At 45.0% G+C, this 47,893-nt stretch carries 43 protein-coding genes; 20 read left to right on the forward strand and 23 right to left on the reverse strand.

Features of this window, described 5'->3' with window-relative positions; all coding sequences use genetic code 11:
- Nucleotides 1–163: 163 nt before the first annotated feature.
- On the reverse strand, nucleotides 164–523 hold the full coding sequence (locus tag QUB77_RS08320) for a phage holin family protein (protein WP_333171218.1): 360 nt from the start codon (nucleotides 521–523) through the stop codon (nucleotides 164–166).
- A gap of 224 nt (nucleotides 524–747) precedes the next feature.
- On the opposite strand from QUB77_RS08320, the gene mrdA reads away from it, so the two are divergent.
- Complete coding sequence (gene mrdA / locus QUB77_RS08325) at nucleotides 748–2,562, forward strand: penicillin-binding protein 2 (RefSeq protein WP_333171220.1); 1,815 nt, start codon at nucleotides 748–750, stop codon at nucleotides 2,560–2,562.
- A 112-nt stretch (nucleotides 2,563–2,674) separates the two neighbouring features.
- Here mrdA and QUB77_RS08330 read toward each other — a convergent pair whose 3' ends face one another.
- Nucleotides 2,675–3,385: a Uma2 family endonuclease gene (locus tag QUB77_RS08330; protein ID WP_333171223.1), complete on the reverse strand. Its 711-nt coding sequence runs from the start codon at nucleotides 3,383–3,385 to the stop codon at nucleotides 2,675–2,677.
- A gap of 183 nt (nucleotides 3,386–3,568) precedes the next feature.
- The gene (locus tag QUB77_RS08335; RefSeq protein ID WP_333171225.1) at nucleotides 3,569–4,600 is read right to left on the reverse strand and encodes a hypothetical protein; all 1,032 of its coding nucleotides are present in this window, start codon (nucleotides 4,598–4,600) and stop codon (nucleotides 3,569–3,571) included.
- Between the two features lie 103 nt (nucleotides 4,601–4,703).
- Here QUB77_RS08335 and QUB77_RS08340 point away from each other — a divergent pair, with 103 nt between their 5' ends.
- Both QUB77_RS08340 and QUB77_RS08345 read left to right on the forward strand, forming a co-directional pair.
- On the forward strand, nucleotides 4,704–5,639 hold the full coding sequence (locus tag QUB77_RS08340) for a metallophosphoesterase (RefSeq protein ID WP_333171228.1): 936 nt from the start codon (nucleotides 4,704–4,706) through the stop codon (nucleotides 5,637–5,639).
- Nucleotides 5,640–5,666: 27 nt separating this feature from the next.
- Nucleotides 5,667–6,149 carry a PD-(D/E)XK nuclease superfamily protein gene (locus QUB77_RS08345; protein ID WP_333171230.1) on the forward strand — a complete coding sequence of 161 codons (483 nt, stop codon included), beginning with the start codon at nucleotides 5,667–5,669 and terminating at the stop codon, nucleotides 6,147–6,149.
- A gap of 88 nt (nucleotides 6,150–6,237) precedes the next feature.
- Here QUB77_RS08345 and QUB77_RS08350 read toward each other — a convergent pair whose 3' ends face one another.
- Nucleotides 6,238–7,113: a DNA adenine methylase gene (locus tag QUB77_RS08350; protein ID WP_333171232.1), complete on the reverse strand. Its 876-nt coding sequence runs from the start codon at nucleotides 7,111–7,113 to the stop codon at nucleotides 6,238–6,240.
- Between the two features lie 274 nt (nucleotides 7,114–7,387).
- Between QUB77_RS08350 and QUB77_RS08355 the strand changes: the two genes are divergently transcribed.
- From QUB77_RS08355 to QUB77_RS08370, 4 genes are all read left to right on the forward strand, one after another.
- Nucleotides 7,388–7,591, forward strand: a complete 204-nt coding sequence (locus QUB77_RS08355) for a DUF751 family protein (RefSeq protein WP_190657763.1) — start codon at nucleotides 7,388–7,390, stop codon at nucleotides 7,589–7,591.
- A 339-nt stretch (nucleotides 7,592–7,930) separates the two neighbouring features.
- A complete protein-coding gene (locus QUB77_RS08360; protein WP_333171235.1) occupies nucleotides 7,931–8,323 on the forward strand; it encodes a PadR family transcriptional regulator in 393 nt (130 codons plus the stop codon).
- Between the two features lie 323 nt (nucleotides 8,324–8,646).
- A complete protein-coding gene (locus QUB77_RS08365; protein ID WP_333171237.1) occupies nucleotides 8,647–9,180 on the forward strand; it encodes a cofactor assembly of complex C subunit B in 534 nt (177 codons plus the stop codon).
- A 99-nt stretch (nucleotides 9,181–9,279) separates the two neighbouring features.
- Complete coding sequence (locus QUB77_RS08370; RefSeq protein ID WP_333171239.1) at nucleotides 9,280–9,477, forward strand: hypothetical protein; 198 nt, start codon at nucleotides 9,280–9,282, stop codon at nucleotides 9,475–9,477.
- 70 nt (nucleotides 9,478–9,547) lie between these two features.
- Here QUB77_RS08370 and QUB77_RS08375 read toward each other — a convergent pair whose 3' ends face one another.
- On the reverse strand, nucleotides 9,548–9,871 hold the full coding sequence (locus QUB77_RS08375; RefSeq protein ID WP_006635576.1) for a DUF3155 domain-containing protein: 324 nt from the start codon (nucleotides 9,869–9,871) through the stop codon (nucleotides 9,548–9,550).
- Between the two features lie 106 nt (nucleotides 9,872–9,977).
- Entirely contained in the window at nucleotides 9,978–10,145 is a 168-nt protein-coding gene (locus QUB77_RS08380; RefSeq protein ID WP_333171242.1) for a hypothetical protein, read from the reverse strand.
- Nucleotides 10,146–10,266: 121 nt separating this feature from the next.
- Between QUB77_RS08380 and QUB77_RS08385 the strand changes: the two genes are divergently transcribed.
- From QUB77_RS08385 to QUB77_RS31710, 3 genes are all read left to right on the forward strand, one after another.
- Nucleotides 10,267–11,655 carry a GAF domain-containing sensor histidine kinase gene (locus QUB77_RS08385; protein ID WP_333171245.1) on the forward strand — a complete coding sequence of 463 codons (1,389 nt, stop codon included), beginning with the start codon at nucleotides 10,267–10,269 and terminating at the stop codon, nucleotides 11,653–11,655.
- Between the two features lie 28 nt (nucleotides 11,656–11,683).
- Nucleotides 11,684–12,376 carry a hypothetical protein gene (locus QUB77_RS08390; protein ID WP_333171247.1) on the forward strand — a complete coding sequence of 231 codons (693 nt, stop codon included), beginning with the start codon at nucleotides 11,684–11,686 and terminating at the stop codon, nucleotides 12,374–12,376.
- A 347-nt stretch (nucleotides 12,377–12,723) separates the two neighbouring features.
- The gene (locus tag QUB77_RS31710; RefSeq protein WP_445251706.1) at nucleotides 12,724–12,837 is read left to right on the forward strand and encodes a transposase; all 114 of its coding nucleotides are present in this window, start codon (nucleotides 12,724–12,726) and stop codon (nucleotides 12,835–12,837) included.
- 162 nt (nucleotides 12,838–12,999) lie between these two features.
- Here QUB77_RS31710 and QUB77_RS08400 read toward each other — a convergent pair whose 3' ends face one another.
- The 4 genes from QUB77_RS08400 to QUB77_RS08415 form a co-directional block, all read right to left on the reverse strand.
- A complete protein-coding gene (locus tag QUB77_RS08400) occupies nucleotides 13,000–14,532 on the reverse strand; it encodes an ATP-binding protein (protein ID WP_333171249.1) in 1,533 nt (510 codons plus the stop codon).
- Between the two features lie 43 nt (nucleotides 14,533–14,575).
- Entirely contained in the window at nucleotides 14,576–19,921 is a 5,346-nt protein-coding gene (locus tag QUB77_RS08405; protein WP_333171252.1) for an ATP-binding sensor histidine kinase, read from the reverse strand.
- Between the two features lie 671 nt (nucleotides 19,922–20,592).
- Entirely contained in the window at nucleotides 20,593–25,467 is a 4,875-nt protein-coding gene (locus tag QUB77_RS08410) for a CHAT domain-containing protein (protein WP_333171255.1), read from the reverse strand.
- 40 nt (nucleotides 25,468–25,507) lie between these two features.
- The gene (locus QUB77_RS08415; protein ID WP_333295791.1) at nucleotides 25,508–25,747 is read right to left on the reverse strand and encodes a hypothetical protein; all 240 of its coding nucleotides are present in this window, start codon (nucleotides 25,745–25,747) and stop codon (nucleotides 25,508–25,510) included.
- A 118-nt stretch (nucleotides 25,748–25,865) separates the two neighbouring features.
- Here QUB77_RS08415 and QUB77_RS08420 point away from each other — a divergent pair, with 118 nt between their 5' ends.
- Nucleotides 25,866–26,060 (forward strand): hypothetical protein, encoded by a 195-nt coding sequence (locus QUB77_RS08420; RefSeq protein ID WP_333171260.1) that lies wholly within the window; start codon nucleotides 25,866–25,868, stop codon nucleotides 26,058–26,060.
- A gap of 104 nt (nucleotides 26,061–26,164) precedes the next feature.
- On the opposite strand, the gene QUB77_RS08425 is transcribed toward QUB77_RS08420, so the two are convergent.
- Nucleotides 26,165–26,443, reverse strand: a complete 279-nt coding sequence (locus QUB77_RS08425) for a hypothetical protein (protein WP_333171262.1) — start codon at nucleotides 26,441–26,443, stop codon at nucleotides 26,165–26,167.
- A gap of 220 nt (nucleotides 26,444–26,663) precedes the next feature.
- Here QUB77_RS08425 and QUB77_RS08430 point away from each other — a divergent pair, with 220 nt between their 5' ends.
- The 3 genes from QUB77_RS08430 (at nucleotide 26,664) to QUB77_RS08440 (ending at nucleotide 29,522) form a co-directional block, all read left to right on the forward strand.
- Nucleotides 26,664–28,238, forward strand: a complete 1,575-nt coding sequence (locus QUB77_RS08430; protein WP_333171265.1) for a nucleoside transporter C-terminal domain-containing protein — start codon at nucleotides 26,664–26,666, stop codon at nucleotides 28,236–28,238.
- Nucleotides 28,239–28,596: 358 nt separating this feature from the next.
- Nucleotides 28,597–29,202, forward strand: a complete 606-nt coding sequence (locus QUB77_RS08435) for a DUF3318 domain-containing protein (RefSeq protein WP_333171268.1) — start codon at nucleotides 28,597–28,599, stop codon at nucleotides 29,200–29,202.
- A gap of 47 nt (nucleotides 29,203–29,249) precedes the next feature.
- The gene (locus tag QUB77_RS08440) at nucleotides 29,250–29,522 is read left to right on the forward strand and encodes a hypothetical protein (protein WP_333171270.1); all 273 of its coding nucleotides are present in this window, start codon (nucleotides 29,250–29,252) and stop codon (nucleotides 29,520–29,522) included.
- Between the two features lie 43 nt (nucleotides 29,523–29,565).
- Here the strand turns inward: QUB77_RS08440 and QUB77_RS08445 are convergent, their stop codons facing one another.
- From QUB77_RS08445 to QUB77_RS08465, 5 genes are all read right to left on the reverse strand, one after another.
- Nucleotides 29,566–29,796 carry a hypothetical protein gene (locus QUB77_RS08445; RefSeq protein ID WP_333171271.1) on the reverse strand — a complete coding sequence of 77 codons (231 nt, stop codon included), beginning with the start codon at nucleotides 29,794–29,796 and terminating at the stop codon, nucleotides 29,566–29,568.
- A 95-nt stretch (nucleotides 29,797–29,891) separates the two neighbouring features.
- Nucleotides 29,892–30,122: a hypothetical protein gene (locus QUB77_RS08450; protein ID WP_333162634.1), complete on the reverse strand. Its 231-nt coding sequence runs from the start codon at nucleotides 30,120–30,122 to the stop codon at nucleotides 29,892–29,894.
- Nucleotides 30,103–30,324 (reverse strand): CdiA C-terminal domain-containing protein, encoded by a 222-nt coding sequence (locus QUB77_RS08455; RefSeq protein WP_333171317.1) that lies wholly within the window; start codon nucleotides 30,322–30,324, stop codon nucleotides 30,103–30,105. The genes QUB77_RS08450 and QUB77_RS08455 overlap by 20 nt, the downstream gene beginning before the upstream one ends.
- Nucleotides 30,293–30,610 carry a hypothetical protein gene (locus QUB77_RS08460; RefSeq protein ID WP_333171273.1) on the reverse strand — a complete coding sequence of 106 codons (318 nt, stop codon included), beginning with the start codon at nucleotides 30,608–30,610 and terminating at the stop codon, nucleotides 30,293–30,295. Before QUB77_RS08460 ends, QUB77_RS08455 begins: the two co-directional genes overlap by 32 nt.
- 183 nt (nucleotides 30,611–30,793) lie before the next feature.
- Complete coding sequence (locus tag QUB77_RS08465; protein WP_333171275.1) at nucleotides 30,794–31,051, reverse strand: helix-turn-helix transcriptional regulator; 258 nt, start codon at nucleotides 31,049–31,051, stop codon at nucleotides 30,794–30,796.
- A gap of 139 nt (nucleotides 31,052–31,190) precedes the next feature.
- Here QUB77_RS08465 and QUB77_RS08470 point away from each other — a divergent pair, with 139 nt between their 5' ends.
- The gene (locus QUB77_RS08470; protein WP_333171277.1) at nucleotides 31,191–31,601 is read left to right on the forward strand and encodes a hypothetical protein; all 411 of its coding nucleotides are present in this window, start codon (nucleotides 31,191–31,193) and stop codon (nucleotides 31,599–31,601) included.
- Between the two features lie 180 nt (nucleotides 31,602–31,781).
- Here the strand turns inward: QUB77_RS08470 and QUB77_RS08475 are convergent, their stop codons facing one another.
- Nucleotides 31,782–33,566 (reverse strand): glycosyltransferase family 39 protein, encoded by a 1,785-nt coding sequence (locus QUB77_RS08475; protein WP_333171279.1) that lies wholly within the window; start codon nucleotides 33,564–33,566, stop codon nucleotides 31,782–31,784.
- A 98-nt stretch (nucleotides 33,567–33,664) separates the two neighbouring features.
- On the reverse strand, nucleotides 33,665–34,879 hold the full coding sequence (locus QUB77_RS08480; RefSeq protein ID WP_333171282.1) for a glycosyltransferase: 1,215 nt from the start codon (nucleotides 34,877–34,879) through the stop codon (nucleotides 33,665–33,667).
- A 140-nt stretch (nucleotides 34,880–35,019) separates the two neighbouring features.
- On the opposite strand from QUB77_RS08480, the gene cofH reads away from it, so the two are divergent.
- Nucleotides 35,020–36,165 (forward strand): 7,8-didemethyl-8-hydroxy-5-deazariboflavin synthase subunit CofH, encoded by a 1,146-nt coding sequence (cofH, locus tag QUB77_RS08485; RefSeq protein ID WP_333171284.1) that lies wholly within the window; start codon nucleotides 35,020–35,022, stop codon nucleotides 36,163–36,165.
- 44 nt (nucleotides 36,166–36,209) lie between these two features.
- Here cofH and QUB77_RS08490 read toward each other — a convergent pair whose 3' ends face one another.
- Both QUB77_RS08490 and QUB77_RS08495 read right to left on the reverse strand, forming a co-directional pair.
- Nucleotides 36,210–36,851, reverse strand: coding sequence for a Uma2 family endonuclease (locus QUB77_RS08490; RefSeq protein ID WP_333171286.1), 642 nt, complete (start codon nucleotides 36,849–36,851; stop codon nucleotides 36,210–36,212).
- A gap of 166 nt (nucleotides 36,852–37,017) precedes the next feature.
- Nucleotides 37,018–37,365 (reverse strand): hypothetical protein, encoded by a 348-nt coding sequence (locus tag QUB77_RS08495; protein WP_333171288.1) that lies wholly within the window; start codon nucleotides 37,363–37,365, stop codon nucleotides 37,018–37,020.
- Nucleotides 37,366–37,496: 131 nt separating this feature from the next.
- Between QUB77_RS08495 and QUB77_RS08500 the strand changes: the two genes are divergently transcribed.
- Nucleotides 37,497–37,739: a helix-turn-helix transcriptional regulator gene (locus tag QUB77_RS08500; protein ID WP_333171290.1), complete on the forward strand. Its 243-nt coding sequence runs from the start codon at nucleotides 37,497–37,499 to the stop codon at nucleotides 37,737–37,739.
- A gap of 31 nt (nucleotides 37,740–37,770) precedes the next feature.
- On the opposite strand, the gene QUB77_RS08505 is transcribed toward QUB77_RS08500, so the two are convergent.
- The 3 genes from QUB77_RS08505 to QUB77_RS08515 all read right to left on the reverse strand — a co-directional run bounded on the left by QUB77_RS08505 (nucleotide 37,771) and on the right by QUB77_RS08515 (nucleotide 41,414).
- Complete coding sequence (locus QUB77_RS08505; RefSeq protein WP_333171293.1) at nucleotides 37,771–38,712, reverse strand: hypothetical protein; 942 nt, start codon at nucleotides 38,710–38,712, stop codon at nucleotides 37,771–37,773.
- A gap of 8 nt (nucleotides 38,713–38,720) precedes the next feature.
- Complete coding sequence (locus QUB77_RS08510) at nucleotides 38,721–39,920, reverse strand: AAA family ATPase (RefSeq protein ID WP_333171295.1); 1,200 nt, start codon at nucleotides 39,918–39,920, stop codon at nucleotides 38,721–38,723.
- Nucleotides 39,921–40,175: 255 nt separating this feature from the next.
- Complete coding sequence (locus tag QUB77_RS08515) at nucleotides 40,176–41,414, reverse strand: LL-diaminopimelate aminotransferase (protein ID WP_333171297.1); 1,239 nt, start codon at nucleotides 41,412–41,414, stop codon at nucleotides 40,176–40,178.
- 263 nt (nucleotides 41,415–41,677) lie between these two features.
- On the opposite strand from QUB77_RS08515, the gene QUB77_RS08520 reads away from it, so the two are divergent.
- The 3 genes from QUB77_RS08520 to QUB77_RS08530 all read left to right on the forward strand — a co-directional run.
- Nucleotides 41,678–42,769, forward strand: a complete 1,092-nt coding sequence (locus tag QUB77_RS08520; protein ID WP_333171299.1) for a hypothetical protein — start codon at nucleotides 41,678–41,680, stop codon at nucleotides 42,767–42,769.
- 240 nt (nucleotides 42,770–43,009) lie between these two features.
- Nucleotides 43,010–44,764 carry a DUF3352 domain-containing protein gene (locus QUB77_RS08525; protein WP_333171301.1) on the forward strand — a complete coding sequence of 585 codons (1,755 nt, stop codon included), beginning with the start codon at nucleotides 43,010–43,012 and terminating at the stop codon, nucleotides 44,762–44,764.
- A 1,222-nt stretch (nucleotides 44,765–45,986) separates the two neighbouring features.
- Nucleotides 45,987–47,893 (forward strand): two-partner secretion domain-containing protein (locus QUB77_RS08530; RefSeq protein ID WP_333322899.1); only part of this gene is annotated, 1,907 nt, incomplete at its 3' end.

Raw genomic sequence — 47,893 nt, forward strand, 5'->3', positions numbered from 1 at the left:
GTTCGGCAACGGATTTTTTAACGGCTGTAACGGATGTAACGGATTGAAGGAAGAAGGGAGAAGAAAAATTCGGCGATTGAAATCGCTTGTAGGCACAGGAAACGCGCCAGCTAAGGGTGGGAAATATCGGGGGATTTCAATCGCCCTTTATCAGGGGAAGTTGCTAAATCAGTGCGCCATTGATAAAGCTGCTAACTACAGCCAAGGCGATCGCCCCCAGTACCGCGCTCCAAAGGCCCATCCGCAAACTAAATCCTTCCACTAACTTCGCAGCCGAGGCAAAAATAATCACGTTCATGACAAAAGCAAACAGGCCGGAAAGCAATCCCAGCGTCAGTAGGTTCGGCACGAAAAAAACTGCTTTCAGAATTGGCAAAATTAAAACATTCAACATTCCCAAAACCGCAGCGGAAATTACTGCTTTCGGTGTGCTGTCAATGCCTACGCCGATCGGCAGTTGAGAAATTAGCAGCAAGCTGCTGCCCGTGACCAGCCAAGCAATCAAAAAATCGATCGGTTCCACAGCGCCTCTACCTCCTTAACAGTTGAATTGTCAGAAAAACCTGATATTTAACATATACGTTATATACGTTAATTAAACAATCCGGCTGATTCGTCTGCCAATGGACAGAATTTATGTCTGTTACTAAAGAGTTAGGAGTTATAATCCCTGTAATCATCTGCCAAATCATCCGGATGGGAACCGTATCAACCTGTTAGTTGAATAAAAAGAGCAGATTAATTAATATGGCTGGCGATTTTTCTTTTAACTCTAAAATCCGATTCGACAAAAATGGCTTGGACAATGCTTCACGGCAACGCAGCCGATCGCTCCAAGTTATGATTTTTATGCTGATCGTCACTACCTTGATGGCGCTACCAATATTTCGTCTAGCCGAATTGCAACTGGTACAGGGAGCCTACAACCGACAGCGGGCGGAAAATAACCGTATTCGCCCTGTTTCAGTCCCCGCGACTCGCGGTCAAATTTTAGACCGCAACGGCAAAATTTTTGCGGCCAGCCGCGTATCTCGATCGGTCTATGTGTGGCCAAAAGAGCGATCGGCCCAGGAGTGGCAAGAGATCGCCGCTACACTGAGCCCGATCGTCAAAGTCCCCGCTGCCGAAATTATCAAAAAAATCGATGGAGCCGGCTACAAATCAGCGCTACCAGTGCGAATTAGTAAAGATATCGATGTCGGTACTTTCGTCGCTTTGGGAGAACAAAGTAGTGCTTTGCGCGGAGTAGAAATTCGCGTAGAATCCAGCCGAGACAATCCCCACCAGCAATTAGCAGCTCACCTTTTGGGATACGTCGGCGAAGCTAGTTTAGAGCAATTAAAAGCTAATCCTGCATATCCGATGGGGATGCTCGTCGGTCAGATGGGAGTTGAAAAATTAGCCAATTCAACTTTAGAGGGCGTTTGGGGAAACCGTTTAATCGAGGTGAATGCTAAGGGCGAGGAAATCCAAGATTTAGGTGTAAAAGACCCTATTCCCGGCAAACCGGTGCAGCTAACTTTAGATTTAGATATGCAGAAAACTGCGGAAAAAGCTTTGGGCGATCGCCTGGGTGCCGTTGTGGCGATCGACGTAAAAACCGGAGCTCTTTTAACAATGGCTAGTTGGCCGACCTTTGATCCCAATATTTTCACCCGCAAGGTGACTCAAACAGAATGGGATCGACTGCAAGGGCCAGACAAACCTTTTTTAAATCGGGCAGTTCAAGGCTATCCAGTCGGCAGCACTTTTAAGATTGTAACTTCTGTAGCCGGGATGGAGTCTGGCAAGTTTTCTCCTGACTCGACTTTGGGCACTTCTTCTTCAATTACGATCGGCGGAATTTCTTTTAATGAACACAGCGGCGGTTACGGCGTTATCGGTTTCCGCGATGCTTTAGCCTACAGTAGCAATACGTTTTTCTATCAAGTAGGCATGGCTGCCGGTCCCGAAGAAATGGCGAAAGCAGCTAAAAAAATGGGTATTGGCGGTACTATTAATTTAGAGCTTTTGGGGTTAGAATCCGCCAATCACGGTCAAGTTCCGATCCCAGCAGAGAAACAGAAAATGTATGGAGAAGATTGGTACGTTGGCGATACAGTAACGATGTCGATCGGTCAAGGTTTGGTACTTTGTACTCCCCTAGAATTGGCTGTGATGGTGTCAACTGTTGCTAATGGCGGTTATCGAGTTCAGCCGCATTTATTGGCTTCTCAAACCAACACTCCTATTACCAAAAAAGTGCCCACAGGTATTAAGCCTGCAACTTTGAATGTTGTTCGCCAGGGATTGATTGACGTGGTGAAAAAAGGTACTGGCAAACGCATGAATGATGGTACTATTCCTTTAAGTGCGGGCAAAACAGGGACGGTGGAAATGCCCGGTCATCCTGACAATTCTATGTATGTGGGTTTTGCTCCTGCGGACAAACCGGAAGTTGCGATCGCAGTTATAGTTGAAGGCGGCGGATTTGGTTCTGTATCGGCGGCACCAATTGCTCAAGAGGTATTCCGAACCTATTTTCAAAAGCAGGGTTTTAAACCTACTAATAAGCCTTTCTAGTCATGAGTTGACTGTTGACTGTTGACGGTTCATATTGTGTTATGTAGGGTGCGCACTGCGCACCTTAACGCTATAAGTGCGATCAAAAGTTTTCCCCTACCAATCGTCTCACTTATACGGTCGATAAATTCATCATTTGCGCCACCTGTTCCAGACTCATCCCAGAATTTAAGAGTTGAGTTACGAGCTGACGCAATGTTGACTCCGCCGCCAGTCGTCCCAGGTTTTCTTCCTTGTGAGTCTTCAAAAACTCACCCGTTTGAGGAACTCTAAACCTCAATTCTCCTGAAATTAGATGCAATTCCAGTCCCAGCACTTCACTGAACAACCACAGCGTATCGAAAGCGATATTGTTGGCTGCAATTGGCTCATACTGATTGTTTATCAAACGTACTCCCTGTAAAATCGGATTCAAATAATCTCCCGACGGATCGTACTGAAAATATTCCCTAACTCCCAAAGCTCGATAAATTTCCCGTTTAGTTTCTTGGTCTTTCGTCTGAGTTGTTTCCGAAGTAATTTCTAACACAAAATCTGGAGTAATTCCCCCTTCTTCCCAAACTTTATAATTATCCCTTTTGCGGTTGGCAACTCCAAACACCACATAAACATCCGGGGCCACAACTGCCTGGTTGTTCCCTTCTTCATAATATATGAAAGAATTGGCTGACACGTAAACATCAGAACGTTCTTGAAAGTAAAGCTTCACCGCTTCAACGCTGTAAGTCCTGTAATCGCGCGTGATGTCGCTTTCAGCCATCGGCTCTCCGTCGCTGCTGGGATATTCTATTTCTAGTTGTTCGACTTGAGTTAAAATTGTCATTTTTCAATTTTCCTCAAAGTTAATTAATTTAATGCTAGTATTCTTTCAGAGTTGGAAAAAGTTCGAGATTTCTCGACAAAATCAACAAATGTAAGGTGCGCACTGCGCACCCTACATAATTAGGTGCTGCGTCCTGGACTGTAAGGCTGGTCTTATGGTTGACAGATACAGACTATTAAAATTCTAATTAATTCCTCTATCTAAAATAATCATTTCCGAACCAACAACTGGACTTCTAGCTATTAACTTGCCTTCCATATTCGCAATTTCTAACTTGCTGAAATCGAGTGAGTTAGCCTCCTTCCACATCTTCGTGGCTAGTTGATTTTGCTCAACTTCGCTGAGTTTGTACCAATCTTCAGCGACTTTTACTGTCAAAATGCTGCTGGCAAAATTAGCTTGAACAGACTCAACTAAACTGCCGCCCAGTCGATTCTTAATGTCAGTAACTTGATTTTGAATCGCAGCAATCAGAGACTGTTCGGGCGTCAGCGGTGGCGGTGGGATAACTTCTACTGGTTGGGGTTTTTCTGGAGCCACTAAATCGGGCAACTTGCTTTTGAATTTAGTAGAGATTGGCTCAGACGGTACGATCGCCTCTGGGGATTTCGGCGTTCCCGATGCGATAAAATCACCAAACGTTGGCGACGACTGCTGCGCTGCTGGGACAGGCACTTTTGCTACTTTATCCGGCGGTTTTGCTGAGAAAGTGTTGAAAGTTAAACCGACTACAACGATCAGAATTGCTGCTAATGCGGCGTTTAAAATTGGATCGGACAGCTTCTGGTTCGTAGATGGTGGCAGTAGCGATCGCACTAGCCGTACAATACTTTGCCAAAGTACACCAATGTTCTCTAAAAAGCTCCCTTCCCTGCGTTGGGATACAGACTTTTTATCAACTTTTACAGCAACTTTTGGCGGCACGCTGTTAACTTCCACAGCAACAGCGGGAGGAGTTACTGTTGCTGAGTCAGAAGCGGTGGGCGCGATCGGCTTTTGGGGCTGCAACGACGGTTCTGCTGCTAATTTTTTCCCTTTTTTTCCCAAATTTCCAATCGATGCCATCAAAGTTTTGATTCTCTGATTTTTGGGAACCGCACTGCTGGCATTTTGAGTTTTGCTGCCAGTGGGGGCAGACTTTGCAGCCGAATCAACCTGCGGTGTCGGAGATTGAGAGGGTTCTGGAGTTGACTGGTTTAGTTGTTCTTCTGACATTTTCTCTGCCTTGGGGCGTTGCAAATATATCTAAACGAGATAAATTTTAGTTGAGCCATCTCAACCTTAATTTATCATTTAACTTAGTTGTAACGGAATCAAAATGAGCATCAAACGCCGTCACTTTCTACTTTTAGGCAGTCTCAGCAGCTTTGGTTTTGCCGGAGTCTGGAAAATGTTTCAGCTTCGGACTGCCTGGGATACAGACACCGATGCTGCTGTGGCTTCTAAGGTTGAGGCCCAAAGGGCGATCGTTCCTTTGCCGGCCTCACCGCCTATTTTACGCTTTATTTCGGTGGCCGACACCGGTACCGGCGCTGAAGGTCAGTATGCTGTGGCTGAGGCGATGGCGCAATATCACCGGGAAAACCCTTTTAATGTTGCTGTTCTCGCCGGCGACAATATCTACAATAACGGCGAAATTGAAAAAATTAATGCTGTTTTCGAGAAGCCTTATCAGCCCTTATTGCAGCAAGGCGTAAAATTTTATGCTTGTCTGGGAAATCACGACATCCGCACTGCTAACGGCGATCCGCAAGTTAAATATGCGGGTTTTAATATGCAAGGTCGCTACTATACTTTTCGCCGCGATGCCGTACAGTTTTTTGCTTTAGATACCAATCACAATGCGGATTGGAAAAATCAGCTTGTTTGGCTGGAAAAAGAGTTGAGTCAGAGCACGGCACCTTGGAAAGTTGTGTTCGGTCACCACCAGATTTATTCCTCTGGTCTGTACGGAGTGAATCAACCTTTTATTAAGACTTTGACGCCTTTGTTTCAAAAGTACGGCGTGCAGCTTTATATCAACGGACACGAGCACAGTTACGAACGAACTCGCTCGATTAACGGTACGACTTATTTAATTTGCGGTGCCGGCGGGGGCACTCGTGCGGTGGGGCGTTCTGAGTGGACGGAGTATTCTGCTAGCCGCCTGAGTTTTGCGACGTTTGATGTCTATGAAGACCGGATGTTTGTCAGTTCTATGGGTACTGACAAACTGGTTTTTGACCGAGGGGTGATTCAAGTGCGATCGGCTTAATTCAAATTATATTCAGGAGCCAACAAAATGAATAGGGGTTTTAGAGCCAATAAAACTGGTTTTGTTTTAGAAACAACTGTAGAAGGTACGTTGAGAGGCCACGGATATCTCGAAATATGCCCCCAGTTGCCGAAAAAGCGCAAGCGAGATTGGCTCTTAATCTCTACTGAGAATCCCAAGCGATATGCTAAACAAGTTTATATCGGCTCTAGCATCTATGAAACTGAAATAAATGTCGATTTTTATATTGTTGGTTCCGGTTTGTTTCCTCTGGGTCTAATTGTTGAGTGCAAGTGGCAAGAAGACAAAGGTTCAGTAGACGAGAAGTATCCTTACCTCAATTTAAATATTAAAAATTGTTATCGGGTGCCAACTATTGTTATAGTGGGTGGTGACGGTATGAGGCAAGGTTCGATCGACTGGTTTAAAAAACAAATTCCTGACAATCAAAATCTGTTGGCAGTTCACAAGCTCGAAGGTTTCATTACCTGGGCTAACAAATATCTGTAACAGGAATTACGGAACTTTGCCACCTGTGGGGCAACCACGTATTGCTCCTACAAAATATGCTTGATTAGAGACTTGGCTTAAGTAAGATTTAAAATGAACGTATTAATAATTCCTTGATTTTTCCGCGTTTGAAGCTATTAGAATTTATTCCCCTAGCTGCTGATATTTCAATTAGTTTTGGCAGGGATTTATTTGGGTAAACTTGAGTATCGCTGTAGATTTTTTCGATAAAATCGCAGTTTGAATTAGATAGCATAACTTTCACGCCTCGTTCTGCAAGTTCGGCAAAAACATCTCTCAGTTTAAGCTGTTCCGATTCTTTGAAATTATCCCGGCTGTAAGTCGTGAAGTTACTGGTGGCACTGATTGGATAATAAGGCGGATCAAAATAAACAAAGTCTTCGCTGCTTGTAGCAAAATCCAAAATTTCCTCGAATTTTCTGACTTCTATTTGAGCGGGCGCGAGTAAAGATGACACCGAGCGCAGTAAATCTGCTTGACAAATGTTAGGGTTTTTGTATCGACCTATGGGAACATTAAATTCACCTTTTGAGTTTTCTCTGTAGAGGCCGTTGTAACAAGTTTTATTTAGGTAAATCAGGCGTGCTGCTTTTTCTGTATCTGTTTTGTAGGAGCGCGATCGCACCCAGTAATAATAATTTTTATTGTCCTTGGTGTGTTCTAACTGATGCTCCTGTAAAAGTAGAATCAGCTCCTCAACTCTATCCCTGACACAGCGATAAGCATTAATCAATTCAGGATTAATATCTGTTAAAACAGCTTGCAAACCAGGGTGCTGCTGTGCTAAGTAAAAAAATACAGCTCCGCCACCCAAAAAAGGCTCGTAGTAAGTTGTGAACTTTTCAGGAAAATAAGGTTGATATTGTCCAATCAACCTAGTTTTGCCTCCTGCCCATTTCAGAAACGGACGTGGCAAGACGAAAGAAGGTGCGGCAGCAGACATTTATCTAGAAATAACGGCCCTATAATATTTATCACAACTAGAACTCAATAGAAATACTTCTGAAGTTCTTACCGGAGGTCGGGTGGCATTAAACAGACAGTGCGGGAGCCATCGGCGAAAAGTTTTCGTTAGAATTATATATGTCAGCCTCGCCGGCAAAAATGCCCGATCGCCCGATTGGCAGATTTAGCTCCGGCTGTGCCAAAATTGTCTAACTCGCTCACAAGTGTTACCAGTCAAAGCTCGTGCTGTGACACTTTACCCCACCAAGCTCATGCAAGATTTTATTAATAACGTCTCTCGCTACCCGCGCTTTTTCATTACGATATGTCTGGGAATTTTCTTTTTCCTGTTCGAGCGACTCAAACCCCTGCTCGATCGACCGGCAACTGCGATCGCCCTGATTAGTTCAATTGTAGCGACTTTTGTCTTTCTAACTTTTACACTGCGGGCTATGTTAGGCCTGAGTTCGGTTTAAAGCCAAGCTAGAACGCCAACATCAACGGCAAATTCAGTTAAAACACTAACTCCCAAAGTAACTGCCAACTCTTGCAGGCGATCGCACACTTGACAAGAGTCGCTGCGATAGATTGGAAGAGGAACAAAATTGGGCTAGTTACGCCAGTGCTCCTCAACCAAGGCGCCGGCAAACATTACCGAAGTGCAGGGCATTTGGGGCTATCAACATTCACTGGGGAAATACTGCACCTCTGTTTCCCCGGTGTCCCACTTAATCATTAGGAAGCGGCACACCCCGCCCCGCTTTCCTCTCCCGTTAACCTGACGGTATCACGAGAGTTTCCAGCGGACAAGACAGATGAAGTTTGAACATATCTATCAATTTTTTCAAGACCCCCCTCCTGTTTATCTAAACAAGGAATTAGCGGTGTGTTACATTCTCTCCGTGTTATTGCGCGGAGATTCCTACGGTACAGAACTGATTGGCCAACTAGAGAGGGAATTCCCCATCTACCGACTTTCTGATACCGTTCTCTACAGCGCTCTGAAATTCCTCGAAGATGAAGGCGTAATCACCGGTTACTGGAAAAAAGTAGAAGGACGCGGTCGCCCCCGCCGGATGTATCAAATCCTCGCTGAGTGGCGGCACCAAGCTCAAGACCTCGCTCGTCTCTGGCACGATTACATTGGTCAGGGAAACGGCGCTTCAGAGCGTCGGCCCCGTGCCTTAGAAACTGGTCACACAGGTTAGCCGAGTTGGAATCGGATGCCTAAACTCTGGAGATGCTGGCGCTACTTGCAAAGCGATTTGCCTGTCCGAAGCCTTCGCTTTGCTCGATCGCCCGCCGCACAGCGATTAAAGCAGCTACACTACGTCAGGACTTACGCATTGTCACTTGAGAATTAGCAACGATGGGGAGATATGGGAATTTGGTGATGGAGAGCAAAACGCCTTGCAGAAGAAGCTTTCTGCGAATTTTGGTAAAAAAGTGTCTGCGTAAGTCCTCGATCGCTTTCGTATGTCAAGTTATGTAAAGTAATAGTAGATAATTTCCCTTACACAAACTTCTACCGATGGATACTGCTGTTCTTCCTTCAACATTTGTGCTAACGCTACTGCTGGCTGTTGGCTTGTTTTTCTTCATCAAGGCTTCTGTCAAAGAGCGAATCGAACAAGTCAAGCTGGCTTCCGAGAGCGCCCAAGAGTCATTGTTAGCCGACTTACAACAGTATTTTGCCGATAGAGCTTACCGAGTTGCAGCCGTCGATGCCCCCAACTATAAAGTTACATTTGAGGGTTTTGTGCGGCCGAGTTGGTTTCTAGCTATTTTTCTAACTCTGCTGAGTGCAGGTGGCACTCTGTGCTTGGGACTGGTTTTGGGAATGCTAGTTCCCCAGCAGCGCCAAATTTTCCTAGCTTTGGTACTGCTGTCGCCGCTGGCGGGGGTATTTTATTGGAAAAAAGCTGGACGCTCTGAGCAAGTCTCGCTCAAACTCGAATCAGTTGCTGAGTCGGGAAGCCCAACCAAGAGCTTTGTTACTGTCAGAGCTCACCGCGACGAACTAGCAGCTATGCAAAAAGCTTTAGATTTGAAACCGATCGATTAAAAGTTTGACGCGGAACGTTTTTTGATATGCTAGATGCCGTAGTTAGACTTTGATCTGACAAACCCATGACTCAAGAGCGGCTCTCTCGTTGATAAACCCGTGGCTGTTTTTTTGATCCGCTTGTTCGATCGACTGGTTCGATCGACAAAACAGTCAAAAAAAAACCATTATCGTGAAAGTGCCAATTGTGGCGATCGCCCTTGGGCTGCGATCACTCCTGTTGCGATGGCTCCTTATACCCTAATTCCTAAGAAGGACTTTTCGCAAAAATTTCAGTTGGCACTCTCCAGACAATGAGAACTCTCGCGCTTTTGTTAAAAGACTTAGAAAAACATTGCTGTCAATGTTTTGAGCTAAACATTTTGAGCTATGCGCGGCTGGCTGACACCACAGGAATTTTTTCTGTGGTAGCTTCCAACATTACCTTTAAGCTGGGAAACAAGAAATGGTTCTCTTCTACGTATTGGGCTCCAAATAAACCTTTTTCAGCCCAGAAGTATCTGTCAGTGGTATGCTCGTTACGCTTGACTAACAGCAAAGCTGGGGGAGCAATGCCTTCTGCATGGATGAACTTGCGAGCCGCTGTGACGGGTTTATCTTCGCCGCTCTCGATGCTATATTGAGGCACACACTCTAAAATTCTGCGTCCTTCTTGTCGGCGGCGACTCTTGCGTTTGCGTCTCCTGGCCAATTTCTTTACCTCCTCTGTGAGCAGACAGTATGAGCAGACAGGTTGTAATGATAGCTACCAAATCCGAGGCCAGTATATCCGTTCTAGCTCAAAATTTCAACTGTTTTTAATATATCGACATAATCTTAACATTCCTGCCGATCGACAAAAGTGTAGCGGTTGTGCTATGGTTGGCCGCAAGTTCCGCCAAAAGCCAAGCTTGGGGAGCGGTGGAAGCTGCGCCGACGGCGATGCGGGGCAATTTGGGTTCATGAAAGCCCCATGCCTTCAACATAGCTGCCTTCTATCAAAGGGAAGAAACCTAAAATCGAGAAGTCTCTCATCAGTAATCGGTGGCCGATCATTTGTAATTTACTTAGAATTCCGTTAGATATCTTAATGTGGCGCTCATGTTAATGCCAGCCAGTTCAGAATTTGTCAAACTTTGCCGCTCGCAGGTAGCCATCGCCGTTAGTTTGGGAGCGAAATTCAGCGCGGTATACCTGACACAAGAGTTGGTAGAAGGCAGCGAAGCAAAGTTGGTGCAGATCGCAGTTTACCCAGAAACCTCAGCCGAATCGGAAGAAAATCAGGGGTTGAGGTTACAATCTTCCGAAAGCTCGACAGTAAAACCAGTACCGCGACTGCTGGCGCCGCCTGTTCTTCCTGTGGAAGAATCAACCGTAGGGGCGATCGCACCCGAACCGCTTCCGGGTAATGAGCGGAGTTCCCATCAGTGCCAAGGCCCGGAGAATGTGTGGCAGCAGCGCAGGCAAATTGTGACGCCTCTGATACACGAGGGAGCTGTAATGGGACTCCTAGTCAGCGGTCGGCAAGACAGGCCTTGGAACGAGCGAGAAGAGGCTCAAATACAACAAATTGCTCGCACCTTAGCCCTCGCCTGCATTTTAGACCAGCGATCGCAGTGGATGCAGCAGGAATTGGGTACAAGTCGGCAAATCCAGGCTCAGGTTTACGACACGATGCACAATTTGCTGCACCAGTTCAAAAGTCCGCTGACAGCGCTGCGAACTTTTGGCAAGTTGTTAGCGCGGCGGCTGGTACCGGAAGACAAAAATCGCAATGTGGCTTTTAGTATTGTCCGAGAGAGCGATCGGCTGCAAGAGTTGCTCGGCCAGTTCGATCGAACCGTTGACACCGGCGAAGCACATCTAAAACTGCGATCGGGCACTTCAGAAAAAGCAATGTCCAATGTCGAATCAATCCGGCATTCTCCTCTGTCGCTGTCACCTGTGACCAATTTGGAGGAATCATGTTTTGTTACAGAAGTCTTAAAACCGCTGTTAACTTCCGCCGAGGCGATCGCATCTGAAAGGAATCTGAAATTGGTCGCCGACGTGGAGGCGAATTTGCCGCCAGTCTCAGCGAACGATCGAGCTTTGCGCGAAGTTTTGAGCAATTTAATTGACAATGCTTTGAAATATACCCCTGCCGGCCGCCAAATTTATATTAAAGTAAGGTACAAAGCAGCGGATGGCGATCGGGCAGGATACAGCCAATTGCCTGCCATAGCAGTTGCAGTCAGCGACACAGGTTCCGGCATTCCTCCCCAAGATTTAGAGCATTTATTTGAGCGACACTACCGGGGAGAAAAAGCGCAGACAGAAATTCCAGGCACAGGATTGGGTTTGGCGATCGCGCGCGATTTAGTCCGCCAAATGCAAGGAGAAATAGAAGTATTTTCCCCACTCAATTCAGAATGGCTGCCTTCTGTAGAAACTAATTTATTATATCCAACGGAGCGTGGCACTACATTTGTGGTTTGGCTACCCGTGAATAAGTAACGAACTCTACTGCTAGGAGACATTTTTTATGAAGCATCTGCCTTTATTCGATAAAATTCCCAAGTTTTCAAATTATTTAGAACTTGTCAAAAAACACTTTTTTCGTGTACGGTTTTTAGCTGCTTTTAACATTCTCACTGTTCTGATTTTGGGCGGGCTGAGCGTATACGCAAAACTCAACAACCAGGGAGATGGAGTTGAACGCCTGTTTAGCGATCCTTTTAATTTCTGGTTCCCTTACGAAGGCATTCTCACCGGAGTTTCCGAAGTCTTCTGGTGCATCCCAGTAGCAATTTGTGCATTTACTTTCGGAGTGTTGCGCCAAAAAGAGCCGCGGAGTCGATCGGGGATATTCTTATTTTTTAGTGCTTTACTACTCGGAGTCTTTTTCCTGGATGATAGGTTTCGGATGACTTTGATTCTTTCTCGGTTGGGCATCTCTAGCAAATTTATTTATTTGTGTTATGGTACGGCTGTTTTCCTTTACGGAATTAAGTTTTGGCGATACATCAAAACCACTCCTTACCTGCCATTAGTCGCAGCATTCCTTTTGTTTGCTATCTCACGGTTTGAGGATATTTTTGAGTCTCAAAGTCTAGGAGTACACGCGATGTTAGAAGATGGCACTAAATTATTAGCTCTTATGAATTTATCACTGTATTTTTGGCACATATGTCATCAGGAACTCTGGCGCCATTTACGGCAAAGCGAAAAGCGTTGATCGCCTCGATTACATTACTATACAAAAAGCCGTTTCTGAATTAGGGTATCACTAAGCAACGCCGGCGATCGCCTACGACAAAATAATTTCTTTTATTTTGATATGGCATCGGAAGATGAGCAAACTTTAGATAGTGAACTAATAATCCAAGGGAATGTCTGAGCAACTTGTTGCCTGATGTAGAATAACAAAAAGTTTTTCCTGTCAAACGAGCTATCAGAATGTGTTAATCTTGTATTTACCCGCTCAACAATTCAGCAGCGCCCTAATTGATGTATCACCGGGTTCATCAGCTTTGACTATTTTTTTACGAAACTCGATCGCATAAAGTTTCATTTTTTCCGCTTATCTACGCGAGGCAGTGTACTACATCTACATGGAATAGGCGGTATTTTTACGGCACAGTTGGTAAGGGTTCGGAAGAGATTGTTAAACAATATATGGGAAACCAACACAATTAAGTTAGAAGAATGTGGCTTTAGCCACAGCAGCCCGACTTTTGAAGGGGTGGACTTGCTGCGCGACAAAAGTCTGTCATAATTTAGATTAATTAGCAATTAGCACTTACCCTGTTTTTATGCACCTGAAAACAGCTATACGATCAATTCCGCCCCATGAATTTTCTAGGCAATAGCTACCGCGAGATGGGTTCCTATACAGATAGTAGGCATCTCAATAATAAACTGCGTTCCCTGCTCTGGCGTAGAAATACACTCCAAGTGACCGCAGTGTTTTTCTAGCAGAATTTTTTTGCTGATTGACAATCCCATGCCTGTACCTTTTCCTATTGGTTTAGTAGTAAAAAAGGGAGTGAAAAGTTTAGCACGAACTTTCTCAGTCATGCCAGCGCCATTATCGGCAATTGTTACCCGAATGCCTGAACCAGTGCTAATATTCTCCTGCGAACTACCCGGTAGAACTTCAGTACGAATCAAAATTTTGGGGTGAAAAACTGCACCCTCTTCTCTACTTTCCCGCTCTTCTAAAGCATCTATAGCATTCGCTAAAAGGTTCATAAACACCTGGTTGAGCTGACCTGCATAACAGGTTACAAGTGGCAATTCACCATACTCTCTAATCACATTAATAGCAGGACGCTCTGACTTAGCCTTGAGGCGATGCTGCAATATCATCAAGGTGCTATTAATACCTTCGTGAATATCTACTGATTTGATGTCAGTTTCATCTAAGCGCGAAAAATTGCGTAGAGACTCCACAATTATACGAATGCGGTCGATACCTAACTGCATGGAAGAAAGCAACTTTGGCAAATCGTCCATGATAAATGACAACTCTCCATCTTCTATTGCATTGAGAATTTCTGCTTCGGGTTGTGGGTAATGCAGTTGGTAAAGATTCAACAGATAGATGAGTTCTTTAATATAATCTTTCGCATAGGAGATATTGCCGTAAATAAAGTTAACCGGATTGTTAATTTCATGAGCGACACCTGCGACTAATTGACCGAGACTAGACATTTTTTCACTTTGAATTAGCTGGAGTTGTGTCTCTTGCAGTTCTTGGACAAAATGCTCTAAGGCAAGAGCTTTTTGGTGTTCTTTTTCTTCACTGATACGGAGTGCTTGTTCTATTTGTTCGCGCCGCTCTATCTCAGACTGCAATTTTTGACCTAGACAAAAACTCCTCAAAGCTGTTAGTACAGTAGTGTATAGCTTTGATGTCGTTAGTTCAGTTTTAGTTTTATAGTCATTAATATCGTAATTGATAATAACGCTTTTTTCGGGAACTTGTCCGGGTTGACCGGTGCGTAAAATAATTCGCACTAACTGATTCCTTAACACTTCGCGGACATATTTCACAAACTCTAAGCCAGCATCATCAGTTTCCATGATTACATCAAGCAGGATGATAGCCACATCAGGATGTTCTTGAATTAACTGTTTAGCTTCCTTAGCGGAATAAGCATTAATAAATTTTAAAGATTTATTTTCATAAACAAACTTTCTTAAGGCAATATCGGTAGCTGTGTGAATTTGAGCCTCATCATCTACAATCAAAATTTTCCAGCTTTCTGTCGGAGTATCTTCTGATACTTCATCGGCAAAAAATAACTCTTCATCTGAGTTAACTTCATCCGCAAATAACAGTTCTTCAGATGATTTTTCATTTGAAAAGCCGTAAATACTATTGTCCATTGCTGCTCACCTTTCTGTGTTACTGATGTTTTGATTTAGGAAACTACTGTTGTGAATCGATTTGGACGGGTAGCTTAATAATAAATTTGGTGCCTGCTCCCACCTCACTTTTACATTCTATTTCACCCAGAAGTTTTTGGGTAACTAAATTGTAGACAATATGCAATCCCAACCCGCTACCACCCTGACCGCGTTTGGTAGTAAAGAATGGCTCGAAAATTTTACTTAAGTTTTCTGGGGGAATGCCTTGACCGTCATCGGAATATTCAAAGCTAAGTCGAGATCCCTCTTGCTGCCAATCAAAAGTCAGCTTTCCACTAGCGCCCGGTTGGTAAGCGTGAATCAGAGAGTTCATCAGCAAGTTTGTGATAACTTGGGATAATGCACCTGGATAAGAATCTAGGGCGGTTTTGGTGTCTCCCTTAATTTCGAGCGAATGTTTGCTATTTCTCAATTTGGGTTTTAATTGGATTAAAATTTCATCGAGATAATCTCTTACCAAGAAAGTTCGCCGTTCTTCGCTAGAGCGATCGACTGCCACTTCTTTAAAGCTCTGAATCAATGCTGCTGCCTGAGTTAGATTAGTTAGAAGGGTGTTGCTGCTTTGGCTGGCTATATCCAAAAATTCTTCGAGTTCCGAGCGTTTCATTTTGCCACTCTTATAAGTAGAAGCAAATTCTGTGGTATGTTCTGCTAAAGCTGACGCAACGGTGACACCAACGCCGATGGGAGTATTAATTTCATGGGCGACGCCTGCAACTAATCCTCCCAGCGATGCCATTTTTTCGGCTTCCACTAGCTTACTTTGAGTAGCTTTTAAATTATCTAAGGCGTTAGATAATTCGTGGGTGCGATCGCTCACTAATTGCTCTAAGTTTTGATTGAACTCCTGCAAGTTATTGTAGAGTTGGGCATTTTCAATGGAAATGGCTATTTGGGCAGATAACAATTTTAACAGTTCTAGCCTATCTGTAGTGAAAGCTCCTTCTGTGAGGTTATTTTCTAGGTAAAGAATACCTGTCAGCTTGCCTTGGTGCAGCAGAGGAGTGCAGAGAATCGATTTCGGTTGAGTGGCTGCAATATAAGGATCGCGGGTAAATTGTCCCTCTTGGGTGGCGTTATTTAAAACCACATTTTCCTGGGTGCGGATGACGTAGTGGGCGATCGCACTTGCCAGTTTTGGCGTTTCCCCAGAAGCAGCTTCTGCATTGAGGGGAAGCGAACGCAGCACGCTAACTTCATCCTCCTTCACCGAACCTTCAGCCTCAATCGCCCAGTTTCCTGCTTTTTCTAAAATTAAAAAGCCTTTTTGGGCACCTGCATTTTCGATCGCAATTTTCATCAATCTTTCCAGCAGCCTACTCAAAACTATTTCACCTGAAATCGCTTGAGAAGCTTTCATTACTGTGGCTAAATCTAGCGTATCTCCCAAATTAGTGCTCGTGGTAGTAGGCTGAGTTGTTGTTTGGTTAACTTTAATTTGAGTTGTGGTTTTGGCTGATGTCCTAGCTAGTAATTGAGGGTATTTCTCTTCTAAATGCTTAACTTTAGCTATAGCGCCCCAGACTTGGTAGCTATAATGAGCATTTTGCATATAAACTTGGGCGATCGTCTCTTTGCCCCATGACAGGTAGAATTTTGCAGCAAGTTCGTGAGCGAGTGCTTCTTCGTTGATGTACTCGTTTTCTTTAGCTAAAGCAATGGCTTTCTCGTACATTTCAATTGCCTCTAATTTCTCACCTAAAACCCGATACCGTTCTGCCTCTACTAGATAGAATTTGTGCAAATAATTCATTGGGCCATGATGCGCCCATTTCTGCATTTTCTCTTGATTAGCTTGTACTCTCTCAAGAATGATCTGTTGCTCTGACTGTGGAGTATCAGAATACACCGCCAACCGCACCAAAGAATCGTAAAAATGGAAGATAGGAATAACGGGCAATCCTACCATTGCATCTAAACACTTCTCTGCTAGAGCAGTATTTTTAATGCCTTCTGAGTAATTTTCAAACAAATAACAAAGGTAAATTTTGTTCAAATATATGTATGCAACTGCCGATTTGTCCTTTGCCTGCTGGTATAATGGCAACTTCAGATCCTCATCACAGGCTTCACCCTTCAGAATGCAAGATTTTTCGCTTTTTCCCAACAAATTTAATATAGCTTGCCAATTTATTTCTATATAATTAAGCGCTATTTCTTGCTTGACATTATAAATAGCATCTCTGTTAATTGCTATCCCTCTGTCCAGCAGAGTCAGTTCTTGGCCACTATAGTAAGCTGCACAGGAGGAATGTATTAGACTAAAGCCTGCATATTCTAAATCTCCTGTCTCTATTCCGCTAGAGTAAGCAGACGCTAAAGGCTCGCATGTTTCTCTCAGATGCTCTTTCCAATGTCGGGTAAATATATTTACATGGACAACTGTCTTGGCTTTAATTTCTTGAGCATTCAACTTTGACAATAGACTTAAAGCTAATTGACCGAACTGATAACCCGAATCAATATCCTCCACAATTCCACAAAGAAGAAAACCATAATTGGCATAAGCAAAGGGAGAAACAGAAGCATTACCATATTGGACGGATAAATCTACTTGTTTGCACACCGTCAAGAGCAACAGTTGTGGAGCAGCAATGTATGCAGGAGCAAAGATACTTGATATAAGTCTCATAGCTGCTAGTTTATAGGGATCTGTCATTTGAGGCAGGTCACTTAAATCCTCAATTCGCTTCCCCTTCAAAATTGCCGCCGTTTCCCCCAGCGCTTGCCCAATATCTGACGGGTTTGGCTCTTGGGGAAACTCCACCCCTAACAGCTTTAAAACTTCTAACGCTGTATTAACGGCTTCTAGTAGCTTCTTCTGCGACACGGAAGCTTGAATCTGGACTTCATAGATTTTTATTTTTTCCAATAGGTTTTTGGCACAGTTTTGCACGACTGATGCTAATTTCTGCATCCGGTCAAAGTCACCACTCAGAAATGCTGCCTCTGCTGCTTCGGTATGTAGTGCTAATGTCAGTTCGTACTGATGAGTCCAGCTAGAATTGGCTAGCAGTCCCAAACCTGCTTCCAAATATTCGGTAGCTGCAGCATGAGCCGTTGCTGCTTTAGCTTTTTGACCTGCGGTTAAATTAAGTTTGGCAATTTCAGTTCGTTCGGATTCATCACTAATGAGTTCAATTCCCAGATTCAAATGATCGACGATCGCAAATATATCTTCCGCTCGTTTCTCTGGCGAGGTATTTTGCCACAGCAGGCGACCGATTTGTAAGTGAACTGTTTTTTTAGAACTTTCCTCAATCAGAGCATAAGCTGCTTGTTGCACGCGATCGTGCAAAAACTTATAAGTAGTAATGACGAGATGAGACTGAACGATTTCTTCTTCTGTTACGCCGAGTTCAGACGTGGCTAAAATTAGTCCATCTTGAATGGCTGGCAATAGCTTTTGAAAGGTTTCAGCGGGAGATTTTTCATGAACAACAGACAGAGTATTTAAGTCAAAACTATTGCCAACGCAAGCGGCTAATTGTAAAATTTCTTGAGTTGACTGGGGCATTTTTCTCAATTTTCCGACCATCAACTCAACAACGTTATCGGTAATGCCTACTGCTTCGATTTGTGAAATATTCCAATCCCAGCTTCTTTGCAGTAAATTGAAACTCAGCAGGTTTTCTTCATAGAGAGTTCTGAGAAACTGATTGACAAAAAAAGGATTGCCTTGAGTTTTAGCAACGACTAACTCAGCTAGGGGCATGACTGCGCCTCTATCCCTACGCACAGTATCAGCTATCAAGTTAGCAATATGTCCGATATCTAAGGGAGTTAAGGTAATTTGGTTAATAGTAGCCTCTTGCTTTTGCAGCCCCTCCAAAGTCATTATCAGGGGATGTGTGGGACTCACTTCGTTATCTCGATAAGCACCCATTAGAAATAAATATTTTGTTTCCTCATCTGCCATCATTACTTGCAGCAGTTTCAGAGTAGCGGAGTCAGCCCATTGCAAATCGTCCAGAAAGATGACTAAGGGATGCTCCAAAGAGCCAAAGATCCGGATGAATTTTTGAAAGACTAAATTAAAACGGTTTTGCGCTTCCGCAGCCCCTAATTCTTGGACTGGTGGCTGTTTGCCAACGATGAGTTCTATGTCGGGAATGACATCTATAATTATTTGACCGTTATCACCCAAAGCCGCTAAAAGTTGTTCTTTCCAGCTATTGAGTTGGATTTCGCTTTCAGTTAACAGTTGCTTGACTAAGGACCCAAAAGCTTTAACGATCGCTGAGTAAGGAATATTGCGTTGAAATTGATCGAATTTTCCTGCAATAAAATAACCCCTTGCCTTAGTAATCGGCTTATAAACTTCTTGCACTAAGGCGGATTTACCAATCCCAGAATAACCCGACACTAACATAATTTCTGTTGTGCCATTGCTGACGCGATTAAACGCGGCTAGCAAGGTTTCTAGTTCTCGTTCTCTCCCATATAGTTTTTGGGGAATTTGAAATTTATCAGTAATATCTTTTTGGGCGATATCAAAATCTACAATCGTTCCTTTAGCCTCTAGTTGTTCCCGGCATTCTTCTAAATCAGCGATGATTCCCCAAGCACTTTGGTATCTTTTTTCAGCCGTTTTTTCTAACAGCTTCATTATTATATCAGAAACTGCTTTAGGAATTCCTATTTCTGGATTAATTTCATGGGGCGGCACTGCTTGTTTAGCAATATGACAGTGCACTAATTCCATTGCATCGTTGTAATCCCAGGGCAGTTGCCCCGTTAGCAGTTCGTAAAAAGTGACTCCTAATGAGTAAAAATCAGTGCGGTAGTCGATCGCTCGGTTCATTCTGCCTGTTTGTTCTGGCGATATATAGCTGAGAGTGCCTTCTAAAACATTAGGATTTTTTAGGGTAGGATTCTCACGATTTAAAACAGTAGAAATGCCAAAATCTATGATTTGGACTAGCCCTGTTGTCGAGTTAATAATAATATTGCTGGGGTTGATATCTTTATGAATAATGTTATGTTGATGAATGTCGCCTAAAGCTCTGGTTATTTTAATAGCTGTTGACAAAAACTCTTCTAAGGTAAGTTTTTGAGCTACCAACCACAGCTTTAATGATTCTCCACCACTATCCTCGAAAATAATAACTAAACTGTTTTGATATCTTTCTAGACTGTAGGTTTTAGGTACACTTTCTAGGTTGAGATTGCGTGTAATTTCGTATTCCTGCTTGTATCTGACTAACGAAGCTGGCATCGGATAATCTTGCTTGAGAAATTTGAGAATGACTGGTTGGTTGTCTTGCTTTCTCAAGCCTCGGTAAACTAAAGAATTGTTACTTTCATGAAGGTGGTTGGTAATCTCGTAGCCAGCTAAGTTAATCATTTTTGCAGCCTCTTTTAAGAAGAAATACACATTTTTTTAGCAATTTTCAATTGGTAAGTAGATGTACTCTCTAATATAAAGACTAGCTTGCACTTTAAGCGAAATTTAAATTTCAACTAAAAAAATATTATTTTTTACATTTCTTCAAAAAAGTACAAATAAATATTTAGGTGAGGAGTGCGATCGCTCTACAGCTTCCTGCAAAAGCAGGCAGAACAGAGTGAAGGAATCTCGCCGTTAGTTTTCCTAGGAGATTTGGCCGCTGCATAATTAGAGTATAAATAGGGGAATTACCATGTAATATCAATTCCGGTTGCACTCAGACATGATGTTGACTGTTGACTCTGAATCGAACAACTGAAAATTGCGCCGCGATAGGTGGCGACTTGTAAAAATCCTTCATGAATCGCCCTCTAATTTATCATTCCGATGCAGCCGGATACGATATAATGAAAGCGTGTGTAAATCACTCCATATAGCAATCGTTGCAGGAGTCGTAAATTTTGTACCGCACCCCAACCCTCCCCTTATCAAGAGGGGAGAAAGTAAAAAATTTACCAATGATTTAGGATTGCTATACATTACCTAAAATTTCAGGATGTTCCAGTTACCGCACTATTGATACCTTGATTCAGCAACCCCTCTTTTTCCTTCTTCATTCAACATCTCTATTACCAAGGATTGCCAATCATTGTAAAGGCGGCCCAATAATAAGGATGCGAAAGGACTCGATCGCCCCGCGCCGCAATTTCTGGAGGCAAAATTAGACTCCCAGAAAGCCCTTCGACTCGCAACATCCCGTCTTGAATCCGCAAGCGCCCCCGCAGCATGTCCAATTGCGCGCGCCGCAAAGCCTCGGCTTTAATCATCAAATTGCCACCGCGTCTGGGGGCCCGCAACTGCCGATAAAACTCAGTCATCAGCCCCAAAGTCCCATCATCGCTGACTTCCCACAAACTCGCTAAAGCGGATCTAGCACCGCTAGCTACCGCCAAACCCGCAAACCCTAACTCCGCCTCTTCGTCGCCCAAAGCGGTACTGCACGCGCTTAAAACTAACAGATTCACCGGCGGTTCATTCCACCGCAACTGTGCCATTTGATCGAGGCGCAATTTAGTATCCCACAACTGAATGTAAGAATTTTTCGGTTCACCGGGCTGGAATTCGCTGTGAGTTGCTAAGTGAATGATGCCAAAAGGCTGATTTGCCCGCTGAGCTTGCAAATTTCCGAGAGTAAAATCTTGATTCAAAAATGATTTTCCTTCACTTGGCGGCGCGATCGACTCTAACTCCACCGGTACCGCCGGTAATGGCGCTTTATCTTCAAATACCGACGCCCCCATCGCCAAAACTTCATCATCCGCAATATTGTCGTAGCCGATATCAGTCAAACTCAGACTCGGCATCACGCTAATGCTGTATTTCTCCACTAAAAAGCCTTTGCCGTCGTGAAGAGCCGCAAACGGTACGCTCCGCAAACCCGCTGCCGGAATTACAATTAAATTGTCAATCTTTAAAGCTGCCAATTCTGTGGCAACTGGTGCAATTAACCAGCTATAAAGTTTTTGCGCCGTATCCAAATAACTAATGCTGCTTCTTTTGCGGGGATTAGTTATTTCGCTTTGCAGGGCGTCAGCCAATTGCAACACCTGCCAGCGTGTTGTCGCCGGAATTAAAACGCGCCTCGGTTCAGCGTTAGCTGTTACTAACACTAATTCTAAATGCTCCCCATTAGGAACATCGGAAACTTCTTTGCCATCCGGCTGCAATCTCTGGGTCAACTTATCTTCTAAGGGTTGAGGAGGCTGGGATGCTAGGTTTGTTCTCCCAGGCAATAGATTAGATAAATCCTGACTTGCCACCCGTACAAAATCATTTTCTTTTGCAGCGCCTGCATCCAATCTGCTGACCCAATTCATATAAATAATGGCAGACTTGATCCCGGTAATTTTTTCATTTTTGCGAAGATTTTCGTAAATTACCGACATATTACTAATCGGTCTTCGTGCGGGCAAGTCCAGATATTTTTCGTACTCGCGAGTAAAGGTTTGTTCAAATGCTAAAACTCCAGAAGCTGCCGCATCTAATCTGCGAGAAGGAGCGAAAATATCCGGGCTAATTGGGGAATGTTTGTATCTACTTTGCGATCGCAATTCTACTTGCACAGATGCAGGAATTGACAGCGCAGAATCGGGATTTACGGGGACTACTGGCACTACAGGCGGTGCGGGAATTGGTGCGGGAATCGGTGCGGGAATCGGTGCGGGAATTGGTGCGGGAATTGGTGCGGGAATTGGGGCAGGAGGAGAAGGCGGGCCCGGTGTAATTAGGGAAATCTGATTTGGTAAGCTTCCTTGGGTGTAAGTTTGTTCAAAAGAAAAAGTGGGCAAAATGGCGTTTCCCCCGCCAGCATTAATGCTTCCCAGGGTTCCATTGTCGATCGCGCCGCCAACTACAAACGGTCGATCGATACCGCCTCCGTGGCGAATGGCGACTGCCCCCGCCCCCGCGCCTCCGGCAGTAGAAATACTCGAAGAATTGCCCGCTATATCGTTGAAAACACTGTTCGATCGAAACAAACCGAGGGTTGTCACATCAACGCTGCCACCAGTGCCACCAGGGCCACCTTGAGCGTTGATAAAGCCCAACTGAATGTTATCAGTCGCGCTCAAGGAAACGCCTCCGCCGTTGCCGTTGGAAGTGCTGCTGGAGTTGAGATCGAGAGCCGAAATGCCCGCTGAAGAGGTGACAGCAATATTTCCGCCGATCGCCCCCGAAGCGTTCAAAGCTCCCGCAGTTAAAGGCCCAGCATTGCTTTGGAGAGCGATCGCGCCTCCTGTGCCCGTTGCTGATGACGAGTCGATCGCACCTGCAGCAACAGTATTTCCCTCAACCCGAATCCTCCCACCATTCGAGGTAATATTACCAGTCCGAACCTCGCGACTTCCTTGCAGGTTCACCCTGCCGCCATCCGTCCTTAAATTACCCTCTATAAGGACATTTTCTGCCTTGATATCGGCTGCCAAAGCAGCCGTGCTGTCCCCCCCGAAGGTAACAGACTCTCGCGCGTTAACGCTCAAACTGCGCGCTGTAATCGTGGAAGCAGCCGTCACGCTAGCAGCATCGGCCGAAAGCTGGCCCAACCTCTGAGTTTGACCGACTCCGCCGTCAAAAGTAATGTTGCCGCCAGCGCGCAGCGTCAAATTATTAGCCCTGCCCGGCGTGCTGTCGAGGGTATTGGCAAAAGCGATATTGCCGGTAGTGGTGGTTAGGGTGGCGGTGCGATCGACTGTGACGTTACTATTAAAAGTCATGTCGCCAGATGTCGCAATATTGCCCGATACCTCGGTACTGCTGGCGTTGACATTCAAACTAGCCAGCGGTGCAGCTTGACCGACTGTACCGCCGAACAGCACTCGCCCAGCGTCTAGTCTCAGGGTGCGAGATCCGTCTAGGCTACCGGAGAACAGAATGTTGCCGGTAGCTTCCGCGATCAAAGTCACGTCAGCATTGAGGGATGTGTTTCCTGTAAAAGTGAGATCGCCGCCGGATGTCGCAATGTTGGCGTTGAGATCAGTTTGGGGCGCGTCGAGAGTCAAGCTAGCGCTGCCGCTTGTTCTTAGGGGATTGTCGATCGCGATCGAGCTGCCTTGAAGTGTCAGCGGGCTGTTGAAGGTAATGGGTGCGACGATCGCGATTGACGAGCTGCTACCGTTTTCGCGCCCGATCGCGATCGAGCCGAAATCCCCCGCCAAAGCGCCGAGATCCCTTGCTGTCAAGTCCAAAATGCCTAAAATATCGCCGGTGCCACCGATCCGAATTGCTCGGCTATCGTTGGGTTGCAAGCGAATTGTTCCCCCCGTACTGCTGACAGAATTGCTGCCGCCCCTAAAGTCAATGCCGTTAGCAGTGATAGCGATATTACCACCGTTGGCATTAAGTCCGCCCAGAGAGATGCTGCTGGCGAAAAAGTTGATGTTGCCACCTTGAGTCTCGATTAAATCGTTGGAGTCATTGACAACAAACACTCCGCCCGATCTAAATGTTACGCTGTCTCCCGCGATCGCTTGCAGGGAAAGTTTGTTATCGGGCAAGTCTTGGAGGGTGATGTAGCCGGGGGTTTCTAGAACCACGTTGCTGCCGGCCGCCATTTGTTCCAACTGTACTTCTGAGATCGATGTTTCGTTGGGTTCTGGTGTCGATTCGAGTTCCCCGCCAGATTGCGCGCTGCTGTCGCCGTTACCGCTGACGATGGTAATATTTGCCGGATCGAGCAACAAATTGCCGATCGCACCGTTAGTCGCGCGGGTATCGACCTCTCCTTGGAAAGTTAAAGCATTTTTGCCCGAAATTTCTACTTTTCCGCCGTTACCTGCGGCGATGCCCCCGCGAGCACTAATATTGCCGAAGAAGCGAGTTGTATTGTCTGACCAAATTACCGCAGTGCCGCCATTGCCGCGGTCGATCGCGTTTGCTGCGATCGTAGAATCAGGACTAACATAAGTTACCAGTGCGTTCGGCACTGGTTCCATCCCCCGGAAACCGCCTCCGACGCGCACAGTACCTCCGCCGTTCGTCCCGGAAGCATCGATATTTGCGCCGAAGAGTCCGACTTTTTCCCCTAAAATATTGACTGTGCCGCCAGCATTCCCAGAAGAACCAAATACATTTACCGAACCCGATACGATCGCACTTCCGGCAACTGCCGACACTGTTTGACCGCCAGTGAGTACCAATTGACCTTGTTCGTTAGTCGTTAAACCTGTGGCTGACGCTACGCCGGGCCCCGTCAGCAACTGAGGCAAAGAAACTGGGGCGATCGCAGATTTTTCTGACTGCAAAGACGGAGTAATTTCTAAACTCAATAAGTTGCCGATTTGACTGATGCGGACTGAATTTTGTCCCGGAACAGCAGCCACAGTAATTTGACCGTTGGGAGCGGATAATTGTCCTGTATTAATAACCGTGCCGCCGACCAAAGTTAAACTTTGCCCGCTGCCAACTGCCAATTTTCCCGCATTGACAATAGCACCAATTTGTGAGTTATTAAAATTAAATTGATTAGGATTTCCCAGTAAAGCTTTGTAATCATTAATTCCGCTCGAATTAAACGAGCGATCGCCGAAACCAATACCTGTAGCCGTTGTTGCAAAAAAAGACCCCGGCACGTTTAATCTAGCATTTTGACCGAAGATAATTCCCGCCGGATTCATCAAGAATAAATTCGAGTTGCCACCGCTTACAGAAATCAGACCGTTAATGACGGAAACATTGCCACCGGAAATCCGCCCTAAAATATTTTGAATATTTGGATTAGTTAGAAAATTAGCTATTTGACCTTCGCTGAGATTAAATTGGCTGAAGCTGTGAAAAAGATTTGCCCCGTTTCCTGACAGTTGCCCGCCGCTAATGTCTGTGCGATTTTGCTCAGACTTAACAACAGTATTCGTGCCGTCAGTAGCGGGAACGACAGGTTGCGATCGCACTGCTAGCGGTAGCAGCCCAAAACCTAATGTCAAAATTAGAGCAGAACGAAAATAGGTCATTGGAGGAAGCTATTAGTCATTAGTCATTAGTTCTTAGTCATTAGTCATTAGCCGGAAGGAAGAGGGAATTTAGAAAAGCCAATTCTCCATTACCAATTTTAATCTCTTCTCGTTGTGATTTTTTTTGAGCTGTAATGTTCCGCCCCAGTGCCAATAAACTTAAAAAGGTCGATCGAACACCGCCACCGCCGGGGGTCGATCGCACTCCAAAACCACCCGCTGCCAGAATGTCGGAATTTAAGGCAAATTTTGTATTGATCTGTAACAAGTGTATTGACAAAATTCCCCCAGAGTCCTATGATTTGAGCACGGATTGGGTAGAAAAGTAAAAACCCACACAAAAACTAGCTCCTCTAATAAAGTTAAAAACAAAATATTAATGCTTTTAGAGACCAACCATGCAAACTCCAACTTTCCCATTTCTAACGGAACAAATAGTTGAGCAGATATTTTCGTCAGGCGAACTGACTCGCAATGACAGACAGCGAATTCAGTCAATGCTGTTAAATGAGTCGATCGGCGAAAATGAATTGAGCTTAATTGAAAGAGTTATGGAAGGCGTAGTCAAGGGAATACTTGACGTGCTCAATTAGTTTAGAACTTGCGGTGATCTATCTAAATGTAGGGTGCGCAATGCGCACCTTACCCTAATTTATTATAAAATCGAAAATCGAAAATCGAAAATCGATTCACCCTTCTAAAAATCATCATCTGAGTCATCATCCGAGCTCTCATCGCGACGCACAAGTTCAGAAGGAGGCCTATCGTTACTCCAGGCCCACCACACGGAATCGCACTGGCAGCGGTAAAATTCTTGCCACTTGCGACGGTTGAACTCGGTATATACTGGCGATCGACGATTAATCCATACCTCAGCGGCATTCGTGCAGGTAGCGCCGCACTTGGGGCAGCAAAACTCATTAGCGTGAACCGCCGTCGCAGTCCATTCAGGAGGATGTGGAGCAAAAGCTTCCATGTGTTAGAGTTTCTATCTAAACTGCTGGTAATTACGGCAAATCAAGGGTTGCTAAAGATCCGCAGACTTCGGAATGACCTAAGCAATGACATAAGTACGCTGTTGAGTGCGTAATTCATCTGCCCGTTATTTTTTTTAGTATTTGCCGTCAGATGAATAGTATAACTGATGTGGTGCAAACCGTCGATCGGGATTCTCAACTATTTCAAGGACTAGGCTTATGTCAATCTACAATCTTATCTCGTTTCTGGGAATTTTTGGCTTATGTGCGATCGCCTGGATTTTTTCAGAAAACCGACAGTCCAAGTATATTCCCTGGCGCGTCATCACCTGGGGCATTGGCCTGCAATTAGTCTTAGGATTTTTAGTATTCCTGTTCCCCCCAACTCGCATCGCCCTAGAGTGGTTTACTAGCTTACTCGATGGAGTATTCACCGCTGCTGACGCTGGAGCGAGGTTTGTATTCGGGAGTAATGTTGTACCTATACCTGGTAAAGATCCGGCAGTTAATTTAGGATATATTTTTGCCTTTAGAGCTTTACCGACAGTCATCTTTTTTTCTGGCCTCATGGCGTTGCTATACAACATCGGCGTGATTCAAATTGTCACCGAACTTTTTGCCAAAATCTTTTATACGACAATGCGGTTGAGCGGCGCGGAAGCACTCAGCGGCGCTGCTAATATTTTCGTAGGAATTGAAGCGGCAATAGTCGTCAAACCTTATTTGCCGAAAATGACTCGTTCGGAACTTTGTGCAATCCTCTCTTGCTGTTTTGGAACGGCCGCTTCTTCAACTTTAGCAATTTACGTCAGTTTTCTCAAGCCAGTTTTTCCCAATATTTTAGGGCATTTAGTTTCCGCTTCAATTATCGCCATTCCCGCTTGTTTTGTCCTCTCCAAAATCTTAGTACCCGAAACAGGCGTGCCGCTGACAATGGGTGGTATTCCCAAGGAAGAACCCAAGCCTAAAGGCCGCGAGTTTGTGGGCGAAGAAATTTCCGAAATGGACGGCGAAGAATTCAAACAAGAGACTGTTGGGGGAGAACCCATCGAACGAGTCAGCCCTCTCGATGCAGCGATAATTGGTGCATTGGACGGTGTAAAAATGGCAGTAGCAATTGCCGCTGTTTTGATTTTAATCTTAGGCTTAGTTTCCTTAATCAATCAATTCTTTGGTTGGCTGTCCATTTTGCCCGGCCCAATTGGTGGCTTCTTCAAAGTTGTCACCTTAGCCAACATTATGGGATTTTTATTTTATCCCCTGACTCTATTAACAGGAGTTCCATTAGACGACTCTTGGCAAGCCTCAGTAATTATCGGTCGCAGGCTGTTAGAAACAGCAATTCCGCCCTATCAAAGTTTAGCAGAAGCGGGGGCAAAAGGACTGGTGAGCGCTCGTACAGTTTTAATTGTCAGTTACGCCCTTTCCGGCTTTGCCCACTTAGCCTCCGTCGGCATATTTGTCGGCGGCACAATCGCCCTAATTCCATCCCGTCGCAAAGACATTTCCGAACTCGGTTGGAAAGCATTATTTGTCGGCACCTTAGCGACAATGATGATCGCTTGCATCGCCGGCACCTTCGACACCGGAGACGCCAGCATTTTAGGCGCTAAGACAGCCCCTGCTGCCCCGCTAACATCCCCTGATTCTCCCAAACCACTGCCATCCCCAGCCGCGAATTCAAAGCCGTCTGTTGCCCCAGCAATTGCCAGTCCGAAGCCTTCGCCGAAGAGTGAAAAAGCAACTCCCAGAGCTCAAGAATCTCCTGCTTCTGAATCCAAGAAAAACCCTTAATATCTTCTAAGGACTTGTAGGGGCGGGTTAACAAACAATATTTGTCAATAATTGACAATCTCTAAAACCCGCCCTCACCCAACAGTAAATCCCCGTCTACTGTATGGAATGGTTTCACATACAATATTTGTCGATGCTTGAAAATCTGTAAAACCTGCCCCAACAGTAAGTTGCCTCTTACAGTTATATTTTCGTATTTTATCGAAATCAAGGTTGATGTAGTTTATTGGTTGGGTGGGGGCGGGTTTATGTAGATTTTTGATGGGAGTTAAATATTGTTGGTGAACCCGCCCCTACGAGCCCGTGACAGATAGGATTGTTTTTTAGGCAGATGCAATTACCAATTATCCCAAAAAGTATGAATCCAGATCCAGAAATTCGCCGCCTGTTAGATGTGATGCCCGCTTCCGGCCGCATGATGTGTAAAATTATTAATAAGCCCCAACAATCAACGGTAATTGACTGCGATTTTCCTTTGCCTTGGAATCAATCTCGCCCGATTTATATTAATTTTGATTTGTGGGGGCTGCTATCTAAGCCACAGCGGGATTTACTGCTATTGCGGAATGTAAGTTTTCTGTGCAATTTTAAGTGGTTTAAACCGGATATTTATCAAGGTGCGGCTCTGGCGGGAATTGTCGGGACTGTTGTAGAATTGTTGCAGGGAGATGCGATCGGCACTGCGATCGCGGGCGGTTTGACGGGACTCGCCATGACTCGAATTTGGCGCGACAACCGCAGTTCCCAAGTAGAGTTAGATGCTGACGAGGGGGCGATTAGAGTAGCGGGAAGGCGCGGTTACAACGAAGCGGAAGCGGCCGGACATTTGCTGGGGGCGATCGAGGCTGTGGCGCAAATTGAAGGGCGCAGTTTGGATTTTAATGAGTTGATTCGGTGTCAAAACTTAAAGGCAATATCGGGTATTTCGGCCGTGGGCGTACCCGATAGTATTAGGCAAGAGTGAAAAAAACCTTGATATAATCAAGACAGAAAACCATAAAATTCACAACTATGCTAATCCTGCCAAAACTGGAAAACCTGCGCGATACTCTACCTATAGAAGGAGCAGTCCGAATTGAATTAATGGAAGGCATACCGATTTTTAAGGCCTCGACTGCTGTCAAAAATCGCATTCAAGAACTGTTGGACAAACAACAAACTTTGCCCCTAAATCATGAGGAAGAACAAGAACTCAATCTTTACGAAGAAATCGACGATTACCTCAGTTTTGTCAATCGGACTGTCCGCAATCTTTTCTTGGGCCAGATTCAGCCTACTGTGTAGAAATGTCCGCTTTACCAATCAGTATCAGCTACACCACACAGCATTAGAAATCCTCCCTTGGGAAATTCGCCCATTCTTCCCTACGAACTTCATCTATGTCAGTCGCAGATAGTGCCATTCCCAAGTCAGCACATAAACCCCACAATGATTTGCGGGGAGTAGGACGAACGACAACTAATTCTCGTTCTATCTCAGGAACCATCCACTTAATCAACCGTAACTTTTCCGAGAGAGACAACTGCTTAACAAGACTGAAAACTGCCTCGAAAGTCATGTTTTTGTGTGGCAATGTTCGAGCGATATAATTTTATCATTTTTGCTAAGCGCAAAAGCGATCGACAATGACTTACTCTTGATACTTGTCGCAACTCAAACCAGTAACTCACCAAAAATTGCTTGTTCTCGAATAGCCTGATAATTTTTCAAAATCTCCGACAACCTCAGCAAAGCTTCTAATTCTCGTGCTTGTTTCGGAGTCAAATCTCTCCGTTCCGCTGCGTAAATAAGTTCGCCAAGCACAATCAACCTAGCTTCAACAGGAATATTATTTTTGATCCCCAGCTCGATTCTTTCCTTAAAACTATTGAAAAGATTCTCCATTGTCCAATTCCTCCCTCGTTAACTCTTGAACTTTACCATCATTAAAAATCAATGTGATTTTTTGCAACAGCCTTTCAGTATCCCAAACCATCGCTCTGGTAATTCCTTTATTGATATCTGCAATATCAACCTCAGTATTTATATGATAAGCTACATTGCGAGCGCGTTTTTTAGCGACAGCTACGCCTCTTTGAACTTGTATTTTTGATACTGACTGCTTGTGGACTCAGCTCTTTAAACTCCCAGATTTCCCCATCAATTTCAGCATCAGGTGTTCTGATGCCTGGTGAAGCTTGCTCGCTCAATAACTTCACTCGTCGCCCAAGTCTCGCCAAAACTTCAGCGATAAACCGCTCAGAATCATTGGTATTATGGTTTTGATGGATGAGTACGAACCCGCCTGTATCCTCATTATAATAATACCGTTCATACTCAGGCTCGGCAAGGTTGTAGATGTTCTGACTTTGCTGGATATAATTTGGCTTCACGGTCAATCTTTAGCCTGATTTTATGATTGTAGCTTACTGTTTTAGGGAAACCGATCGCCCTTTTTCTCTCTACTGTGTCATCGTCCGATTTAGGGTAGGGGGAAATAAAAAAGCTCGGTTCCTGTCGCAAGCTTGGCTAATGCACTTATTTTAAGCAAAAGTGCGATCGCCCGATCCATCCCCCTATGACTCCTCCTCATCTACTCGGCGACTGAGATAATCCGGCAACTCATCAAAAGATACCCCCACCAAACCGCAAAAATCCCTCATTTGCCGCACAGTCATCGTAGGTTCGTCTCCCTTTTCCCATCGCCGAACCGACGAAGCCGACACCCCCATCCGCACAGCCAACTCTTCTTGGCTCAAGTTAGCGTCCTCTCGCAGTCTCCGAAAAGGCAACTCATTTTCTGGTTGCCGTTGACGTTGCCTTTTTTTTACCATATTATTATAACTATCCAATTTAAGCGCTTAAATTAAGCGGTTACTGGCACAGCCATAGCCAAAACAGACTGCACTAAAAATCAAAGGTGCAATTCTGTCACTTTCCTATGGGCAAACATACCCAATTTAGAATACAGCCATGAACACCCCAGAAACTGCGAATGCCTGGATTATTTACCGACTGCTGCCCAACTTTCAGCGCTTACCTGTCGCGCAATTTCTCAGCCGCAGCGAAGCAGAATCTTCCCTGAAAGTCATCCGGCAAATGCTACCCAATACCGAATTAATACTTGCTTTTGAGGTGGGGCCAGAAAATCCAACTACCGAACCGACTCAGCCCCCTGCTAAAAAGCCAAACTTGCAAACTTCAGTTAACCAAGAACTCTTGAAACTTTTCATTATCAGTTCTCGTCCTGTTGTTTCCCGTGTCATTCATTCTTTTCACCGCGATAATTTTGCCTGCGTTTCTGACTGGAGTCCGCTTGTCCCAACTCAAAATCCCGGTGAAGTGATGAGCGTCTTAATTAAACATTTTGCCGCTGACTTTTAGTGTTTGATTGAACAGTCTCGATCGTGTTAATAGCGGTAAGGTGCGCAGTGCGCACCCTACATCTACATCAGCAGGGTGATGCGTATTGGTAATAGCTTTAGCAATGTCAGTTTATGGAGTCATAAATTTATCGATCGCTCTTTCTAGTCGATCGGACTGTCGTTGCGGGCGATCGCCAAATCAGGAACAATGATAAACTTGATATTCATACCCATCCACCGCAGGCAACTCGCGCGATTCAACCTGACACTTTTGTGCTTCTAGATTGACAGGTGCGCGAAAATTAACCAGCCACAAATCAAGCGGACGTTCTAATTGACTGAGTGTTTTGTCAAGTGTCCCTGTCGCTATTTCCGGCGCATCCCTTCTCTGATTAGCCAAAAGAAACAGCGGAGAATCAAAGGCTTTAACTTCTTCTTTCTTCCTAACATCCGTTACATCCGTTACATCCGCTACAAAATCCGTTGCCGAACTTCTTTCCCATTCCCACCCTATCCCCATCAACTCTCCTATTTCTACATGAGTCTTTTGAGTAGTGGCAATTAACACGGGAACTTTCGATACTTCGCGGATAACCGGAATTAAAATATCAGGTTTGTAATATTTTCGATAGCCGAGATTGGAATTTACTGTGACACCGCTTGCAAAACCCATTACTAAAATTAGCACCACTGCTTTTTTGCCCGGAACTTCGATCGCCCGTAAATTAAACCATTGACTTTTTGCGGTAGGTGTGTTAAAAACAACCGCCAACATTGCTCCTAAAAGCAATATCACCCCCGGAAAGTAGACGAAATTGTATCGAGCCCCGCGAGTTAGGTCAATCCCTAGAATATATGCAAAACTGAAAAATAGGAAAATTGCTCCTAGCACAAATCCGCCGAAAATAACAGTACCTAAACGAGTATCGGGCGTTGTTAAGGACTTTTTAAGAGCGCTAAACAGGATGGGAAGCACCAATATAAAAAATATTGTCATTACGATCGCCGATGCAACTACTACTGCCAAATTTGACGATTCAATCGGCAACAGAGACATCACAGTCACCCATCCAGCTAAAGCTTGAAAAATCGGCGCGATCAAATCTAAAAATGTGCGATCGCCACTGACAATCCAATTAGTTAGTTCGCTGCCGTATTTATTTGACAAAAAGACCGGCAACCAAACTAAACCGCCAGCTAAAGTACCGATCGCTACTGCGAAAAGCCGCCAGAGGATTTGAGATTGCCAAATATTAGGCTGCTGGCTGTCGTCAACTGGCAACTTTCCATTAAACTGCTGCCAGATTACAGCAATTAATGCTATTGCTTCCGCACACAAAGTCAGTGCAAAAAAGTAGTGAACGGCAATTCCCAAACAATTAACAACTACCCAAAGCAGCACCGCCCAAATAGGCAAGGGAGCGCGCTGCTGTAGCTTTTTGGCAGCTAATGTCAAGCAAAAAAGAGAGGCAATAACTAATAAGATTCCTAAAGTGTAGTGGCGAGCTTCTTGAGCGAGATAAATGCCGTAGGGAGAAACTGCCATCATCGCCGCTGCACATTGACCGACTAAACGGGAACTAAAAGCAAACGTGCCTAAAAAGTAGATAGCGGGAACTGAAATCACACCTAACAATGCAGGAAGAGCTCGCCCAATCCAAACTAAACTATCCTCGGTCGGCCCAAACAATCGCATCCACCAATGAGCGAGCATAAAATATACTGGTGGATGGTTGCTTTCTAGCAGCAAATTGCGTAGCACGTCGGCAATCCCAGCATCGGGGCGCAATTGTAGCGGTTGTAATAATGTAGAAAGATCGATCGCGCGATCGATCGGCACACCGCGAAAACTGTTGCCCAAACTAAACACTAGAGTCGAAAACTCGTCTGTCCACAGCGGTTTCGAGTCCAAATTGGCAAAGCGCAAAATAAAGGCGATCGCCGTCCACAGAAATAGCAACAACAGTTGTTTGTTCTTAATCATTAATTCTGTCAGCAGTCAGTTGTCAGTTGTCAGTAGTCAGTAGTCAGTTGTCATCACTCAACGCCGTCAACAGTCAACAGTCAACAATTCCCCATTACCTATTGCACGTCCGTCACCCGCCAACTCAGCTTCATATTGATCCAGAAATTCCACAGAGTCACAGTCGCGATCGCAATTAAGTTAGCTAAATATTTATTCACCCCAAAAACATTAAACAGCAAATTAACCAGCAGCACATTCAAAATCAAACCCATCAAGCAAATGGTATTAAATTTCAACAGCCGTTTCAATTGCTGGCGCTTTCCTGGCTGCCGCTTAGAAATATCCCCAAAAGTCCACAAATCATTCCACAAAAAGTTACTGATAATTGCAAATTCAGCAGCAACGATCAGACTGCGAGTCAGCTCCAAATTGAGGATCTCGGACAGCACATACAAAACCCCCATATTCACAAACACGCCGCTGAAACCCACAATGCCAAACCGCAGAAACTTGCCCATCGGCCAGCGGGCAAACCGCAACCTCAGCAAATGCCGCAAATACTCAATATACTGTTTCCAGGTAACTTTGCTCTCCCCTTCTTGCCGCTCCTGAAACACGTAACCCACTTCTCCAATCCAGCGGATATCGCCTCTGCCGAGCACTTCAATCAATATTTTGTAACCAGCAGGATTCATTGTTTTGCCGGCTATGCAACTGCGGCGCACCATAAAATACCCGCTCATCGGATCGGAAACTCGACCCACGACTCCGGGCAGTATAATTAATCCCAAAGTCTGAGCACCCCGCGATAAAAATCGCCTGACAACGCTCCAGTCGCTTACCCCGCCCTCGGCAACGTGACGACTCGCAGCAGCTAAATCTGCTCCCCGCTGAATTTCTGCTAAAAGCTGCAACAGCGTCTCCGGGGGATGCTGCAAGTCGCCATCGATGACGCCCAAAACCTCGCCGCGAGCTGCCTGCCACCCGCGAATTACGGCTGTGGAAAGTCCCCGCTCCTCTTCCCGGCGCATCACCCGCAATTGCGGATATTCCGGTGTCAGGGACAGGGCGACTTCCCAGGTGCGATCGGGGCTGTCGTCATCGACTACAATTAATTCGTAGTTGGCGGGAAGGATACCATCGAGCAATTGGCTCAATTTTTCCACAATACTCTGGATATTCCTGCGCTCGTTGTAGGTGGGAATTACCAGGGAAAAACAAATTGGCGGTGTGCGTGCGTGTACAAAAGTTGAACCGAAAGTCTGTATAGCAGGAATTTGCAAAGGCCCCGACGGCACTGGCAAAACCTGATTTGGTTGGTAGCTGCCCATAATTTCAGTGTTCAGAAAGTCAAGGATAGTTTGGTAGAACTTGAGATTGTAAAATATCGTTCCTCGATAATTGATTAGTTAAAATATAAAAACGCCTTAATTCTAGTCAGTAATTCTGTAATTGAGTTAAAAAGAAAACTGTGGATGCAATTCTCGATCGAGCTTTACAAGGTTATAACATTTCTGCCGCAGAAGCCTTGGTACTTTTGCAGCAAAGAGATCCAGACGCGCGAGCTTCTATTCAAACAACCGCTGACTTGCTCCGCCGCCGACAATCAGGGGATACTGTCACCTACGTTATCAATCGGAATATTAATTTTACTAACATTTGCGAGCAGCATTGTAGTTTTTGTGCATTCCGCCGCGACGAGGGAGATGAAGGCGCTTTTTGGTTAGACGCAGCTCAAATTCAGGAAAAGGCAAGTGATGCAGTGCAGCGGGGTGCGACGGAAATTTGTATGCAGGGCGGCTTAAATCTTCAAGCTAAGCTCAACGGCGCATCTTTGCCTTATTATCTGCAATTGGTGAAAACTATTAAGGATAAGTTTCCTCAGTTGCACTTGCACGCTTTTTCGCCGCAAGAAATAGAATTTATTGCCAGAGAAGATAATCTCTGTTTCAGCTATGTAATTTCGGCTTTGCAGGATGCGGGAGTCGATTCGATGCCGGGAACCGCGGCGGAAGTTCTCGACGATTCTGTGCGACGGGTGATTTGCCCGGAAAAACTAAATTCGGCAACTTGGCTGGAAATTGTGGGAACTGCTCACAGTCTGGGTTTGCCGACAACGAGTACGATGCTTTGCGGGCATATTGAGACGGCCCGGCAGCAGGTTTTGCATTTAGAAAAAGTACGATCGCTCCAACAAACTGCGATCGACCAAAACTATCCGGCACGCATTACAGAATTTATTTTACTACCATTTGTCGGACAAGAAGCACCGGCTCCTTTGCGGAGTCGAGTCGGTCGCGACCAACCAGTTTTAGCAGATACATTGTTACTCACCGCTGTATCGAGAATCTTCTTAGGCAATTTGATTTCCAATCATCAACCCAGTTGGGTAAAATTAGGTTTAGATGGAGCTACAGAAGCGCTGAAATGGGGCTGCAACGACATCGGGGGTACATTGATGGAAGAGCACATTACTACAATGGCTGGTGCGGTTGGTGGCAGTTGTCAATCGGTCGAAGATTTGCAAAATGCAATTAGTTCTTTGGGCCGGAGTTATCAGCAAAGAGATACAATTTATCGACCTTTAGGGGTTGACAATTTGGCAGTAAGTGTGTGATTTTTTGGACGCGAAGTGCGAAGTGCGTAACGTCTCCTACGAGTTTAGCCGATCGCACTTTCCAATTCTTCTAGCGCTTGCAAATTTCCAACCTGCCAAGCACGTTCCACTGTAGCCGGAATCAGTTGGGCGAGCGCAATTCCCGGAAAATTCGGACTAATATCCGATTCTACATACTCTCCATCTTGCAGCAAATAAACGCGAAGTCTGCCGCTGTCATAAACCCATATTTCTGGAACTCCAATAATTTTATAGGCATCGATCGTCGTTTTAGAAGTAACATCCGTTTCAATTGCCAAATCCGGCGGCGGATCGTCCGGTAAAAGTCGGCGGCGGCCAATCATCCGCTGATAATTTAGAATATAAAAGCAAGCATCAGGTTCAACTCCTGCTGCACCTTCCCGTTTGAAAGTAGTAGAACCGAAGGGTTGGTATCTTAGGCGCGCCGACTTAAGTAAAATCTTGACAATATCAGAGATTAAATCTCTGGGAATTTCATGTTCTGGTAAAGGAACCATAATTTCTAAAGTCTCTTTGCTGTAAGCAACTCGTGCCGATCGCTTTTCTCCCAATTCCTCCAAAATCGACTCGAATTCCAGCCAAGTTATATTGGGAATAGTTACGACACTGCCGGGAGAAAGCGTTATTTGGCTAACAGGTTTGAGGACGGGGGTGATAACAATCATAAGCTGAATTGCGAGCTAGTTGTTAAGTTTGTGCCAAGGGCAGGCAGGATGCCTACCCCACAAGAGTTTTTGGATATATCTGTTGAGTTTAGCACGGGCAACGAGAAGAGATTCGCGATCGCACTTTGGACTCAATTCTAGAAACATCGATCGCACATTTATGACTTCATTGCAGCCGGATTAATTTGACTAAAAGACTCATGATTTCTCCCTGCTCGGGTGTAATAATGATGCGATTGTCGGGAATGGCGATCGGATGAGTCCAACGAACAGCTTCCTCGTAACGCAATGCGTGCAGTTGGTGGATAGTTCGGCGTACCCCCAGCGGCGAACCGATGATGACGTGACGGACTGCTTCGCGATCGGCCTCAAAGGTTTGGTTGGTTAAAACATTCGGCGATGTTTGGTTCGATGATGAATCTTGCAACATAGCTTTGACTAATAATTTTGGATAGGTTTGATGGTTTGTAACGGTAAAACCGCGTACAATAGCAAGTTGAAGAAAAGACAGCAATTCCCCTACAGCACAAGTTGCGGTTCTGGTGCTGTCTCATCTTGATTGTCCTAGCGTAAACTAATTAACGGTTATAGTCAATAAATTTAAGCATATAGTAAGTAAATTTAATATAAGTTAACAAATAGCCTATGGGAATCTCAGAAAGAGCCGATCGATCGCCCTTAATGCGATTGAGAACTCAGCGGTTTATGACTCAAAAGCAGCTAGCAGACGTACTTGGAGTTACGGAAGCGACGGTAAGGAACTGGGAATCGGGGCGATCTGTACCGAAGCTAACGCCTGTTCAATACAAGAAATTGCTAGAGATTCTGCAAATTACCTCTGCTGAATTACCAGACCAATTTGGTTATCCCAGCGATGCTGATGGATAGAAAATGGAATATTATAATTGAGGCGTTTTCTTTAAACGAAGTCATACAATGTTTTGAAAAAAAAAGGAATATGAAACTTAACATCGCTACTTTGCTGTGAATAAAATCTCCCAATTTCTAAGGATAGTTGCTCTCTAAATAGGCGATCGTTACCGCTCCAGTCAACGGGTGGCTTAATTTCTCCCCAATAATCCTTAACTTTTTTAATTGTGAGCAAAGCCATAATTAATTGATGCTTGCACGTTTCATCGGAGGTATTTTGAAACTCAGTTTTCCATGAATCTTGTAATTTATTTAAGTCCGCACAATTTAAACAATGATTTATGCGATCGAGCGATCTCTGTATGTTAAGGTTATTCTTCAAGTCTGGATCGCTACTAATTTTATCAGCCATATCCATATAAATACTATTCAGTTGAACAGGATTATCCTGATACATGGGATAATTAGGATAATCATCAAATATTGATTGAAGCTCAGGTGTGATAAAATATGCTTCTTTATGAATCAAACCTGTAATCCATATCCGGTGTAGTGCTGCATTTTGCGCTCGCACCTCCGATTTTTCGTAAAGATTGCAAAAAATTGCTTCTGTATCGGGAAAAAAGTAATCATCAATCTTTTGCAGGTGCAAGTCCAAATCTATCCTTGCAAAAAGTCGATCGGGTTCTAAATTCGAGTTAGTGGTATCCTGTTTGTGTAATTTTAAAAGCTTCAAATAAGTATTTATTACACTTGCGCGATCGCCGCAGTTGAAAAATTGTGGCCGCTTCTCTCTCCACCATCTCGGAACGCAAGCCTTATAAAAGTTGGCATCCGGCATTTCCTCCATTTTTTTATAAGCTTGAGGCGATCGTGTACCCTCGATATCGGGAATAGGGCCTTCGCATAGCACCACAATTTTTTTCTTAATTCTGGGAGATTGAAGAATTATTTTGCAGTGTTCTTCTAGCTGTTCTGGATTCAGACTCATTTCTAGTATTAGGATTCTTGTTTGATCAGTTTTGGCTCAATTTCTTTAACGTGAGCTGGTGTCAGAGCTTCACACAATGCGTAGGAGTGAGTTGCCAGAATATATTGATTGCTAGGCCCCCACTCTTTGAGGTCTGATATAATTTGATATTGCCAATCGGGATGAAAAGCAATTTCAACTTCATCCATCAAAACAATAGCATCTTCTATGTTGCGGGACTTGAGCCATATATAAATACTAAGTCTTTTGAGTTCGCCGTGACTTAAATCTTCTGGATATAGTTCTATAGTTTCACCATTATTATCCAAGTGAAAGTTGACACCAGCAAAATCTTCATCTAAATTTATCCTTTTATTTCCCAACAGCAGATTTAAGTCGTTAATTAGAGTTTGATAGTTATTGCCGTAGCTACCTGTTTTTATCATTTCTTTCAAATCGCGCTCGGCAGCAGCTTTAAAAGATTCAATAAGTAGCTCTACAGCAAGAAAGTCATAGGTAAACAAGCCTTGTAATTCAGATCGTGCTGATTCGAGTCTACCATAATAATTATTGTCTCCGCTACTGGATTTTTTAAATAATAGTTCCCTAGACTTTTGCGGGAGAAATAAAAAAACCTGTGTTGCAGGAGCTGCTAGAAAAATTTTATGCGATATCTTCTCTAGGAATGATTTTGCTGGCTCCTGGCTTTGATTGTTAAAACGACATTTTAACTCTGTAATTAATTTTGACTCTGTAAATCTTAGGGTTGTTATATCATCGTTATCTATTTCTTCTTTAACCTTTTCAATATGACATATATCTATGATATTATTTTTGTCAGTTATAAAATCAGGCTTAGCTATATAATTTTCTGCAAAAAAACTTTTACAATAAAATTCAAGTATGACAATGTTTTTTCCATCCAAAATATAAATGATTGCTAAAAATTTTTCTTCTCCGGTCAAGATTTTAAATCCCTGAATCAGATTCTGTATAAACGGTTTTTTCTCGTCATCAACAGAACAGTGCAGCAATACAAAAATTAACTGCAACAGCGTACTTTTACCGCCGCCATTTTGACTCCCCAGCGGAAAAATCTTAGGAACAAAATCCTTTTCAAAAGTGATGTCAATATCTTTTAAACCGCGAAAATCAGGAACTTGAACTCGTAACAAGTGCATAAGAACTCCTAGTGTTGGGTTGCATTTTTTATTGAAACGCTGAGCCACAATCATTTTAGATTATAACTCACATCTTTTACTATTTTCATGAACAGGCTTTCCGGCCTGTTCCACAACATATTAAATTAATGCTTTTTCGCTGATTCCGACAGTCCGCCAGGGGTTGAAACCCCTGTCTCAAAGCAAAAGTCCTCTGAAGAGGACTGAAGAACTCATTAGTCCTCTTCAGAGGACTTTCGCTATTAGCCAAGGAATTCATTCCCTGGCGGTCTGGCGGCCTTTCCGTTTAAGCAGAAAATGAGATTAAACCTTAAACTTCTCCACAATTCGTCTCATCGCTTCTTCCACATTCTCCCGACTATTAAACGCCGAAATGCGGAAATAACCCTCACCCGCCGCACCAAAACCCGAACCAGGAGTTCCCACCACATTGCAAGTTTCCAGCAACTTCTGAAAGAAATCCCAACTCGACAAACCGTGAGGCGTTTTCACCCACACATAAGGTGCATTTTCGCCACCAAAAACCTGGATTCCCGCCGCTGTCAATTTCTCGCGAATAATCGCAGCATTTTCCATGTAAAAATTGACTAATGCCTGAATCTGTGCCTTCCCGGCCTCCGAATAAACCGCCTCAGCACCGCGCTGCACGATGTAAGAAACGCCGTTAAACTTAGTAGATTGGCGGCGGTTCCACAACTTCCAAATTTCGACATCGGAACCGTCTGCTGCTTTTCCAGTCAAAGTCTTCGGTACAACTGTCAGCGCACAGCGAGTACCCGTGAAACCAGCATTTTTGGAAAAAGAACGAAATTCGATCGCACAATCCCGCGCCCCTTCAATTTCGTAGATAGAATGCGGTAAACTCGGATCGGTAATATACGCTTCGTAGGCCGCATCGAAGAAAATAATCGAACCATTAGCTTTAGCATAATTTACCCAAGCTTGCAAGTGTTCCTTCGTTGCAGTTGCCCCGGTCGGGTTATTCGGGAAACACAAGTAAATTAAATCGACTTTTTTGTCAGTGGGAATTTGGGCAGTAAAATTGTTTTCCGCTGTAATTGGCAGGTAAACTAAGCCGCCGTATTCGCCATTTTCGTTCGCATCTCCCGTGTGTCCGGCCATCACGTTCGTGTCTACATACACCGGATAAACTGGATCTGTAACTGCGATCGTATTATTGTTGCCAAAGATATCGAGAATATTGCCGCAATCGCACTTAGAACCATCAGAAATAAAGATTTCCGAAGCATCAACATCGCATCCCCGCGACTTAAAATCGTGCTCGGCAATTTTCTCCCGCAGCCACTCATAACCTTGTTCCGGGCCGTATCCTTTAAAGGTATCCCGCGAGCCCATATCTTCCACCGCCTTCACCATCGCCTCCCGACAAGCAGCCGGTAGCGGTTCCGTCACGTCGCCAATCCCCAGCCGGATGATGGGCGCTTCGGGATTCGCCTCTGCATAGGCTTTCACCCTGCGCCCAATTTCGGGAAACAGGTAGCCGGCTTTGAGTTTGAGGTAGTTGTCGTTGATAGTTGCCATAGTTCGATCGCTACAAATGTCGTAGAATAGCTTACTCCCAATTGTCTCTCTCAAGCAGCAGCAAGTTCGGCAACCAGCAATGTACGGGATTTAAGGGATGTGACGGATGGATGTTCAGGGAAGAGAAAGATTTTCCCGACTCGGACACTCAAACCCTTCGATACTCCGGCATCACAGCCAATCTGCCTAGTTGCTGACCAGCCATTGACCAAAAAATCAAATCACCTTGTATAATCAGAATAGTGTGCAGTGCAGAAACCATTATGGACGAGATCGAGTACGCCAAACTCTATCAGGAACTGGCGGCAATTCTGAATGAGTTTAATTTAGGTTGGGTAGTTCAACAAGTAGCGGATACTGTAGAGATAGGCAAAGTAATAGAAGAGCGATCGCTCAAAAGAAAAACACCCCTGCTCAAGATAGAAGATTATACCGCAAAAGAACAACTTTTGCTGTTAATTAATGCTGTCGAACAAGCGACGGTCAACACTTCCGAAATGGAAGACGAAATTGCTTATTTCTTGAAAGTAGAATCAGAAACCTCTCCCCTCGGCACAAAAATTACCTTTGCCAATTCCGGTGCCGAAACTGCCAAAACAATTGAGTTTACCTCCAGCGTCACAGCCCCGCGCCACAAACAGGCGATCGCCCTCAAGCACTTGCTCGAAAAACTGCCCTCCGGGCCCAGCAACTACGCCATAAATTCCGAAATTAAAAGCAAATTAAAAAGCTCGATCGATCCCGATTTTAACACAGCGGCAGAACAATCCAGAATTTTTGACACTTACCTATTCACTATTCTGCTAAAAGCAGTTGCTAATGAAGGCGGTACTATTTATTACAACAATGTTTTAGACGACGAAACACCGAAATATTTAACCTTTAGAAAAACAGCGGGAAAAATTCACGGAACTGCACATCCCTATACTCATGCTGTTGTGGAATTTCCCGACAAACCTGCCCTGGAAGTTCACCTAGGAGTAAAAGTCCAAGGTAGAGCCGGAGTTCTGCACAACTGCAACGTTTTAATTTTGTACCAAAAAGAAGCAAATATCTGCCGCTTGCTCAACCGCGAACCCCGGCACTCGCAGGTAATTTTAGCAGTAAAATCCGAACACAGCACCTCAGAACTCAAACTAGAAATGGCTGGTGCTTTTATCGGCTTAGCGTCAGACATTCGCTACGAAGGCGGCAGCTATTTCATTTCTAACAGTTACTCGCAATCCGTAGCAAAACTGCTAACTACTGCTCGCAAAAAATGGGAACTAAACATTTTTCCTAGAGCCACAAACGATGTCCATCGACTGATGTACTCGTTTCAAACTATCTTTAAAGACTTTAAGGCCAGAAACTGATTCGATTAATCAGGACTAAGGCCAACTGGCACAAAAGTCTTGCTACATTTTTTGTGTTAGGTTTCGTTCCACGAGCCTAACCTACTGTCTGATGCAAGTAAGGACTGTTTTTCTGCTTGTTCCCGGAGGGGTAAATGCGAGTTTCCTAAATTTGCCCGGTTAAATGTATCTGCTAATGTATCTGCTACATGAGTCAAGAAAATAATCTATCATGTTGCGAGCACCCGAACCTTACGAATAATGTTTAAGAAAGATAAATCTTCCCTGCTGTTTACGATCGGAGCCGCCACACTTCTGATCGGTTTAGGCTTTGTCACCTACTACCTCGTGATTTCCCGTGGGCCCGCCAAAGATTTGCCGCCGGGGGCAACGGTTGTCCCGCAAGATACGATGATGGCCCTATCCATCAGCACCGATGAATCGCAGTGGAATAGACTGCGAGAGTTTGGCACGCCGGAGTCAAAAGCTTCGTTTGAGAGGTTTTTAACGGAAATGCGCGATCGCCTTCTCACAAGCAACGGCTACGCCTACCAGCAAGACATTCAACCCTGGGTAGGTAACACTGCAATGGTAGCCTTTCTCCGCAACAAAATAGCTATACCAGCCCCCTCGCCGGCACCCAACACGCCCCCATCTCCGCCCATTCAACAGTCAGTGGCAATTATCCTGCCAATTGCCAACCCGATCAAAGCCAAAGAATTATTAGCAAAACCCAGACCCCTCAGCCAAGGAAAAATAGTTGAGCGTAATTATAAAGGCGTGCAAGTCACAGAAACTCAAGGCGTACCCGATCGCAATTTCTCAGTCGCGGTATTGGGCACCAACTATCTAGCAGTTACCACAGATCCTAGCGCTACAGACAGAATAATCGACACCTACAAAGGCGAACCTTCCCTAGCAAAAACCCCTGGCTATGCAGACGCCATAGACAAAATAAAAAGTCCGGGCGCCTTCGGTCAAATCTACGTCAATATGCCCGTTGCCGCCGCCTATGCCGCCGCCAACTCAGCCCGTGAAATTTCGCCAGAAAGCCTCGAAAAACTGCAACAAAATCAAGGATTTGCCACCACAGCAACGCTGGATGCAGAAGGAATTGAATTCAAATCAGTCTCTTGGCTAAAACCAGATTCTACCAGAAGGATAGCAGTAGAAAACAATGCTCTAAAAATGGCTAACCGCCTGCCAAGCAATACAATAATGATGGTATCCGGCGGTAACTTGCAGCGTTTGTGGCAAGACTACGTATTGGGCTCCGATGCGAACCCGATTGCCCCGATTAATCCCCAAGTTTTACGCACAGGTTTAAAATCGACTACCGGCTTGGATTTAGATAAAGACTTGATGAACTGGATGGCGGGAGAATTTTCTCTATCATTAATACCAGCCCCCGCCCAGAATCCCAGAGACAAATTTGCTGCCGGATTTGTATTTATGGTGGAAACAAACAACCAGGGCGCCGCGAACAAATCCCTGAAACAGCTTGATGAAACGATGAAAACTAAAGGGTTTAGAGTGGAGGAAATTCAAGTCGGCGGCAAACCGGCGATTAAATGGACATCGCCGTTTGGAGGGATTACGGTAACTCGCGGTTGGATGAACGATGTAATGTTTATGACAGTAGGAGCTCCCGTGGTTGATGCGATCGTTCCGGCACCGAAAAGTCCGCTTTTAAGCAGCGAAATGTTCCAGAAAACTGTACGATCGCAACTTCAACCTCACAACGGCAATTTTTTCATCGACACCGAGAGTGCGTTTAACCCGAAAAACCTAGCTTTACCGGAGTTTCCTCCCAGCCAAAAAATGTGGATTGATGCCACGCGGTCGATCGGCGTTACAGCGGCCGTCATTGGCGATCGTACCACCCGTTATGACGTTTTTGTCGGTCTCAAAAAATCCACCCAATCCACTCCTTCTGCAAATCCTTCACCCCGTCCTGCTTCACCGCGCCCTGCTTCTCCCAGTCCCTCGCCCACTGTCCAAACTTCGCCCAATTAACTCTTAAATCCTTCCACAAATCCGCCTCTACACCCCCTTAAATACCAATAGGGCGAGCGATTAAAACCGAAAACTTGCCGATCGAAATCGGCAACAGTGGACTGGACTACAAGAGGGAAATAGAGCCGGAATTAAGTAGTTTTACTTCACAAAACCTCACACAAAAAAAACCAAAAACCCGGTTTTTTATTTAAATAAACCGGGTTTCTCAACACCCTAACAATTTAAATTACTGAAGAAGAATTCAGCATTCTGGAGCCAGAATCCAGAAGGGATTCTGTGCGACAGGATGGAGAATCGAGGTTTAAAGCCCCCGATTTTAATCGCGGATCACAAAAAAAATATTTCCGTGACCGTTAACCCTCACTTCAGGTATGGGGTATTCTGAATTCTGAATTCTGTCTTCTGATTCTTTCTCATTTCTTCTTTTCATAATTTTAATTTTTGGCAAGTGTAGAGTATTTTTTGTTTTGTATAAAATATTTGGGGATGTTTCCTGGTCAGTCTTGGACGCAGAAACGTAGTTTTTGAACCCCGATACTTCCTTCCTACTCTCAATAATAGTTAAAAAACCGAGTTTCTAGGGGTGGGAGTGCCTCTAGGAAGGCCGTTTTTGTTTTTTTTAATATGTCATGCGGAAGATACAGAGCCAAGGAATTTAGAGTTATATTTAGATTGTGGACAAGCTAGGCTGAAAAAATCGCAAAATCAGACGCAAATTCTACCCATTGAGTCCTGAATGCACTTGCGGTCAGAAACCTGGTTTCTTCATAAATATAGCGTCTTCAACCGTTCCGAACAACCTCTGCAGATCTTGGCATTCCTAGTCAGTACCTGTACAAAATCGGAACGTGCAGTCAAGCGTCTTAACTGACTAATTTCATCTGGTCATGACACCATGATGTAAACGCCAGCATTATGCACTGTCGAAGGCGATTAAGTAACGAGTGAACAGGTTTATAGCCAAGGGTATCGCTTTCCTAACAAGGGAACGTGAACATTTACCAGGCCAACCTTACTGAGTAATAAAAGTGACAGAATAGCTCACAACTACCCCTCGGCAAATGAGGGGTAAATTTCCAATCTTCTACGCAAATTGACCAGACATAGCACGGATGTGCAGATATTGATTCACACAGCCGTCAACCAAGTTTTTTCTTTCTATAAAGCCAGTTTCTTTACCTAATTTCTGTGATTTATATATTTTACCCATTAAAAACCCATGAAAACCGCCAAAAATATTCAAAAAAAGTCTAAATTCCTCTCAAAATCCAGAATAAGCAAACTGACACTTGCTCTGCAAATAGTCTTAATAAATATTTACTTTTTGCAAGCCAAAGCCGAAGGTCAAACAATTGTTCCAGCGGCGGACGCAACAGGCACTACCGTCACTCCCGCAGCCCAAAACGGAACTCCTGGGCAGCCAACTCGCTTCGATATTGAAGGCGGAAAATTATCGAGCGATCAACAAAATCTTTTCCACAGCTTTAAAGAATTCGGCTTGTCGGAAAATCAGATTGCCAACTTTATATCAAACCCCAACATTCGCAACATTTTAGCGGGCATAGGCGGCGGCAACCCCTCAATTATTAACGGCTTAATTCAAGTAACCGGCGGCAATTCTAACTTGTTTCTGATGAATCCATCCGGCATCATATTTGGCAACAGTGCCAGCTTAAACGTGCCGGCTTCTTTCACAGCAACCACCGCCACCGGTATTGGATTTGGTTCAAACTCATTTAACGCCAACGGTAGTAGCACTTACACATCTCTGACAGGCGCGCCCAATTCCTTTAATTTTGGGGCCGATCAAGCAGGGGCAATTATCAGCACGGCCGACTTAGCAGTCAAGTCAGGGCAGAACTTAACCTTGCTCGGCGGTACAGTTGTCAGCACAGGCAGCCTTTCTGCCCCAGACGGTCAAATTACCGTAGCATCAGTTGTGGGGACAAATTTAGTGCGCGTCAGCCAGGGAGGCAATTTGCTGAGTTTGGAAATCGAGCCACCCTCAGCGACTAGCAGCACTGGAACAACGGTAACAGCTTCGGCATTGCCGATCGCATCCTTGCCCGAACTCCTCACAGGCATCGGTGAAACAAACGCTACAGGCATCAGCGTCAATGCCAGCGGTGAAGTGGTACTCACGGCCTCTAACCGAGCAATAGCTGCGGGGGACGTGGCACTAAAAGATGCAAACGCTGGGGCGATCGAAATTCAAGCAGCCAACAGCATTGCAGTCAGCGGAAACCTGACAACTTCCCAAGGTGGCCCAATCGCCCTAGAAGCTAGTGGCGACATTAGCACTGCGGATCTCGACTCCCACTCCGACACCACCGCAGGCGGCAACATCACCGTCACCAGCCGTACAGGAAAAGTAGAAACAGGCAATATCAACGCAAGCTCGATCGACAAAACCAGCAACGCCGGAGAAGTTATTATTGCAGCACCCTCAAGCAGCATTCAAACAGGGTTCATAGACGCCAACTCCGAAGAAAAACAAGGTGGCGAAGTCACCCTCAACGCCCGCGACGATATCGAAGTAACCCATATCAACACCGAAGGCCGAACAGGCGGAGGGGATATTGACATTACAGCCGGCGGTAATTTCCGAGCTACAGGCACTTTCACAAACGATAACAACTGCTTGTCGCAAGCTTGCAGCATTTCCGCATCCACGACTGGTAGCGCTAATGGTGGAGATATTACCATTAGCCACGGTGGGGAAGCCTCGAACACTCTTTTCAGCGTCGGGGCAGACTATAACAGAGTCAACGGTACTGCTGGCAGCATTGCCACTGGGGGTCCAAAGAAGGAAAATGTGATTACACAGGGAGGTTATTTCAGCCCCGGCCCTCAGATAGTACAGCCGACCCAAATTAACATTACGGCTTCTTCAGTATCGCCAGCGCCAACCCCAGCACCCGCGCCAACTCCCGCCCCAACACCAGCGCCCGCACCCGCACCAGCGCCCGCACCAGCGCCAGCGCCCGCACCAACTCCCGCACCAGCGCCCGCACCAACTCCCGCACCAGCGCCCGCACCAACTCCCGCACCAGCGCCCGCACCAACTCCCGCACCAGCGCCCGCACCAACTCCCGCACCAGCGCCCGCACCAACTCCCGCACCAGC

The organism is Microcoleus sp. AT9b-C3 (genome assembly GCF_036705485.1).
Taxonomy (GTDB): domain Bacteria; phylum Cyanobacteriota; class Cyanobacteriia; order Cyanobacteriales; family Microcoleaceae; genus Microcoleus.

Bases quoted from the DNA above. Each gene is read 5' to 3' on its own strand.
- QUB77_RS08430 (WP_333171265.1), top strand. From the start codon at position 26,664: ATGTCAATCTACAATCTTATCTCGTTTCTGGGAATTTTTGGCTTATGT.
- QUB77_RS08365 (WP_333171237.1), top strand. From the start codon at position 8,647: ATGGATACTGCTGTTCTTCCTTCAACATTTGTGCTAACGCTACTGCTG.
- QUB77_RS08515 (WP_333171297.1), bottom strand. From the start codon at position 41,414: ATGGCAACTATCAACGACAACTACCTCAAACTCAAAGCCGGCTACCTG.
- QUB77_RS08350 (WP_333171232.1), bottom strand. From the start codon at position 7,113: ATGTCTGCTGCCGCACCTTCTTTCGTCTTGCCACGTCCGTTTCTGAAA.
- QUB77_RS08330 (WP_333171223.1), bottom strand. From the start codon at position 3,385: ATGACAATTTTAACTCAAGTCGAACAACTAGAAATAGAATATCCCAGC.
- QUB77_RS08410 (WP_333171255.1), bottom strand. From the start codon at position 25,467: ATGACCTATTTTCGTTCTGCTCTAATTTTGACATTAGGTTTTGGGCTG.
- QUB77_RS08470 (WP_333171277.1), top strand. From the start codon at position 31,191: ATGAACACCCCAGAAACTGCGAATGCCTGGATTATTTACCGACTGCTG.
- QUB77_RS08420 (WP_333171260.1), top strand. From the start codon at position 25,866: ATGCAAACTCCAACTTTCCCATTTCTAACGGAACAAATAGTTGAGCAG.
- QUB77_RS08335 (WP_333171225.1), bottom strand. From the start codon at position 4,600: ATGTCAGAAGAACAACTAAACCAGTCAACTCCAGAACCCTCTCAATCT.
- QUB77_RS08465 (WP_333171275.1), bottom strand. From the start codon at position 31,051: ATGGTAAAAAAAAGGCAACGTCAACGGCAACCAGAAAATGAGTTGCCT.
- QUB77_RS08385 (WP_333171245.1), top strand. From the start codon at position 10,267: ATGCCAGCCAGTTCAGAATTTGTCAAACTTTGCCGCTCGCAGGTAGCC.
- QUB77_RS08390 (WP_333171247.1), top strand. From the start codon at position 11,684: ATGAAGCATCTGCCTTTATTCGATAAAATTCCCAAGTTTTCAAATTAT.
- QUB77_RS08500 (WP_333171290.1), top strand. From the start codon at position 37,497: ATGGGAATCTCAGAAAGAGCCGATCGATCGCCCTTAATGCGATTGAGA.
- QUB77_RS08360 (WP_333171235.1), top strand. From the start codon at position 7,931: ATGAAGTTTGAACATATCTATCAATTTTTTCAAGACCCCCCTCCTGTT.
- QUB77_RS08405 (WP_333171252.1), bottom strand. From the start codon at position 19,921: ATGATTAACTTAGCTGGCTACGAGATTACCAACCACCTTCATGAAAGT.
- QUB77_RS08435 (WP_333171268.1), top strand. From the start codon at position 28,597: ATGAATCCAGATCCAGAAATTCGCCGCCTGTTAGATGTGATGCCCGCT.
- mrdA (WP_333171220.1), top strand. From the start codon at position 748: ATGGCTGGCGATTTTTCTTTTAACTCTAAAATCCGATTCGACAAAAAT.
- QUB77_RS08340 (WP_333171228.1), top strand. From the start codon at position 4,704: ATGAGCATCAAACGCCGTCACTTTCTACTTTTAGGCAGTCTCAGCAGC.
- QUB77_RS08505 (WP_333171293.1), bottom strand. From the start codon at position 38,712: ATGAGTCTGAATCCAGAACAGCTAGAAGAACACTGCAAAATAATTCTT.
- QUB77_RS08450 (WP_333162634.1), bottom strand. From the start codon at position 30,122: ATGGAGAATCTTTTCAATAGTTTTAAGGAAAGAATCGAGCTGGGGATC.
- QUB77_RS08490 (WP_333171286.1), bottom strand. From the start codon at position 36,851: ATGATTGTTATCACCCCCGTCCTCAAACCTGTTAGCCAAATAACGCTT.
- QUB77_RS08440 (WP_333171270.1), top strand. From the start codon at position 29,250: ATGCTAATCCTGCCAAAACTGGAAAACCTGCGCGATACTCTACCTATA.
- QUB77_RS08480 (WP_333171282.1), bottom strand. From the start codon at position 34,879: ATGGGCAGCTACCAACCAAATCAGGTTTTGCCAGTGCCGTCGGGGCCT.
- QUB77_RS08525 (WP_333171301.1), top strand. From the start codon at position 43,010: ATGTTTAAGAAAGATAAATCTTCCCTGCTGTTTACGATCGGAGCCGCC.
- QUB77_RS08425 (WP_333171262.1), bottom strand. From the start codon at position 26,443: ATGGAAGCTTTTGCTCCACATCCTCCTGAATGGACTGCGACGGCGGTT.
- QUB77_RS08520 (WP_333171299.1), top strand. From the start codon at position 41,678: ATGGACGAGATCGAGTACGCCAAACTCTATCAGGAACTGGCGGCAATT.
- QUB77_RS08345 (WP_333171230.1), top strand. From the start codon at position 5,667: ATGAATAGGGGTTTTAGAGCCAATAAAACTGGTTTTGTTTTAGAAACA.
- QUB77_RS08380 (WP_333171242.1), bottom strand. From the start codon at position 10,145: ATGTTGAAGGCATGGGGCTTTCATGAACCCAAATTGCCCCGCATCGCC.
- QUB77_RS08475 (WP_333171279.1), bottom strand. From the start codon at position 33,566: ATGATTAAGAACAAACAACTGTTGTTGCTATTTCTGTGGACGGCGATC.
- QUB77_RS08355 (WP_190657763.1), top strand. From the start codon at position 7,388: ATGCAAGATTTTATTAATAACGTCTCTCGCTACCCGCGCTTTTTCATT.
- QUB77_RS08445 (WP_333171271.1), bottom strand. From the start codon at position 29,796: ATGACTTTCGAGGCAGTTTTCAGTCTTGTTAAGCAGTTGTCTCTCTCG.
- QUB77_RS08400 (WP_333171249.1), bottom strand. From the start codon at position 14,532: ATGGACAATAGTATTTACGGCTTTTCAAATGAAAAATCATCTGAAGAA.